57 protein-coding genes and 1 pseudogene (1 of these 58 running past the window's edge) are annotated in these 54977 nt (G+C 72.0%); 33 read left to right on the top strand and 25 right to left on the bottom strand.

Annotation, left to right across the window (positions count from 1 at the left end):
• A protein-coding gene (locus ACZ7DE_RS19990; protein ID WP_470762974.1) for a hypothetical protein crosses the window boundary here: on the top strand, positions 1-1219 show its 3' portion. The gene continues 68 nt to the left of window position 1, outside the view; only the last 1219 of its 1287 coding nucleotides appear in the window; its start codon lies beyond the left edge, outside the window; it ends in the stop codon at positions 1217-1219.
• Between the two features lie 46 nt (positions 1220-1265).
• On the opposite strand, the gene ACZ7DE_RS19985 is transcribed toward ACZ7DE_RS19990, so the two are convergent.
• Entirely contained in the window at positions 1266-1679 is a 414-nt protein-coding gene (locus ACZ7DE_RS19985; protein WP_470762972.1) for a VOC family protein, read from the bottom strand.
• A gap of 234 nt (positions 1680-1913) precedes the next feature.
• On the opposite strand from ACZ7DE_RS19985, the gene abc-f reads away from it, so the two are divergent.
• From abc-f to ACZ7DE_RS19970, 3 genes are all read left to right on the top strand, one after another.
• Positions 1914-3512 (top strand): ribosomal protection-like ABC-F family protein, encoded by a 1599-nt coding sequence (gene abc-f, locus ACZ7DE_RS19980; RefSeq protein ID WP_470762970.1) that lies wholly within the window; start codon positions 1914-1916, stop codon positions 3510-3512.
• A gap of 322 nt (positions 3513-3834) precedes the next feature.
• Positions 3835-4056, top strand: coding sequence for a helix-turn-helix domain-containing protein (locus ACZ7DE_RS19975; RefSeq protein WP_004002281.1), 222 nt, complete (start codon positions 3835-3837; stop codon positions 4054-4056).
• A gap of 119 nt (positions 4057-4175) precedes the next feature.
• Complete coding sequence (locus tag ACZ7DE_RS19970) at positions 4176-4979, top strand: enoyl-CoA hydratase/isomerase family protein (protein WP_470762967.1); 804 nt, start codon at positions 4176-4178, stop codon at positions 4977-4979.
• Positions 4980-5003: 24 nt separating this feature from the next.
• Here ACZ7DE_RS19970 and ACZ7DE_RS19965 read toward each other — a convergent pair whose 3' ends face one another.
• Complete coding sequence (locus ACZ7DE_RS19965; RefSeq protein WP_470762965.1) at positions 5004-5717, bottom strand: nucleopolyhedrovirus P10 family protein; 714 nt, start codon at positions 5715-5717, stop codon at positions 5004-5006.
• Positions 5718-5814: 97 nt separating this feature from the next.
• Here ACZ7DE_RS19965 and ACZ7DE_RS19960 point away from each other — a divergent pair, with 97 nt between their 5' ends.
• From ACZ7DE_RS19960 to amaP, 5 genes are read left to right on the top strand one after another with little or no spacing between them, the layout of a single operon-like run.
• On the top strand, positions 5815-6297 hold the full coding sequence (locus tag ACZ7DE_RS19960; RefSeq protein WP_470762963.1) for an Asp23/Gls24 family envelope stress response protein: 483 nt from the start codon (positions 5815-5817) through the stop codon (positions 6295-6297).
• Between the two features lie 41 nt (positions 6298-6338).
• A complete protein-coding gene (locus ACZ7DE_RS19955; protein ID WP_470762961.1) occupies positions 6339-6524 on the top strand; it encodes a hypothetical protein in 186 nt (61 codons plus the stop codon).
• A complete protein-coding gene (locus ACZ7DE_RS19950) occupies positions 6521-6940 on the top strand; it encodes an Asp23/Gls24 family envelope stress response protein (protein WP_470762960.1) in 420 nt (139 codons plus the stop codon). Before ACZ7DE_RS19955 ends, ACZ7DE_RS19950 begins: the two co-directional genes overlap by 4 nt.
• Positions 6937-7566 carry a DUF6286 domain-containing protein gene (locus tag ACZ7DE_RS19945; RefSeq protein WP_470762958.1) on the top strand — a complete coding sequence of 210 codons (630 nt, stop codon included), beginning with the start codon at positions 6937-6939 and terminating at the stop codon, positions 7564-7566. The genes ACZ7DE_RS19950 and ACZ7DE_RS19945 overlap by 4 nt, the downstream gene beginning before the upstream one ends.
• A gap of 5 nt (positions 7567-7571) precedes the next feature.
• Complete coding sequence (gene amaP / locus ACZ7DE_RS19940) at positions 7572-8150, top strand: alkaline shock response membrane anchor protein AmaP (protein WP_470762956.1); 579 nt, start codon at positions 7572-7574, stop codon at positions 8148-8150.
• 67 nt (positions 8151-8217) lie between these two features.
• Here amaP and ACZ7DE_RS19935 read toward each other — a convergent pair whose 3' ends face one another.
• From ACZ7DE_RS19935 to ACZ7DE_RS19915, 5 genes are all read right to left on the bottom strand, one after another.
• Positions 8218-8973, bottom strand: a complete 756-nt coding sequence (locus tag ACZ7DE_RS19935; protein WP_470762954.1) for an SDR family oxidoreductase — start codon at positions 8971-8973, stop codon at positions 8218-8220.
• Positions 8974-8978: 5 nt separating this feature from the next.
• A complete protein-coding gene (locus ACZ7DE_RS19930) occupies positions 8979-10766 on the bottom strand; it encodes a glycoside hydrolase family 15 protein (RefSeq protein ID WP_470762952.1) in 1788 nt (595 codons plus the stop codon).
• Between the two features lie 83 nt (positions 10767-10849).
• On the bottom strand, positions 10850-11638 hold the full coding sequence (locus tag ACZ7DE_RS19925; RefSeq protein WP_470762949.1) for an SURF1 family cytochrome oxidase biogenesis protein: 789 nt from the start codon (positions 11636-11638) through the stop codon (positions 10850-10852).
• Positions 11639-11753: 115 nt separating this feature from the next.
• Positions 11754-11987, bottom strand: a complete 234-nt coding sequence (locus tag ACZ7DE_RS19920; protein ID WP_470762947.1) for a hypothetical protein — start codon at positions 11985-11987, stop codon at positions 11754-11756.
• A gap of 139 nt (positions 11988-12126) precedes the next feature.
• Positions 12127-13131, bottom strand: a complete 1005-nt coding sequence (locus ACZ7DE_RS19915; RefSeq protein WP_470762945.1) for a DEDDh family exonuclease — start codon at positions 13129-13131, stop codon at positions 12127-12129.
• Positions 13132-13447: 316 nt separating this feature from the next.
• Between ACZ7DE_RS19915 and ACZ7DE_RS19910 the strand changes: the two genes are divergently transcribed.
• From ACZ7DE_RS19910 to ACZ7DE_RS19895, 4 genes are all read left to right on the top strand, one after another.
• Positions 13448-14158 carry a VIT1/CCC1 transporter family protein gene (locus ACZ7DE_RS19910; RefSeq protein ID WP_470762943.1) on the top strand — a complete coding sequence of 237 codons (711 nt, stop codon included), beginning with the start codon at positions 13448-13450 and terminating at the stop codon, positions 14156-14158.
• Positions 14159-14291: 133 nt separating this feature from the next.
• Entirely contained in the window at positions 14292-15176 is an 885-nt protein-coding gene (locus ACZ7DE_RS19905) for a sterol desaturase family protein (RefSeq protein WP_470762941.1), read from the top strand.
• On the top strand, positions 15173-15841 hold the full coding sequence (locus ACZ7DE_RS19900) for a lysoplasmalogenase (RefSeq protein ID WP_470762939.1): 669 nt from the start codon (positions 15173-15175) through the stop codon (positions 15839-15841). The genes ACZ7DE_RS19905 and ACZ7DE_RS19900 overlap by 4 nt, the downstream gene beginning before the upstream one ends.
• 44 nt (positions 15842-15885) lie before the next feature.
• Positions 15886-16929, top strand: coding sequence for a zinc-dependent alcohol dehydrogenase family protein (locus ACZ7DE_RS19895; RefSeq protein ID WP_470762937.1), 1044 nt, complete (start codon positions 15886-15888; stop codon positions 16927-16929).
• Between the two features lie 32 nt (positions 16930-16961).
• Here ACZ7DE_RS19895 and ACZ7DE_RS19890 read toward each other — a convergent pair whose 3' ends face one another.
• The 3 genes from ACZ7DE_RS19890 to ACZ7DE_RS19880 form a co-directional block, all read right to left on the bottom strand.
• Positions 16962-17912 (bottom strand): CopD family protein, encoded by a 951-nt coding sequence (locus ACZ7DE_RS19890; protein ID WP_470762935.1) that lies wholly within the window; start codon positions 17910-17912, stop codon positions 16962-16964.
• Positions 17913-18005: 93 nt separating this feature from the next.
• The gene (locus ACZ7DE_RS19885) at positions 18006-19520 is read right to left on the bottom strand and encodes a CoA transferase (RefSeq protein ID WP_470762933.1); all 1515 of its coding nucleotides are present in this window, start codon (positions 19518-19520) and stop codon (positions 18006-18008) included.
• A gap of 136 nt (positions 19521-19656) precedes the next feature.
• On the bottom strand, positions 19657-21186 hold the full coding sequence (locus tag ACZ7DE_RS19880; RefSeq protein ID WP_470762931.1) for a S8 family serine peptidase: 1530 nt from the start codon (positions 21184-21186) through the stop codon (positions 19657-19659).
• 313 nt (positions 21187-21499) lie between these two features.
• Between ACZ7DE_RS19880 and ACZ7DE_RS19875 the strand changes: the two genes are divergently transcribed.
• The 3 genes from ACZ7DE_RS19875 to moaA all read left to right on the top strand — a co-directional run bounded on the left by ACZ7DE_RS19875 (position 21500) and on the right by moaA (position 24630).
• Positions 21500-21856: a DUF485 domain-containing protein gene (locus tag ACZ7DE_RS19875; protein ID WP_470762930.1), complete on the top strand. Its 357-nt coding sequence runs from the start codon at positions 21500-21502 to the stop codon at positions 21854-21856.
• On the top strand, positions 21853-23481 hold the full coding sequence (locus ACZ7DE_RS19870; protein ID WP_470762928.1) for a solute symporter family protein: 1629 nt from the start codon (positions 21853-21855) through the stop codon (positions 23479-23481). Before ACZ7DE_RS19875 ends, ACZ7DE_RS19870 begins: the two co-directional genes overlap by 4 nt.
• A gap of 159 nt (positions 23482-23640) precedes the next feature.
• On the top strand, positions 23641-24630 hold the full coding sequence (gene moaA / locus ACZ7DE_RS19865) for a GTP 3',8-cyclase MoaA (protein ID WP_470762926.1): 990 nt from the start codon (positions 23641-23643) through the stop codon (positions 24628-24630).
• 35 nt (positions 24631-24665) lie between these two features.
• Here moaA and ACZ7DE_RS19860 read toward each other — a convergent pair whose 3' ends face one another.
• A complete protein-coding gene (locus tag ACZ7DE_RS19860) occupies positions 24666-24884 on the bottom strand; it encodes a hypothetical protein (RefSeq protein ID WP_470762924.1) in 219 nt (72 codons plus the stop codon).
• A gap of 209 nt (positions 24885-25093) precedes the next feature.
• Complete coding sequence (locus tag ACZ7DE_RS19855; RefSeq protein ID WP_470762922.1) at positions 25094-25501, bottom strand: DUF3099 domain-containing protein; 408 nt, start codon at positions 25499-25501, stop codon at positions 25094-25096.
• Positions 25502-25702: 201 nt separating this feature from the next.
• On the opposite strand from ACZ7DE_RS19855, the gene ACZ7DE_RS19850 reads away from it, so the two are divergent.
• A complete protein-coding gene (locus tag ACZ7DE_RS19850; RefSeq protein ID WP_470763602.1) occupies positions 25703-25981 on the top strand; it encodes a GlsB/YeaQ/YmgE family stress response membrane protein in 279 nt (92 codons plus the stop codon).
• Between the two features lie 76 nt (positions 25982-26057).
• On the opposite strand, the gene tyrS is transcribed toward ACZ7DE_RS19850, so the two are convergent.
• From tyrS to ACZ7DE_RS19835, 3 genes are all read right to left on the bottom strand, one after another.
• Positions 26058-27323 carry a tyrosine--tRNA ligase gene (gene tyrS / locus ACZ7DE_RS19845; protein WP_470762920.1) on the bottom strand — a complete coding sequence of 422 codons (1266 nt, stop codon included), beginning with the start codon at positions 27321-27323 and terminating at the stop codon, positions 26058-26060.
• Between the two features lie 69 nt (positions 27324-27392).
• The gene (locus ACZ7DE_RS19840) at positions 27393-28787 is read right to left on the bottom strand and encodes a metallopeptidase TldD-related protein (RefSeq protein ID WP_470762918.1); all 1395 of its coding nucleotides are present in this window, start codon (positions 28785-28787) and stop codon (positions 27393-27395) included.
• Complete coding sequence (locus ACZ7DE_RS19835) at positions 28784-30307, bottom strand: TldD/PmbA family protein (RefSeq protein ID WP_470762916.1); 1524 nt, start codon at positions 30305-30307, stop codon at positions 28784-28786. Before ACZ7DE_RS19835 ends, ACZ7DE_RS19840 begins: the two co-directional genes overlap by 4 nt.
• Positions 30308-30551: 244 nt before the next feature.
• Between ACZ7DE_RS19835 and fabG the strand changes: the two genes are divergently transcribed.
• The 3 genes from fabG (at position 30552) to ACZ7DE_RS19820 (ending at position 32550) form a co-directional block, all read left to right on the top strand.
• A complete protein-coding gene (fabG, locus tag ACZ7DE_RS19830; RefSeq protein ID WP_470762914.1) occupies positions 30552-31271 on the top strand; it encodes a 3-oxoacyl-[acyl-carrier-protein] reductase in 720 nt (239 codons plus the stop codon).
• 5 nt (positions 31272-31276) lie between these two features.
• Positions 31277-32044, top strand: a complete 768-nt coding sequence (fabI, locus tag ACZ7DE_RS19825) for an enoyl-ACP reductase FabI (RefSeq protein WP_470762912.1) — start codon at positions 31277-31279, stop codon at positions 32042-32044.
• Positions 32045-32214: 170 nt separating this feature from the next.
• Positions 32215-32550, top strand: coding sequence for a hypothetical protein (locus ACZ7DE_RS19820; RefSeq protein WP_470762910.1), 336 nt, complete (start codon positions 32215-32217; stop codon positions 32548-32550).
• On the opposite strand, the gene ACZ7DE_RS19815 is transcribed toward ACZ7DE_RS19820, so the two are convergent.
• Positions 32531-33220 (bottom strand): FadR/GntR family transcriptional regulator, encoded by a 690-nt coding sequence (locus ACZ7DE_RS19815; protein WP_470762908.1) that lies wholly within the window; start codon positions 33218-33220, stop codon positions 32531-32533. The two genes, ACZ7DE_RS19820 and ACZ7DE_RS19815, sit on opposite strands and share 20 nt — an antisense overlap.
• A gap of 70 nt (positions 33221-33290) precedes the next feature.
• Here ACZ7DE_RS19815 and ACZ7DE_RS19810 point away from each other — a divergent pair, with 70 nt between their 5' ends.
• The 4 genes from ACZ7DE_RS19810 to ACZ7DE_RS19795 all read left to right on the top strand — a co-directional run bounded on the left by ACZ7DE_RS19810 (position 33291) and on the right by ACZ7DE_RS19795 (position 35823).
• Positions 33291-34574, top strand: a complete 1284-nt coding sequence (locus ACZ7DE_RS19810) for a CynX/NimT family MFS transporter (RefSeq protein ID WP_470762906.1) — start codon at positions 33291-33293, stop codon at positions 34572-34574.
• Positions 34575-34617: 43 nt separating this feature from the next.
• The gene (locus ACZ7DE_RS19805; RefSeq protein WP_097262240.1) at positions 34618-34734 is read left to right on the top strand and encodes an SGM_5486 family transporter-associated protein; all 117 of its coding nucleotides are present in this window, start codon (positions 34618-34620) and stop codon (positions 34732-34734) included.
• A 213-nt stretch (positions 34735-34947) separates the two neighbouring features.
• Positions 34948-35154 carry a hypothetical protein gene (locus ACZ7DE_RS19800; protein WP_470762903.1) on the top strand — a complete coding sequence of 69 codons (207 nt, stop codon included), beginning with the start codon at positions 34948-34950 and terminating at the stop codon, positions 35152-35154.
• A gap of 150 nt (positions 35155-35304) precedes the next feature.
• The gene (locus ACZ7DE_RS19795) at positions 35305-35823 is read left to right on the top strand and encodes a SixA phosphatase family protein (protein WP_470762901.1); all 519 of its coding nucleotides are present in this window, start codon (positions 35305-35307) and stop codon (positions 35821-35823) included.
• A 202-nt stretch (positions 35824-36025) separates the two neighbouring features.
• Here the strand turns inward: ACZ7DE_RS19795 and serB are convergent, their stop codons facing one another.
• Positions 36026-37240, bottom strand: a complete 1215-nt coding sequence (serB, locus tag ACZ7DE_RS19790) for a phosphoserine phosphatase SerB (protein ID WP_470762899.1) — start codon at positions 37238-37240, stop codon at positions 36026-36028.
• Positions 37241-37379: 139 nt separating this feature from the next.
• Entirely contained in the window at positions 37380-39548 is a 2169-nt protein-coding gene (locus ACZ7DE_RS19785; protein WP_470762897.1) for a streptophobe family protein, read from the bottom strand.
• A gap of 246 nt (positions 39549-39794) precedes the next feature.
• Between ACZ7DE_RS19785 and ACZ7DE_RS19780 the strand changes: the two genes are divergently transcribed.
• Positions 39795-42308 (top strand): ABC transporter ATP-binding protein/permease, encoded by a 2514-nt coding sequence (locus tag ACZ7DE_RS19780; protein ID WP_470762895.1) that lies wholly within the window; start codon positions 39795-39797, stop codon positions 42306-42308.
• A gap of 72 nt (positions 42309-42380) precedes the next feature.
• Here ACZ7DE_RS19780 and ACZ7DE_RS19775 read toward each other — a convergent pair whose 3' ends face one another.
• From ACZ7DE_RS19775 to ACZ7DE_RS19765, 3 genes are all read right to left on the bottom strand, one after another.
• On the bottom strand, positions 42381-43109 hold the full coding sequence (locus ACZ7DE_RS19775; protein WP_470762893.1) for a transglycosylase SLT domain-containing protein: 729 nt from the start codon (positions 43107-43109) through the stop codon (positions 42381-42383).
• A 357-nt stretch (positions 43110-43466) separates the two neighbouring features.
• A complete protein-coding gene (locus ACZ7DE_RS19770) occupies positions 43467-44558 on the bottom strand; it encodes an S-adenosylmethionine:tRNA ribosyltransferase-isomerase (protein WP_470762891.1) in 1092 nt (363 codons plus the stop codon).
• Positions 44555-45253 carry an SDR family NAD(P)-dependent oxidoreductase gene (locus tag ACZ7DE_RS19765; RefSeq protein WP_470762889.1) on the bottom strand — a complete coding sequence of 233 codons (699 nt, stop codon included), beginning with the start codon at positions 45251-45253 and terminating at the stop codon, positions 44555-44557. The genes ACZ7DE_RS19770 and ACZ7DE_RS19765 overlap by 4 nt, the downstream gene beginning before the upstream one ends.
• Positions 45254-45493: 240 nt before the next feature.
• Between ACZ7DE_RS19765 and ACZ7DE_RS19760 the strand changes: the two genes are divergently transcribed.
• From ACZ7DE_RS19760 to ACZ7DE_RS19745, 4 genes are all read left to right on the top strand, one after another.
• Positions 45494-46639 carry a GAF domain-containing sensor histidine kinase gene (locus ACZ7DE_RS19760; protein ID WP_470762887.1) on the top strand — a complete coding sequence of 382 codons (1146 nt, stop codon included), beginning with the start codon at positions 45494-45496 and terminating at the stop codon, positions 46637-46639.
• Positions 46632-47273 carry a response regulator gene (locus ACZ7DE_RS19755; protein WP_470762885.1) on the top strand — a complete coding sequence of 214 codons (642 nt, stop codon included), beginning with the start codon at positions 46632-46634 and terminating at the stop codon, positions 47271-47273. The genes ACZ7DE_RS19760 and ACZ7DE_RS19755 overlap by 8 nt, the downstream gene beginning before the upstream one ends.
• Positions 47274-47448: 175 nt before the next feature.
• Entirely contained in the window at positions 47449-47694 is a 246-nt protein-coding gene (locus ACZ7DE_RS19750) for a chaplin (protein WP_057582301.1), read from the top strand.
• Between the two features lie 216 nt (positions 47695-47910).
• Positions 47911-48306: a chaplin gene (locus ACZ7DE_RS19745; protein WP_470762882.1), complete on the top strand. Its 396-nt coding sequence runs from the start codon at positions 47911-47913 to the stop codon at positions 48304-48306.
• A gap of 10 nt (positions 48307-48316) precedes the next feature.
• Here ACZ7DE_RS19745 and ACZ7DE_RS19740 read toward each other — a convergent pair whose 3' ends face one another.
• On the bottom strand, positions 48317-49105 hold the full coding sequence (locus tag ACZ7DE_RS19740) for a hypothetical protein (protein ID WP_470762880.1): 789 nt from the start codon (positions 49103-49105) through the stop codon (positions 48317-48319).
• A gap of 153 nt (positions 49106-49258) precedes the next feature.
• Between ACZ7DE_RS19740 and ACZ7DE_RS19735 the strand changes: the two are divergent.
• The 3 genes and pseudogenes from ACZ7DE_RS19735 to ACZ7DE_RS19725 form a co-directional block, all read left to right on the top strand.
• Positions 49259-49789, top strand: a pseudogene (locus tag ACZ7DE_RS19735) (ABC transporter ATP-binding protein); the annotation flags it as partial.
• Positions 49790-50116: 327 nt separating this feature from the next.
• Positions 50117-50548 (top strand): NfeD family protein, encoded by a 432-nt coding sequence (locus ACZ7DE_RS19730; RefSeq protein WP_470762878.1) that lies wholly within the window; start codon positions 50117-50119, stop codon positions 50546-50548.
• A gap of 143 nt (positions 50549-50691) precedes the next feature.
• The gene (locus ACZ7DE_RS19725; RefSeq protein ID WP_470762876.1) at positions 50692-51639 is read left to right on the top strand and encodes an SPFH domain-containing protein; all 948 of its coding nucleotides are present in this window, start codon (positions 50692-50694) and stop codon (positions 51637-51639) included.
• Between the two features lie 68 nt (positions 51640-51707).
• Here ACZ7DE_RS19725 and ACZ7DE_RS19720 read toward each other — a convergent pair whose 3' ends face one another.
• The 3 genes from ACZ7DE_RS19720 to ACZ7DE_RS19710 form a co-directional block, all read right to left on the bottom strand.
• The gene (locus ACZ7DE_RS19720) at positions 51708-52214 is read right to left on the bottom strand and encodes an HNH endonuclease (RefSeq protein ID WP_470762874.1); all 507 of its coding nucleotides are present in this window, start codon (positions 52212-52214) and stop codon (positions 51708-51710) included.
• A 197-nt stretch (positions 52215-52411) separates the two neighbouring features.
• Positions 52412-52951 (bottom strand): YbhB/YbcL family Raf kinase inhibitor-like protein, encoded by a 540-nt coding sequence (locus ACZ7DE_RS19715; RefSeq protein WP_470762872.1) that lies wholly within the window; start codon positions 52949-52951, stop codon positions 52412-52414.
• Between the two features lie 88 nt (positions 52952-53039).
• Complete coding sequence (locus tag ACZ7DE_RS19710; RefSeq protein WP_470762870.1) at positions 53040-53822, bottom strand: sporulation protein; 783 nt, start codon at positions 53820-53822, stop codon at positions 53040-53042.
• Between the two features lie 151 nt (positions 53823-53973).
• Between ACZ7DE_RS19710 and ACZ7DE_RS19705 the strand changes: the two genes are divergently transcribed.
• Positions 53974-54615, top strand: a complete 642-nt coding sequence (locus ACZ7DE_RS19705; protein ID WP_470762868.1) for a DNA-3-methyladenine glycosylase — start codon at positions 53974-53976, stop codon at positions 54613-54615.
• Positions 54616-54977: the final 362 nt, after the last annotated feature.

The raw sequence follows: 54977 nt of genomic DNA, 5'->3' as shown, positions 1-54977 counted from the left end.
CCGCGACGCCGCGACCACCGACGGCAAGGCCACACTCTCCGACGCGACCGCCGAACGGGCCGCTAGCGATCTGGGCCTGACCACGGACCGGGTCCGCGCCGACTGGGACACCGCCCGGCTCGCCGGTCTCGTCGAGGTGCACGGCGACAGCGCCCGCCCCGGCTGGCGGCTGCGCGCCTGGGACCGCGACGACAGCGCCGTCCTGCGCGGCTGGGTCGCCCTGTTCGACGCCTGGTCGCTCGCCTCGCCCGAACCCGAGGACCAGGAGCCCGCAGCGGTCGCCGAGGTCGTCTCGGCCATGCCCCAGGTGCTCTCCTTCCTCCAGCTGTCCGCCGGGCCCGTCCCCGTCGAGCAGCTGCTGGACCTGCTGCGCCAGCGCGTCACCGAGCTGCGCACCGAGCGCTGCGAGGTCCCCTACAGCGCAGGTTCCGAGCCCGCGACGCCCCTCGCCCCGGTCACCTCCGCCGACGCCGAGCCGGCGGAGCCCGCCCAGGACGCCGAACTCGTCCCCCTCCTCGACTGGGCCCTGCGCGCCCTCGCCTCCGTGGGCGCCCTCACCTACGGCGACGCACAGGCCACGCTCACCCCGCTGGGCAGCTGGGCGGTCTGGGTCAAGCTGGAGCAGATCTGCGTCGCGGCGCAGAGCCCCGCCGGGAACATCGAGCAGTCGGCCGAGGCCATGCTGCGCGGCTGCGCCCAGCTCCGCCCGAACGCGGCCCGCGCCGAGTACCGCGCCTGGCTCGCCGCCCGGACCGTCGGCAGCGCCGTCAGCGAACTGCTGCTGGCCGCCCGCGGGGACGACGCCCTGCTGCGCGGCCTCGCCTTCGAGGCGTTGCGCGTCGTCGGCGCTCCCGCCGAGCCCGACGTCCGCGCGGTCGTGGACGAGCCCGCACTGCGGCCGTACGCCCTGCTGTGGCTCGCCGAGCACGACGGCGTCGACCCCGAGGACGCCCACGAGGTGCTCACCCGGGAGGAGGCCACCTGGCTGTGGGTCGACACCGCCGCGGCCGTCGCCGACCACGGGGAGGCGCCGATGCTCGTACGCCATCTGGAGTCCGCGCTGCAGCCGACCGTGCCCGCCCTGCTGACCGAGGTGCGGGCCGTCGGGCATCCGCGGACCGTGCAGGTGCTGGTGGCGCTGGCCGCCGCGCACCCCGACCCGGCCCTGGCCAAGGCCGTGCGCAGGGCCGCCTTCCAGGTGCACACCGGGGGCAGCTGAACCGAGCGCCGGGCGGCCGCGCCGTGGGACGGGCCGTGCCGGGCGCTCAGCCCTGTATCTCGGGCGCGTACGTGCCGAAGCTCCAGAGGTTGCCCTCCAGATCCCGGGCCATGTAGTCCCGGGATCCGTAGTCCTGGTCCGTCGGGGGCATCAGGATGTCCACGCCGTGCTCCGCGGCCCGCCGGTGGTGTGCGTCCACGTCGTCCACCACGACGTACACGCCGGCCGGGCCCGCGTCCTTCATCGCCGTGTCGAAGACGCCGCCGCGGCCCTTGGAACCGAGCATCACCGCGCCGTTGCCCTGCACCAGTTCGGCGTGCATCACCGAGCCGTCCTCGCCCTCGTACACGGACAGCTCCGTGAACCCGAGGGCCTCGGTGAGCTGCCGGATCGCCGCCCTCGCGTCGGCGTACAACACCGTCGGGTAGATGCTGGGACGCCCGCCGTTCGTGCCTGCCATACCGACCACTCCCTTGTGATCACTGCCGGGTGATGTCGTCCGGCGTCCAGTCTGGCAGCGGCCACTGACAATGGCGTATCGCACACCCGCGCGCCCGGATCGAACGCCCGAACACAGAAAAAGTGCTTGCACGGTCCCGTTAGACTGGCCCCATGGCCATTCTCCTCGCGCATTAGACGGCGGGAACGTCCTCAGCCGCCCATCCCGCCAACGACCCCGCACTGGAGTCTGTCCGTGATCTCCGCCTCCGGCATCGAACTGCGCGCCGGTGCCCGCATCCTCATCGAGAACGCCTCCTTCCGTGTAGCCAAGGGGGACCGCATCGGCCTGGTCGGGCGCAACGGCGCCGGCAAGACCACCCTGACCAAGGTCCTGGCCGGCGAGGGCATCCCGGCCGGCGGCCAGGTCACCCGCTCCGGCGAGGTCGGCTACCTCCCGCAGGACCCCCGCACCGGCGACCTCGACGTCCTGGCCCGCGACCGCATCCTCTCCGCGCGCGGCCTGGACGCCCTGATCCGCAAGATGCGCGAGAACGAGCAGCGGATCGCGAACGGCAGCGGTGCCACCCGCGACAAGGCGATGCGCCAGTACGAGCGCCAGGAGACGGAGTTCCTCACCAAGGGCGGGTACGCCGCCGAGGCCGAGGCCTCCACCATCGCCGCCGCGCTCAACCTGCCCGACCGGGTGCTCGGCCAGCCCCTGCACACGCTCTCCGGCGGTCAGCGCCGCCGTGTGGAACTGGCCCGCATCCTGTTCTCCGACGCGGACACCCTGCTGCTCGACGAGCCGACCAACCACCTGGACGCCGACTCCATCGTCTGGCTGCGCGACTACCTCAAGACCTACCGCGGCGGCTTCATCGTCATCAGCCACGACGTCGACCTGGTCGAGACGGTGGTCAACAAGGTGTTCTACCTGGACGCCAACCGCTCCCAGATCGACGTCTACAACATGGGCTGGAAGCTGTACCAGCAGCAGCGCGAGGCCGACGAGAAGCGCCGCAAGCGCGAACGGCAGAACGCCGAGAAGAAGGCCGCCGCGCTGCATTCGCAGGCCGACAAGATGCGCGCCAAGGCCACCAAGACCGTCGCCGCGCAGAACATGGCCAAGCGGGCCGACCGGCTGCTCGCCGGCCTCGAGGCCGTCCGCGCCTCCGACAAGGTCGCCAAGCTGCGCTTCCCCGAGCCCGCGCCCTGCGGCAAGACGCCCCTGATGGCCGAGGGTCTGTCGAAGTCGTACGGCTCGCTGGAGATCTTCACCGACGTCGACCTGGCCATCGACAAGGGCTCCCGGGTCGTCATCCTCGGCCTGAACGGCGCCGGCAAGACGACCCTGCTGCGGCTGCTGGGCGGAGTGGAGACGCCCGACACCGGTGAGGTCGTCCCCGGGCACGGGCTCAAGCTCGGCTACTACGCCCAGGAGCACGAGACCCTCGACCCCGAGCGCACGGTGCTGGAGAACATGCGCTCCGCCGCCCCCGACCTGGACCTCGTCGAGGTCCGCAAGGTGCTGGGCTCGTTCCTGTTCTCCGGCGACGACGTCGACAAGCCGGCCGGTGTGCTCTCCGGCGGCGAGAAGACCCGACTGGCCCTCGCCACCCTCGTGGTCTCCTCGGCCAACGTGCTGCTCCTCGACGAGCCCACCAACAACCTCGACCCCGCCAGCCGCGAGGAGATCCTCGGCGCGCTGCGCACCTACAAGGGCGCGGTCGTCCTCGTCACCCACGACGAGGGGGCGGTGGAGGCGCTCCAGCCCGAGCGGATCATCCTGCTGCCCGACGGCGTCGAGGATCTGTGGGGTTCCGACTACGCGGATCTCGTCGCCCTGGCTTGATCATCGGCGATGGATCATTCGGCCCATCGGTGATCCATCATCTGTGTGAGATCTCCTCGTATCGAGGTGTGTCCTACATCGATTTCACGGCCGATCCCTTTGTCGACAAGGGATCGGCCGTCGCGCGTCTCTGACCTGGCACTTCGCGAAAGAACCCGTTCGGCGGTACGAACGCGTCGAGGTGGAATCTCGGATTCCGCTTGTGGGGACGCGCTCCTGTCGTCAAAACCATGTCGCACGGACCTTGCCGAATGGGTGGCCATCGCGTCCCGGAGGGGTGATCATGAGGAGACCAGAGCGCACTTCCCATGAGGAGGCACGGGTGGCCGAGACTCTGAAGAAGGGCAGCCGGGTGACCGGCGCCGCGCGCGACAAGCTCGCGGCAGACCTGAAGAAGAAGTACGACTCCGGTGCGAGCATCCGGGCACTGGCCGAGGAGACCGGCCGCTCGTATGGCTTCGTGCACCGGATGCTCAGCGAGTCGGGCGTCACGCTCCGTGGGCGTGGCGGGGCGACACGAGGCAAGAAGGCCGCCTCGTCCTGACTCTCGGGCGGCCCATCGGTTTCAGCGGTGGCCACCCGGTCGGTGATCCGATCGGCCGGGTGGTTACTGTGCAGTCACTTAGCTGACCGCTAGCTGACCGCACCCACCGGAGGCGCCCCATGGCCACGCCCGACCAGGAACTCGTTCCTCTGCTCGACAAGGACGGCGTACGGCTCACCGTCGACGACACGCTCGCCACGGTGACGCTCGCCAACCCGGCCAAGCGCAATGCACAGAGCCCCGCCATGTGGCGGACTCTCGCCGAGGCCGGGCGGCTGGTGCCGGGCTCCGTCCGTGTGGTCGTGCTGCGCGGCGAGGGCAAGTCCTTCTCCGCGGGGCTCGACCGGCAGATGTTCACGCCCGAGGGCATCGAGGGCGAACCGTCCTTCATCGATCTCGCACGCAGTGGCGACGCCGAACTCGACGCCGCCATCGCCGGGTTCCAGGAGGGCTTCACCTGGTGGCGGCGCAACGACGTCGTGTCCATCGCCGCCGTCCAGGGGCACGCCATCGGAGCGGGCTTCCAGCTGGCCCTCGCCTGTGACCTGCGCGTCGTCGCCGACGACGTGCAGTTCGCCATGCGCGAGACCAGCCTCGGCCTGGTGCCGGACCTGACCGGCACACACCCCCTCGTCTCCCTCGTCGGCTACGGCCGTGCCGCCGAGATCTGCCTGACCGGCCGGTTCGTGCACGCCGAGGAAGCGGTGAGCACCGGCCTCGCCAACCTCGCCGTGCCCGCGCAGGAGCTCGACAGCACGGTCCGTGACCTGGCCGCGGCGATCCTGGCCGCGCCCCGGGAGGCCGTCATCGAGACGAAGGCGCTGCTGCGCGGCGCCGCCGACCGCACCTACGACGAGCAGCGCGCCGCCGAGCGTGCCGCCCAGGCCCGCCGCCTGCGGGACATGGCGGGCGTGGGCGAGTGAGCGGAGTCCCCGCCGGCCTGGCGGTCACCTCACCGCCGTGACCAGAACGGTCACCGGCGGGTGATCCCTCAGCGCCTCCGACACCGCCCTGCGCACCGCCCGGGCCACCTCCAGGGCCTGGTGGGTCGCACTCACCGCGATCTCCACCTGCGCGTGGCGGCCCGGCAGGGCGGTCGCGTGCCGCCGTTCCTCGAGGCGTACCGCCCTGCCGGCGACGTCGGTCAGCCGGGCCACTCCCGGCACGGACAGGGCGGCGACGGCCGCGCGTGCCTCGTCGCCGTGCTGCGCCGCCGCGACGGTCGGCGCCTCGGTGACGGTCCGCTCCGGTTCCGGTCCGGGGTCCTCGTCCAGCAGCGCCGTCACGCGCAGGTCCACCTCCGACACCGCCAGGCCGAGGCGTTCCGCCGCGGCCGCCGCCAGCGCCGTGCGCAGGCGGGACGCCGTCGTCTGCAGCGGCTCGGACGAGGACGCGGCGACGTCCGCCGTGACCCGCAGCGGCCCGGGCGGCAGGGCGCCCGGCGGAGGCGGCACCGCGGGCTCGTGCACGTCCGACGAGTCGGCCAACGCGATCCGCAGCGTCCCCAGCCGCACGCCCCGCACCTCCCGCACCGCCCGCCGCAGCACCGCCTCGGCCGCCGCCTCCGTGATCCACGCACCGTCCCGCGGCCCGCCCAACGGGAGCAGCCTGCCCAGGCCCAGCTGCTGCCGTACCGCGCTCGTCCATCCGTCGACCGTCATTGCTCCAGCGTGCCGCATCCCCGGAGCGAGGTCGGGCAACCGCGCTTACCGTGGTCGAAGAAGACAACGGAAAAACCGGACGTAAGGACGTACGGCGATGACCGAGACAACGGAGCAGAACCGGACGCAGACCCCGGACGGCGGAACCGATCCGCTGCAGACCCGCAAGACGCCCCGACGCGGCGGCGGGGACCCGGCGACCCGGGGCCGGACCACCATCGCCGACGGGGTCGTCGAGAAGATCGCGGGCCTGGCGGCACGTGACGTCCTGGGCGTCCACGCGATGGGCAGCGGGCTCAGCCGCACCTTCGGCGCCGTGCGCGACCGGGTCCCCGGCGGCTCGAAGTCCGTGACCAGGGGCGTGAAGGCCGAGGTGGGCGAGGTGCAGACCGCGCTCGACCTGGAGATCGTCGTCGACTACGGCGTGGCCATCGCCGACGTCTCCCAGGCCGTACGGGAGAACGTCGTCGGGGCCGTGGAGCGGATGACCGGGCTGGAGGTCGTCGAGGTCAACATCGCGGTGAGCGACGTCAAACTGCCCGACGAAGAGGACGAGGAGCCGGAGCCCCGGATCCAGTGACGCAGACGGCCGGGTGACCGGACCGCCGAGGGGAGAGCACCTTGAGCATGGCCGTGGTCGGCATGATCGCCGGCATGGCGCTGGGCTTCGCCGGATACTTCGGCGGGTTCGGGGCCTTCCTGCTGGTGGCGGCACTGGGCGCCATCGGTTTCGTCGTCGGCCGCTTCCTGGAGGGGGACCTGGAGCTCGGCGATTTCTTCCGCACCCGTGACGGCCGCCGACGGTGACCGCCGTGGACGAGGGGAACGATGTCGTCGACAGACCCCGGCAGGTCGTTCCCCCGGGTGAACGCGGCGCGACGCGCATCGCCGACCGGGTCGTGGCGAAGATCGCCGCCCAGGCCGCACGCGAGGCGGTCGGCCCGCTCCCGGCGGACGCCGGGCCCCCGCACGCCACCGTCGTCGTCCGGCCCTACGCGAACCCTGCAACGAGCGGGAGCGCCCCCATGGGCACCGCGCACGTCCGGGTCCATCTGGAACTCGGCTACCCGACCGACATCGGGGCCCGCTGTCACGAGGTGCGTCGTCATGTCACCGAGCGGGTAGGCGCGTTGGTGGGAATGGAGGTTCCGGAGGTCACCGTCCAGGTGGAACGGCTGCACCTGACACCGGCCCCCGGCGCGGCAGAGGGGAGGGCACGATGAGCGAGTCAGGCCCGCGGGCCGGCGGTGCGGTGCCGGTGCTGGAGAAGCCGGCGCAGGACGAAGTCCCCGGTGGGGCCGGTCCGGCCGACCACCGCTTCTGGTCGGCGCGCCGCGTCCCGGCCGCCGTAGTCGCGGTGCTGCTGCTGGTCGTCGCGGCCGCCTTCCTCTACGACGTCACCGCGGTCCGCGTCCACCGGCCCGCCATGGCCTGGCGGCGCGAACTCGCCGGGCAGCTCGCCGAGCGCCCGCTGGACGACATCTGGGTGCTGGTCGGCGCCGGTGCGGCGGCGGCACTCGGCCTGTGGCTGATCGTCCTGGCGGTCACCCCGGGCCTGCGGGACGCCCTGGTGATGAGCCGCCCCCGCCCCGACGTCCGCGCCGGGCTGCACCGTGGCGCCGTCGCGCTGGTGCTGCGCGACCGGGCGATGGAGATCGCCGGCGTGCAGTCGGTACGGGTGCGCGTCCGCCGCCGCAGGGTCACAGTCCGCGCCGTCTCCCACTTCCGCGACCTGGACGACGTCCACGCGGACCTGGACACCGTCCTCACCGACGCGATCCGCGGCCTGGGCCTGGCCCGGACGCCCGCGCTGTCGGCCCATGTGCGCCGGCCCGGGAAGAAGGGGTGAGGACCGTGCTCAAGACCGTCAACCGGGTGCTCATCGGCGTCGTCGGCCTGGTGCTGCTCGCCGTCGGCGGCGCGGTGCTGGCCGTCGGCCTGGGCGCCGCCCCGCCTTCCTGGTGGCTCCACGCCGACCGTCACGACGCTCTGCTCACGGTCGCCGAGCGCACCCGCTGGCGCGGCGAGGCCTGGTGGTGGCCGACGGTCATCGCCGTCCTGGCCCTGCTCGTGCTGCTCGGCCTGTGGTGGCTGACCGCGGTCCTGCGCCGGCGCCGGCTCGGCGAGGTCCTCGTCGACACGGGGGACGGCGCGGGAGCGCTGCTGCGGGGCAGGGCTCTGGAGGGCGTCCTCGAGGGCGAGGCGGGCCGGCTGGACGGCGTCGCCGAAGCCCACGCCCGTCTGACCGGCCGCAGGGACGCTCCCGAGGCACGGGTCCGGCTGCTCCTGGAGCCCCATGTGGACCCGGCCGCCACGCTGAACCGTCTGACGACCGAGGCCCTCGCCCACGCCAGGGATTCGGCGGCGCTGGCCGCACTTCCCGCGAAGGTGCGCCTGAAGGGCGCCAAGCACAAGGCGGAAAGGGTGAGTTGAGCGGAAGGGGCGAGTCGGGCCCCGGCGAGCCGGGCCCCGACGGGCCCGCCCGCGTCCCGCGCCTTCCTCAGAAGCCGTGCCGCATCCCGCCGTCGACGGGCAGCATGATCCCCGTCAGGTAGGAGGCGGCCGGCGACAGCAGGAACGCCGCCGCCCGGCCGAACTCCTCCGGGGCGCCGTACCGCCGCAGCGGAATCCGGGACTCGTTCGCCGTCCGGGTCGCCTCGGGGTCCGCCGACATGGCGTCCAGCTCCCGCACCCGGTCGGTGTCGATGCGCGCCGGCAGCAGCCCGACGACGCGGATCCCCCGGGGGCCGAGCTCGTCGGCGAGCGACTTGGCGAACCCGGCGAGCCCCGGCCGCAGGCCGTTGGAGATCGTCAGCCCGGGAATCGGCTCGTGCACCGACCCCGACAGCACGAACCCGATGACGCCGCCCGCCTCCAACTCGGCGGCGGCGGCCCGCGCGAGCCGGACCGCCCCGAGGAACACCGACTCGAACGCGGCCTGCCACTGCTCGTCCGTGTTGTCCGCGACGAACCCGGGCGGCGGACCGCCCACGCTCACCAGCACCCCGTCGAACCCGCCGAAGGCGTCCCGCGCCGCGGCGATCAGCCGGGCCGCCGCGTCGGGGTCGGCGTTGTCCACGGCGACGCCGACGGCGTTCGGCCCCAGCTCGGCCGCCGCCTCGGCGACCCGCTTGTCGTCCCTTCCGGTGAGGACGACCTTTGCGCCGTCCGCGACGAGTTCACGCGCGGCGGCGTTGCCGAGTCCGCGCGTGGCCCCCGTGACGACGTACACCCGGTCCTTCAGTCCAAGATCCATGGCCCCTATCCTGCCTCGTCGGCGCCGAACAGGGTGAGGGCGGTGTTCACCAGGCCGATGTGGCTGAACGCCTGCGGGAAGTTGCCCAGGTGCCGGCCGGCCACCGGGTCGTACTCCTCCGCCAGCAGACCCACGTCGTTGGCCAGCCCCACCAGCCGCTCGAACAGCTCCCGCGCCTCCTTCGTGCGGCCGATCATGTGCAGCGCGTCCGCCAGCCAGAACGAGCAGGCCAGGAAGGCGCCCTCGTCGCCCGGCAGCCCGTCGACGGTGACGCCGTCGGTGCTGTAGCGGCGTACCAGGCCGCGGTACCCGAGTTCGTCGCGGATCGCGTCGACGGTCCCGACGACCCGCGGGTCGTCCGGCGGCAGGAAGCCGACCCGCGGGATGAGCAGCAGGGAGGCGTCCAGGTCGGCCGAGCCGTAGAACTGGGTGAAGGTGTTGCGCTCCGGGTCGTAGCCCTTCTCGCACACCTCCCGGTGCACCTCGTCGCGCAGCGCCCGCCAGCCCTCCGGGTCGCCGCTCAGCGTCGGGTACTCCTCCAGCGCGCGGACCGCCCGGTCGGCGGCCACCCACACCATCACCTTGGAGTGCACGAACTGGCGTCGGCCGCCGCGCACCTCCCACAGTCCCTCGTCCGGCTGCCGCCAGTTCTCGCTCAGCCAGTTCATCAGCGCGCACTGCAGCGACCACATGTGCGGCCTGGGCGACATGCCCGAGGTCCGGGCCAGCGACAGCGAGTCCATGACCTCGCCGTAGACGTCCAGTTGCAGCTGGTCCACGGCGCCGTTGCCGATGCGCACGGGCGAGGAGCCGGCGTAGCCGGACAGCCACGGCAGCTCACACTCGGGCAGCCGGCGCTCGCCGGCCAGGCCGTACATGATCTGCAGGTCCGCCGGATCGCCCGCGACGGCGCGCAGCAGCCAGTTGCGCCATACCTCGGCCTCGTCCTGGTAGCCGGCCGCGAGGAGCGCGCCGAGGGTGAGGGTGGAGTCGCGCAGCCAGCAGTAGCGGTAGTCCCAGTTGCGGACCCCGCCCAGCTCCTCGGGAAGGGACGTGGTGAGCGCGGCGGCGATGCCGCCGGTCGGGGTGTAGGTGAGGGCCTTGAGGGTGATCAGGGAGCGCACCACCTCGTCCCGGTGGGGTCCGTCGTAGCAGCAGCGGGCGGCCCACTCCTGCCAGTCCTCGACGCTGGCGCGCAGGGCTTCCCGCGGATCGACGAGCGGTGGGCGGGACTCGTGGGAGGGATGCCAGGTCAGGACGAAGGCGACCGACTCTCCCTCGGAGACGGTGAACTCCGAGTGGGTGGTGAAGTCCTCGCCCCAGGTGCGCACCTCCGGCTCGCTGCGGAACCAGACCGCGTCGGGTCCGGCGATCGCCACGCGATGCCCGTCGACCCGGCGCACCCACGGGACGACCCAGCCGTAGTCGAAGCGCAGCCGCAGGGCGCTGCGGACGGTGACCCGGCCGCTCAGCCCCTCGACGATGCGGACGACGTCCGGGGCCCGGTCGCGCTGGGGCATCAGGTCGGTGACCCGGATCGCGCCCGCGTCGGTCTCCCACTCGGTGTCCAGCACGAGGGTGTCCGGCCTGTAGGCGCGCCGGGTGCAGGGGCCTTGCACGCCCTTCGGAGCGATGCGCCAGTGGCCGTTCTCCTCGTCGCCGAGGAGCCGGGCGAAGCAGGCCCCGGAGTCGAAGCGGGGCAGGCAGAGCCAGTCGACCGAGCCGTCCCTGCCGACCAGAGCAGCGGTCTGTTCGTCGCCGATGAGGGCGTAGTCCTCGATGCGGGGGTGCACGGGGTTCCGGGTTCCCGGCGGACCGGGAGGGCAATCAGGGTGAGGCCGGGTGAGTGACGACCTTGCGCCGGTGCGCGGCCCGGCTACACCGTCGCCGGCTCGGCCTGCTCCGACTCCTGTGCGGCGGTGGCCCGGTCCCGGGCCTCGCGGCGGGCCATGATCAGCCAGCCGACGGGCACACCGACGGAGAACAGCCACCACTGGATGGCGTACGCGTAGTTCAGGGCCGCGTCCTCGCTGCCGGGCGGCCCGAGCAGCTCCGGGGTGTCGCCCTTCGGCTCCGGCGCCGTCTGCACGATGTAGCCGCCGAGCACCCGGGCGCCCAGCCGCCGCGCCTCCTGCTCGCTGTTGATCAGCATGACCTGCCGGTCCGGCAGTCCCTTGAGGTTCTTGATGCCGCTCGCGGCGGTCGTCTCGTCGGGCATCAGCCGCCCGGTGACGGTGACCCGGCCGCGGGGCGGCGCCGGGACCTCCGGGAAGGCGGTCTGGCTGGGGCCGTCCGCGGGGATCCAGCCCCGGTTGACCAGCAGCACCTTGCCGTCCGTCAGGACGAGTGGCGTGAGGACGTGGAAGCCGACCGTCTCGTCGGCGTTGACGCGACGCCGGACGACGACCTCGTGTCCGGTGTCGAAGACGCCGGTGGCGGTCACGCTCCGGTACCGCTCGTCGCGGGTGACGGTGTGTCCCGGGGTGGTCAGCTTCTCCACGGGCACGGCCCGGGCGCCCAGCGCGTCGGAGACCAGCTGGTTGCGCGCGGTGCGCTCGTCGTAGCGATGCATCTGCCAGAAGCCCAGCCTGATCATCGTGGGGATGAGGAGGAGGGAGACCAGCGTGAGGATCACCCACTGCCGGGACAACAGGAAGCGGTACACCCCACGACGGTACAACTCGGTCGTGGGGCGCACCGCGCCGGGTACCGGAAGGGGGCCCTCCGGAATCGGCGTCCGACGGATTCCCGACGGACCTCCCGACGGATTCCGGGACGGCTCACACCTTGTCGACGATGCCCACCCTGCCCTCCGCGCGGGCGCAGTGCGCGCCGCAGAACCAGTGACCCTCGACCTCCACGCCCTGACCGATGATCTGGACCCTGCAGTGCTCGCAGATGGGGGCCATGCGGTGGATCGCACAGGAGAAGCAGTCGAAGACGTGGATCGCGCCCTGCGCGTGCACCTCGAAGGTCATTCCGTAGTCATTGCCGCAAACTTCGCATCTCGCCATGCGCCACAGGGTGAGCCGTCGCCCGCGCGCGGGCGAGTGGGCGACGGGCGAGTCGCGCGGCAATCACCCGTACGCACGGGTCGCCGCCCGCACGGATGCCCATACGGTCGCCGTGAGTGCGGGGCACCGCTCGCGTGGGTCACTCGTCGGCGGGCTCCACGTCGCGCAGGAGCTGCCCGAATGCGGCCTCGTCCACGACGGGCGTCCCGAACTGCCGGGCCTTGACCGCCTTGGACGTGCCCGAGTCGGGATCGTTGGTGACCAGCAGGCTGGTCAGCCGGGACAGGCTCGTCGCCACATGCAGCCCCGCCTCGACGGCGCGGTCCTCCAGCAGTTCGCGTTCGACGGAGGTGTCGCCCGAGAAGGCGATGCGCATGCCCTGCTTCAGCCTTTTGCCGTCTTCGTAGCGACCAGGGTTGGGATGGGGGCATGCGGGCCTCTTGCGGGACGGCCGCCAAGTGCCGGGCCGGTAGGCGCCGTAGCCGCTGCCGCCCGGACCGCCGGCCTGCCGGCCGATCAGGGGGGCGGGCCGGTCGGCCCACTCCGTGAGCGGGCGGCACTCGAGCAGCGGCAGGCGGACGCCGCCCGCCGCCGCGGCCCGCAGGCTCGGCCGGAACGCCTCCGCGAGCACGCGCGCGTCGTCGAGCGCGTGGTGCGCCCGCTGCTGCACCACCCCGAAATGGGCGGCCAGCGACTCCAGCTTGTGGTTGGGCAGCGGCAGGGCCAGTTCCTTGGCGAGCGCGATGGTGCACAGTCGCTGCCGCACCGGCGCCTCGCGCTCCGCGCGCGCGTACTCCCTCGCGATCATCTGCCAGTCGAAGACCGCGTTGTGCGCGACGAGCACCCGCCCGTCGAGCCGCGCGGCGAACTCCTCGGCCACGTCACGGAAGAGGGGCGCGCCCTCGAGCACGTCGCTCGTCAGACCGTGTATCCACACCGGGCCCGGGTCGCGCTCCGGGTTGACCAGCGTGTACCAGTGGTCCTCGACCTCACCGCGCGCGTCCAGCCGGTAGACGGCGGCCGAGATGATCCGGTCGTCCCGGGCCAGGCCGGTGGTCTCCACGTCAACGACCGCGTACCCCTGGGGATACGCGGTCGGCCACTCCGTGGGGGACGACGCTGTCGTCGTGTGGTCTTCGAGCATGGTCACTGAGGATACGGGCCCCCACCGACAGCTCGCCGCACCTGCCCCGGGGGGACGGTGCAAGAAGCCCCACGGAACGTACGGGAGTTCGCGATGCGCACGCGCGCGTGTGCTCGGCCGTCGGCTGACGGCCGGCCAACTGCTCGGTGACCGGCCCCCGTTCGGGCGTCCGCGGCCGACTCTCCCGCGCACCGGCCCCTCTTCGCCCTCACTTGGGCCTTTTCATCACCTTCGACCCGTTTCCCTCCCCGTGCGTTCCCACGGCTGTGAGCGTCGGTGCGGTGCCCTCGCCCCCCGGGGTGCCATCCTCCGTCCTGTGACGGAACCAACCCACGCCGAGGCCCACGAGGGCTCGCTCGGATCGCGGCTGAACTGGCTGCGTGCCGCCGTCCTCGGCGCCAACGACGGCATCGTCTCCACCGCGGGCCTCGTGGTCGGCGTGGCCGGCGCCACGGACGACCGTTCCGCGCTGCTGACGGCCGGCCTCGCCGGTCTGCTGGCCGGCTCGATGTCCATGGCGGCGGGGGAGTACGTCTCGGTGTCCACCCAGCGGGACTCCGAGAAGGCCGCTCTCGCGATGGAGCGCCGGGAGCTGCGCGAGCAGCCGGAGGCCGAACTGGACGAACTGACCGAGTTGCTGGAGGAGCGGGGGCTGTCCCGGGAGGTGGCCCGGGAGGCGGCCGTCCAGCTCACGGAACGGGACGCGCTGAGGGCCCATGCGCGCGTGGAGCTCGGCATCGACCCGGACGACCTCACCAACCCCTGGCACGCGGCCTGGGCGAGCTTCCTCGCCTTCACGGCCGGCGCACTGCTGCCCCTGCTGGCCATCGTGCTTCCTCCGGCGGACGGGCGGCTCGCGGTCACCGTCGTGTCGGTCCTGGCGGCGCTGGCCGGCACGGGCTGGAGCAGTGCCCGCCTGGGCTCGGCGGCGCCGGGCCGGGCGGTGCTGCGGAACGTGGGCGGCGGGGCACTGGCGATGGGGGTGACGTACGCGGTCGGGGCGCTCCTGGGAGCCGCGGGGGTGTGAAGAAGGCGTGCGGTGCCCGGCGTGCCGTCGCGGCCTGTTGGCGGGGATCACCAACAAGCAAGCGCATACCCCCGGTAATACTTGTCGGTAACAACGTCTAGCCGCAGCCCACCAGCGGTTCTACGGTGCCCTCATGCCGAACCTGCCCGATGTCGTGCTGTGGTCGATACCCGCCTTCGTGCTGCTCACCGTGATCGAGGTGATCAGCGTCCGCATCCATCCCGACGACGATGCGGCCGGGTACGAGACGAAGGATGCCGTGACGAGCGTCGGCATGGGGCTCGGAAGCCTCGTCTTCGACTTCGTCTGGAAGATCCCGATCGTCGCGATCTACACGGCGATCTACGAACTCACGCCCCTGCGCGTCCCCGTCCTGTGGTGGACGCTCCCGCTGATGCTGCTGGCGCAGGACTTCTTCTACTACTGGTCCCACCGCGGCCACCACGTCATCCGCGTCCTGTGGGCCTGCCACGTCGTCCACCACTCCAGCGAGAAGTTCAACCTCACCACCGCCCTGCGCCAGCCCTGGACCTCGCTGACCGTCTGGCCGTTCTACGTCCCGCTCGTCGCCGCCGGCGTCCACCCGGCCGCGCTCGCCTTCTGCTCCTCGGCCAACCTCGTCTACCAGTTCTGGATCCACACCGAGCGGATCGACCGGATGCCCCGGTGGTTCGAGTTCGTGTTCAACACGCCGTCCCACCACCGCGTCCACCACGCCTCCCAGGGCGGCTACCTGGACCGCAACTTCGGCGGCATCCTCATCGTCTGGGACCGGCTCTTCGGCTCGTTCGTGCCTGAGGTCGACCGGCCCGTCTACGGGTTGACCAAGAACATCAACACGTTCAACCCGATCAAGGTCGCCACCCATGAATACGTCGCGATCGTCAAGGACGTGAGGGCGGCGGCCGGTTGGCGCGAGCGGGCGGGGCGGGTCTTCCGCGGCCCGGGCTGGCAGCCCGCGCCCTCACGCACCCCGGGCTCCACCGCCGCCCCGGTCGAGGAGACCACGGCCGCGTGACCCGCTCCCGCGTCCTCCTCTCCCTGTGCGGGCTCGCCGCGGCCGTCGACCTGCTCAGCCTCGCGGCCGGCTCCGACACGGGCCACCTGCTCGCCAAGCCGCTGCTCATGCCCCTCCTCGCCGCCTGGGCGGCCGTGAGGGGAGCCCCCCGGCTGCTCCTCGCGGCCCTCCTGTGCGGCTGGGGCGGCGACACCCTGCTGCTGTTCGACGCCGACCCCGCCTTCCTCGCGGGCATGGCGTCCTTCGCCGCCGGGCACGTCTGCTACCTGGCGCTGTTCCGGCGCCTGGGCCGTCCCACCGGGCGGGCCGCCGCCCTGCTCGCCCCCTGCTACGCCACCGCCCTGATCGCCACCGTCGCCCTGTTGTGGCCCGGACTTCCCCAGGAACTGCGGCTGCCCGTGGCCGTCTACAGCGCCCTGCTCACCGCCATGGCGTACACCGCCACCGTGCGGGTCGGCCCGGTCGCCGGCGCCGGCGGCGTGCTGTTCCTGCTCTCCGACACCCTGATCGCCACCGGCGTCGCCGACTGGCCGCAGCTCCCGCGCCCCGACCTGTGGATCATGCTCACCTACCTCGCCGCGCAGTTCCTGCTGGTCCGCGGTGTCCTCGGTGAACGACCGGAGCAGGCGGCGGCGTACCGTGAAGTGCGCTCGACCACCCCCTGAGCGCCCTCACGACACCGCACGACCGCACGAGAAGGACCCTCGACATGCGCGCCACCACCATCCACGCCCCTTTCGACATGCGGGTGGAGGACGTTCCCGACCCCGTGGTGCGCATGCCCGGCGACGCCGTGGTCCGGGTGCTGCGCGCCTGCATCTGCGGCAGCGACCTGTGGGCGTACCGCGGTGAGGCGGCCCGGGAACCGGGACAGCGGATCGGGCACGAGTTCCTCGGCGTGGTGGAGGAGACCGGCTCCGACGTGACGACGCTCAGGCGCGGCGACCTCGTCGTCGCGCCCTTCATGTGGTCCGACGGCGTCTGCGACTACTGCCGCGAGGGCCTGACGACGTCCTGCGAGCACGGCGGCTTCTGGGGCTCCGTCGGCCACGACGGCGGCCAGGGCGAGGCCGTGCGCGTGCCGTTCGCCGACGGCACCCTCGTCCGGCTGCCCAAGGAGGCGGCCTCCGACGACCACCTGCTGGCCGCGCTGCTCACCCTCTCCGACGTGCTGGGCACCGGCCACCACGCGGCCCTCGGCGCGGGCGTGAGGCCCGGCGCCACCGTCGCCGTCGTCGGGGACGGCGCCGTCGGTCTGTGCGCGGTGCTGGCCGCCAAGCGGCTCGGCGCCGACCGCGTCATCGCCCTCGGCCGCCACCGGGCCCGCACCGACATCGCGCGCCGCTTCGGCGCCACCGACGTCGTCGCCGAGCGCGGGGACGCGGCCGTGGAGGCGGTCCGCGAACTCACCCGCGGCCAGGGCGCGCACGCGGTCGTCGAGGCGGTCGGCACCGAACAGTCCATGCGCACGGCCCTCGACATCAGCCGGGACGGCGGCGCCATCGGCTTCGTCGGCGTCCCGCACGGCAGCGGAACCGGCCTCGACCTCGGCGTCATGTTCGACCGCAACATCGCGCTGCGCGGCGGCGTCGCCCCGGTCCGCGCCTACCTCCCCGAGCTGCTGCCCGACGTGCTGAGCGGCGCGATCGACCCGTCGCCGGTCTTCGACCTGACCGTCGGCATCGAGGACGTCCCGGACGGCTACAAGGCGATGGACCAGCGCACCGCCCTCAAGGTCATGGTGACCTTCTGACGTGCTCAACAGTTGAGCGTCAACCCCGACCGTCAACCCTTGACGGGCAACGGCAACGCCGTCAACAGCCCCGACACCGCCACCGCCGCTCCCAGCGCGACGACCTCCACGCGCGCGGGGGAGCAGGCGGCCAGCGGGTCGGGGGACCGACGCAGCCGCGTCCGCGCACACAGGGCGAGCAGGGCGACCACGCCGACCACGAGCATCTTCCCGAGCAGCACGCGCCCGTAGGCCGTCGTGGTCAGCTGATCGAGCAGGGATCCCGGCGGCAGCCGGCGCAGTGAGCTGCACAGCCCGGTCGTGCAGACCGCGGCGAACAGCAGGGCCGCCACGCGCGCGTAGAGGCCGAGCAGCGCGGCGCCCGCCCCGGACCCGTCCCACCGGCGCAGCGTGCGGAGCACGTTGAGCAGACCGCCCGCCCACACCGCCGAGCACATCAGGTGCACGACGGTCAGCCCGGAGCCGATCAGCGGCGTGTGTTCCGTCGGCGGGTGCGCGCGCAGCGCCTCCGCCACGACCACCACCGCCAGGGGCCACGCCTGGCGGTTCGGCCGGCGCGACAGCGCGCACAGCCCGGCCACCGCGAACGCGATCGCCTCCAGCAGCGCGAGCACGCCGGCCCGCGATCCGTGGCCGTGGGGCGCCAGCTCGCCCGCGGCCGCCGCGGCCGCGAACCCCACGACGGCCGCGTACGGCGCCCAGCCGGCGGGCCGGGCGAGCGGGGCGTCCGGCACCCGCCGGGCGAGTCCGGTCACGAACACCTCGCCCGCCTGCACGCACAGCGCCGCGAACAGCGCCGCCCGCAGCAGCGCGACCGTACCGGAGTCCGGGGCCGTGGTCTGCCCGGTGCCGTGCGCGGCGACGGACGGCCCGAGCAGCGGGACCAGGGCCGCGAGCCCCACCAGGACGAGCACGGCCACCGCCCGGCCGGGGCCGGTGCGGCGCGTGGAGTCGATTGCTTCGGTCGGTCGTATGAGGGCCATGCCAGGATCTTCACCACGCGCCACAAATGCGGGCAAGTTGGGCCAAAGTGGCCGGGGCGGTGTCGCGCCGTCCGGAGGCGAACCGCCGACGGGTCAGAGCCAGCGCGCCGGATCCGCCCCCCACGGCCCGGGCGGCCGCGCCCAGTCGCCCGGCCCGCCGTCGAACGACACCGGCGCGAGCGCGTACCGCAGCCGCCCGATCGGGCTGTCGGTCTCCCCGAGCCAGGTCTCCGGGCCGATCCGGCCGTCCCCGGCCGCCTCTTCGCCCGTCGCCCCGGCCGATCCTGCGCCCGTCACCCCGCCCCAGCCTGCGGCCGGCCCTGCGGCCGTCGCCCCGCCCGGCTCCCCGTCGGGCCCGCCTGTCGCCCGGGCGCCCTCCTTGGTCTTCCCTTTGCCCTCCTCTTCGTCCATCCGGGCGCTCTCGGTCAGCCATGCCGCGGTCCGCGCCAGCGCCAGCCGCACGAACCGGCTGCCGCCGTCGTACGACTGCTCGGTCAGCGCGCGCAGCACGGCCGCCGCCAGCAGGTACCCGGTGCCGTGGTCGAGGGCCTGCGCCGGCAGTGCGCCGGGCCGCTCCCTCGAACCCTCGGTCGACGCGATGCCCGTGGCCACCTGGACCAGGCTGTCGAAGCCGCGCCGCCCGCCCCACGGCCCGTACGCGCCCCACGCCGACACCTGCGCCACGACCAGCCCCGGCCGGCGCTCGGCCAGCGCCTCGGGGGAGAGCCCGAACCGGTCCAGGGCGCCCGGCCGGTAGCCGGTGACCACCACGTCCGCCGCCGCGAGCAGCTCCTCGAAGACGTGCCGGTCCGCCGTCAGGTCCAGCAGCGCCGAGCGCTTCCCGAAGCCGGTGTCGGCGTGCTGGTCGGGCAGCTCCGGCAGGGCGGGCGCGTCGACACGCAGGACGTCCGCGCCCAGCAGGGCGAGGGTGCGGGTGGCGACCGGTCCGGCGAGGACCCGGGTGAGATCCAGGACGCGCAGTCCGGCGGCGGGCAGCAGGGGGACGCCGTCGAGCGGCGCGAACGCACGCGCGCGTGCCCCGTCCAGCCGGCCTCGCTCGACCAGGGGGCGGGCGGCGACCGCGGCCGCCTGCTCGTGGGCCGCCCACTCCTGGGGCGTGCGCAGCGCGACGGCCAGTCCGCCGGCCGCCTGGACCGCGTCCTCCACGTCCAGGGCGGCACGCTCGGCGAGCGCGCCCTCCACGGCGGCCGGGCCGGCGTCCTGGGGGAGGCTCAGCGCGCGCAGCAACCGCTCGCGGTGGTGCGGATAGTTGGCGTGGGTGCGCACCCAGCCGTCGGCCGTCCGCCAGAACCGGGACAGCGGGGCGAACAGCAGGGGCGGACGCCCGTCGACCAGCAGGTGCCGCTCGCTGGTGAACGCCGCGGCGACCGCTCCGTCGTCCACCCGCACCAGCGGGGCCTTCGCGAGGCCGGCCCTGCGCGCCGCCAGCTCGGCGGCGGCGAGCGCGCACGTGCCGACGCAGGCCCGCGCCAGCTCCCGCACGGGGAGTCGGGCCGGCAGGACCCCCTCCCGTGCCACGGTCGCCACGCGCGCGAGAAGGGCGGGATCGCCGCCCAGTTCCGACCATGCGAACCTGATGTCAGTCATGACTGCATGATGCATTATTGATTCAATCAATATATGCAAAAAGGCCGGGGCGACCGGAGACCGGCAGGAGGAAGGGCCGGACGGATGATCCGCCCGGCCCTCATGACCCTCGTTCAACGACTGAACGACTGAACGACTACTTCACGGCGCGCAGCGCGTTCACGACGCCGAAGCCGAAGAAGCCGTTGAGGCGCTTGCCGCCCACGCACGTGGCGTCCACGACGCCGTTGCCGTCACCGTCGTACGGCTCGGTCGGGCACGCCGTGCTGTCCGCCTGCAGCTTCAGCAGCGCCTGCAGCTGGGCCGGGCTCGCGTGCGGGTGGGTCGACTTCAGCAGCGCGGCCACGCCGGCCACGTGCGGGGACGCCATCGAGGTGCCCTGCAGGAAGCCGTACGCGTTGTTCGGCATCGTGGACAGGATGCGGCCGTTGGCCGACGGAGTGTCCGGGATCTGGTACTTGTCGCCGCCCGGAGCCGCGACGTCGACGACGCCCAGGCCGTAGCTGGAGTAGTACGACTTGGTGCCCTTGACGCCCGTCGCGCTCACCGTGACGACGCCCGGCAGCTGGGTCGGGACGTCGAAGCACTCGTGCGGGTCGACCGTCCGCGTCACCGGCGTCGAGTCGTCCGGGCTGGACGCGTCCTCGAGGGCGTCGGAGTCCAGGTCGTGGTTGGAGTTGCCCGCCGAGGCCACATTGAGCGTGCCCTTCTTCTGGGCGTACAGCTGGGCCCTGTTGACCGCGTCGACGATGGCCCGCTGGTCCGGGTCGTCCATGCAGTTGTACAGCCACGGGTCGACGTAGTAGCTGTTGTTGGTGATCTCGACGCCGTGGTCGGCGGCGAACACGAACGCGCAGACGACGTTCTCCGGGTAGAAGAGGCCGTCCTTGGGGTCGCTCACCTTGATGCCGGCGACCTTCACGCCGGGCGCGACGCCCGCCACGCCGATGCCGTTGCGGGCCGCGGCGATCTCACCGGCGACATGGGTGCCGTGGTAGTCGTTCGCGGTGTACGGGCGCCAGGCGCCCTCGCTGGTGTCCGCGACGCCGCCGACGCAGTTCGCGGACTGGGACGCGGAGAAGTTCGGCGCCAGGTCCGGGTGGGTGTCGTCGACGCCGGTGTCGATGACGGCGACCGTCACCCTCTTGCTGCCGGGGTTGATCGTGGCGGCCTTGTCGGCGCCGATCGCCCGCAGGTCCCACTGGTCGGCCTCGAGCGGCTCGCTCTGGCCCGCCGCGTCGGACGCCTTCGCGACCTTCGCGGCCTCGGCCTGCGACAGGACCTGCGCCGCGCCCTCGTCGGTGGTCCCGGCGGCGCTCAGCGGCGCGGTACGGGTGGCGCCGGCCGACTGCACGCCGCGCACCGCGCGTATCTGCGCGCCGAAGTCGGGATTCGCCGAATGGACGACGAGCACGCCGATCCTGTCGTACGCCGCGACGACGGTGCCGCCGGCCGCGGCGATCGCCTTCTTCACCGACCCGATCGTGCGGTGGTCCGCCTTGGTGTTGACGACGTACGCCAGGGTTGCGGCGTCGGCCGTCGTGGTGGCGGAGGTCGTGACCGGGGCCGCGGAGGCCGCCGTCGGCAGGAAGCCGAGCGAGGCGGTCAGCGACAGCACGACGGGCACCGCGAGCGCGAGGCGGCGTCTGGAAGGCAGATGAGCCATGGGGTCTCCACATCATCCGGAAACGGGACCTGGCCCAGGCGCAGGTGCTGCCTGGGCAGGTACATGACGGGTGGTGCTCGCCCGAAGCTATCTCCCTGACTCACCGGCCAGCAATGACTTCCAGGCGGCGAGTTTGCCGACCCATGACCTGAACCGGACCCCGCTCGTTGGTCATGACCTGCCGAAGGCCACTTCGACAAACCCGCCCGACGCGTTGAACCCGTCCCCGTGCGGCGCCGTGACCTTGGGCAGGGAGCGAGAGGACACTCGCCTCCTTTCGCCGTCCGACCCGCATCCGCAACGAGGAGACTCCGTGGCAACCGAGACACCGCCCCCCTCGAAAACCCCAGCCCGACTCCCGTCCACCGAGGAGTTCGTCGCGGTGCAGGAGAGCCCGGAGTTCGGTGAACTGCGCGGCGCCTACCGCGGCTTCGCCTTCCCGCTGACCGTCGCCTTCATCGCCTGGTACCTGCTGTACGTCCTGCTCTCCAACTACGCGGGCGACTTCATGGGCACCAAGCTCTTCGGCAACATCAACGTCGCGCTCGCCCTGGGCCTCGCCCAGTTCCTCACCACGTTCCTCATCGCCTGGTGGTACGCGCGGACCGCGGCCGCCAGATTCGACCCCAAGGCCCAGGCCATCAAGTCCCGGATGGAGGACGGCGCATGAGCCCCGCACAGCACCCCGCCCTGCTCGCCGCCGGTGAGGCCAGCGAGCACCGCACCCTGATCGTCACCCTGTTCGCGGTGTTCGTCGTCGCGACGCTCGTCATCACCGTCTGGGCCGGCCGCCAGACCAAGGACGCCGCCGACTTCTACGCCGGCGGCCGTCAGTTCACCGGATTCCAGAACGGCCTCGCCGTCTCCGGCGACTACATGTCCGCCGCGTCCTTCCTCGGCATCGCGGGCGCCATCGCCCTCTTCGGCTACGACGGCTTCCTGTACTCCATCGGCTTCCTGGTCGCCTGGCTGGTCGCCCTGCTCCTGGTCGCCGAGCCGCTGCGCAACTCCGGCCGCTACACGATGGGCGACGTCCTCGCGTACCGCATGCGCCAGCGCCCCGTCCGCACGGCCGCCGGCACGTCCACCATCGTCGTGTCGATCTTCTACCTGCTCGCCCAGATGGCGGGCGCGGGCGTCCTGGTCTCGCTCCTGCTCGGCATCACCAGCGACGGCGGCAAGATCGGCATCGTCGCCCTGGTCGGCGTCCTGATGATCGTCTACGTGACGATCGGCGGCATGAAGGGCACCACCTGGGTCCAGATGGTCAAGGCGGTCCTGCTCATCGCCGGCGCCCTGCTGCTCACCTTCCTGGTCCTGCTGAAGTTCGACTTCAACGTCTCCGAGCTGCTGGGCTCGGCCGCCGACAACAGCGGCAAGGGCGCCGCCTTCCTGGAGCCCGGCCTGAAGTACGGCGCCACCGGCACCACCAAGCTGGACTTCATCTCCCTCGGCATCGCCCTCGTCCTGGGCACCGCCGGCCTGCCGCACATCCTGATCCGCTTCTACACCGTGCCGACCGCCAAGGCCGCCCGGAAGTCGGTCCTGTGGGCCATCGGCCTGATCGGCGCCTTCTACCTGATGACCCTCGCCCTCGGCTTCGGCGCCGCCGCGCTGATCAAGCCGGACGAGATCACCGCGTCCAACAAGGCCGGCAACACGGCGGCGCCCCTGCTCGCCCTCCATCTGGGCGGCGTCGACTCCAACTGGGGCGCGATCCTGCTGGCCACCATCTCGGCGGTCGCCTTCGCCACCATCCTCGCGGTCGTCGCCGGCCTCACCCTGGCGTCGTCCTCGTCCTTCGCCCACGACATCTACGCCAACGTCATCAGGAAGGGCGAGGCCACCGAGAAGCAGGAGATCAACGCGGCCCGCTACGCCACCGTCGGCATCGGCGCCGTCTCCATCCTGCTCGGCGCCCTCGCCCGCGACCTGAACGTCGCCGGTCTGGTCGCCCTGGCCTTCGCGGTCGCCGCCTCCGCCAACCTGCCGACGATCCTCTACAGCCTCTTCTGGAAGCGGTTCACCACCTCCGGAGCCCTGTGGTCGATCTACGGCGGACTGGTCACCGCGGTGGGCCTGGTGCTGTTCTCGCCGGTCGTCTCCGGCAAGCCGACCTCGATGTTCCCGGACGTCGACTTCCACTGGTTCCCGCTGGAGAACCCCGGCATCATCTCGATCCCGGTCGGCTTCCTGCTGGGCGTCGTCGGCACCCTGCTGTCGAAGGAGGAGCCCGACAAGGACAAGTTCGCCGAGCTGGAGGTCCGCTCCCTGACCGGCACCGGAGCCCATTGAGCACCCGCCGTCCACGCTCCCCCCGCGGCCGCGTCGTAGTTCCCTACGACGCGGCCGCGTCCCACCTCGTGGGATCGGGCTCTGTCGTTGTCAGTGGTGTCACGTAGGCTCGCAAGTGACGGAGCAGACAAGCGATCCACCACGAGGGAGGGGGCCCGCGTGCTCATCGACACTTACGGCCGAGTGGCCACCGACCTGAGGGTCTCGCTGACCGACCGCTGCAACCTGCGCTGTACGTACTGCATGCCCGAGGAGGGCCTGCAGTGGCTGGCCAAGCCCGACCTCCTCACGGACGACGAGATCGTCCGCCTGATCGACATCGCGGTCTCCACGCTCGGCATCGAGGAGGTCCGCTTCACCGGCGGCGAGCCCCTGCTGCGCCCGGGCCTGGTCGGCATCGTCGAGCGGGTCGCGGCGCTCACCCCCCGCCCCCAGACGTCGCTCACGACGAACGGCATCGGCCTTCGCCGCACCGCCCAGGCCCTGAAGGCGGCCGGCCTGGACCGGGTCAACGTCTCCCTCGACACCCTGCGCCCCGACGTCTTCAAGACCCTCACCCGCCGGGACCGTCACAAGGACGTGCTCGAAGGCCTCGAAGCCGCCCGCGAGGCAGGCCTGACCCCGGTGAAGGTGAACTCGGTCCTGATGCCGGGCCTCAACGAGGACGAGGCCCCGGACCTCCTCGCCTGGGCCGTCGCCCACGACTACGAGCTGCGCTTCATCGAGCAGATGCCGCTGGACGCGCAGCACGGCTGGAAGCGCGAGGGCATGGTCACGGCCGGGGACATCCTGGCCTCCCTGCGCACCCGCTTCGACCTCACCCCCGAAGGCCAGGACGAACGCGGCTCGGCCCCGGCCGAACGCTGGCTGGTCGACGGCGGGCCCCACCGCGTCGGCGTCATCGCCTCCGTCACGCGCCCCTTCTGCGCCGCCTGCGACCGCACCCGCCTCACCGCCGACGGCCAGGTCCGCACCTGTCTCTTCGCCCGGGAGGAGACCGACCTGAGAGCGGCCCTGCGCTCCGGCGCGCCCGACGAGGAGATAGCCCGCATCTGGCGCCTGGCCATGTGGGGCAAGAAGGCCGGCTCGGGCCTGGACGACCCGAGCTTCCTGCAGCCGGACCGTCCGATGTCGGCGATCGGCGGCTAGCCGCCGCGCGGCGGGGGCACCGCACGGGACCCGGCCTAGCGGGGCTGTGCGGACTCCCACTCGGTCAGCAGGACGACGTCCTTGAGGAAGCCGCGAACCCCGAGGAACTGCGACAGATGTTCTCGGTGCTCCTCGCACGCGAGCCACGTCTTGCGCCGCTCGGCCGTGTGGATCTTCGGGTTGTTCCACGCCAGCACCCACACCGCGTCGACACGGCAGCCCTTGGCGGAACAGATCGGGGTCTCGTCACTCACAGGTTCGTCTCATCCACACGCACACAAAGGCGACGCCGAGCAGCCACGGGGGGAGCTGCCCGGCGTCGGTCCGTCGCTCCGACGGGGGATGCGGAGCGCGTACGAAGTATGTCACGGCCGACCGCTCCCACGGCACTGGAACAACATGATTGATCTGAGCTTTTCCTGAGCTTGGCGCGCAGCCGGTTCACGGCTCGCCGACAGCCGGCTCATGGTCGCGGCTCCGTCGGATCGGCCGCCGGTTCCGCCCGGCGGGCCTGCGTGAAGCCTTCCTCTTGCGCTGCGGATTCGGCCTGCTCGCCCTCGGCCCGAGGCTGGGCGATCATCGGCCGGACCTGCGCGGTGATGAAGGTGGAGGGGAGCGAGGGCACGTTCTCGCGCCCGGCGTTGGCGATCACGACCGCGATGTAGGGGAGCACCAGCCCCAGGACCAACGCCACGACGGCCACATGGCGTTCCACGTTCCACAGTGTCGCCGCGAGAATCACCGAGACCGTACGGACCGACATCGAGATGACGTACCGCCGTTGCCGGCCCCGCACGTCGTCCTGGAGACCCTGCCGCGCTCCGGTGATCCGGAACACCTGGACGTTTCCGCCGCCGACATGCTTCCGCATCACATTCCACCGTCCGCCCGCATCGGCCCCTCACCGACTGTCCACGTTACGCCGCGTGTGCGCCGCATTCGAGGCCGGGTCACCCCTCCACGGCGAACGTTCTGCGCCGTCCCGCGTACGGCTGTACCCGACATGCGCCGTAGCGCGAGCGGATCGACACTGAGGGCAATGCTCACGTGGAGCACGTACGAGGAGGCAGCCATGGGCTGGTTGTGGGCGATCATCGTGGGTTTCGTGCTGGGCCTGATCGCGAAGGCGATCATCCCGGGCAAGCAACACAGCCCACTCTGGCTGACCACCATTTTCGGCATGCTGGGCGCGATCGCGGGCAACGCGATCGCCCGCGCGTTCGGGGTCGAGTCCACCTCCGGCATCGACTGGAGCCGTCATGTGTTCCAGCTCGTCGCCGCCATCGTCATCGTCGCCCTGGGCGACATGCTCTACATGGCGGCCTGGGGCAAGAGGAAGTACCACGCCTGAGCGGACACCCGACGAAGGGGCGGCCTCCCGCGGGAAGCCGCCCCTCGTGGTTCCGTCGACCGGACGGTCCCGCCGGTCAGGCGGTGACCTCCACGGCGGCCAGGTTCTTCTTCCCGCGCCGCAGCACCAGCCACCGCCCGTGCAGCAGCTCGTCCTTCGCCGGCACCGCGTCCTCGGCCGTGACCTTGACGTTGTTCACGTAGGCCCCGCCCTCCTTCACGGTCCGTCGCGCCGCGGACTTGCTGGCCACGAGACCGACCTCCGCGAACAGGTCCACCACCGGGCCGAGCTCGGCGACCTGGACGTGCGGCACCTCGGACAGCGCCGCGGCCAGCGTCCGCTCGTCGAGGTCCGCCAGCTCGCCCTGACCGAAGAGCGCACGGGACGCGGCGATCACCGCGGCCGTCTGGTCGGGGCCGTGCACCAGCGTCGTCAGCTCCTCGGCCAGCGCGCGCTGCGCGGCACGCGCCTGCGGACGCTCCTGTGTCTGCCTCTCCAGCTCCTCGAGCTCCGCACGGGACTGGAAGGACAGGATCCGCATGTAGGTCGAGATGTCCCGGTCGTCCACGTTCAGCCAGAACTGGTAGAACGCGTACGGCGTCGTCATCTCCGGGTCCAGCCAGACGGCGCCGCCCTCGGTCTTGCCGAACTTGGTGCCGTCCGCCTTGACCATCAGCGGCGTCGCCAGACAGTGCACCGCGGCCTCGGGCTCCAGCTTGTGGATCAGGTCCAGACCCGCCGTGAGGTTGCCCCACTGGTCGCTGCCGCCCTGCTGGAGGGTGCAGCCGTGGCGCCGGTACAGCTCCAGGAAGTCCATGCCCTGGAGCAGCTGGTAGCTGAACTCCGTGTAGCTGATGCCCTCCTGAGACTCCAGTCGCCGGGCGACCGAGTCCTTGGTCAGCATCTTGTTGACGCGGAAGTGCTTGCCGATGTCCCGCAGGAACTCGATGGCCGACAGACCGGCCGTCCAGTCCAGGTTGTTCACCATCACCGCGGCGTTCTCGCCCTCGAAGGACAGGAACGGCTCGATCTGCGCGCGCAGCCGGGTCACCCAGTTCGCGACCGTCTCCGGGTCGTTCAGCGTCCGCTCCGCCGTGGGGCGCGGGTCGCCGATCTGGCCGGTCGCCCCGCCCACCAGGGCCAGCGGACGCAGGCCCGCCTGCTGGAGGCGGCGCATGGTGAGGACCTGCACCAGGTGGCCGACGTGCAGGCTGGCCGCGGTGGGGTCGAAGCCGCAATAGAACGTGACGGGACCGTCCGCGAGCGCCTTGCGCAAAGCGTCCTCGTCAGTGGACAGGGCCCACAGGCCGCGCCACTTCAGCTCGTCGACGATGTCCGTCACGGTTCTCGCACTCTCCCTGATGATCTTCTTGAGGTTCTCCGGGCGGTCGGACGACCGCCGGCTACGAGGTTATACGCCCTGGCTGACAGAGCTCATATTGAAGTCCGGCACTCTCAGCGCGGGCATCGCGGCCCTTGTGAACCAGTCGCTCCACTCCCGGGGCAGCGTCTTCTCCGTGCGCCCCGCCTCGGTCGCCCGCCCCAGCAGGCCGACCGGCGACTCGTTGAACCGGAAGTTGTTCACCTCGCCGACGACCTCGCCGTCCTCGACGAGATAGACGCCGTCCCGCGTCAGGCCGGTCAGCAGCAGGGTCGCCGGGTCGACCTCGCGGATGTACCACAGGCAGGTCAGCAGCAGTCCGCGACGGGTGTCCGCGACCATCTCCTCCAGGGAACGGTCCGCGCCCCCGTCCAGGATCAGGTTGTCGGCCCCCGGAGCCACCGGCAGACCGGTCAGGGCCGCACTGTGCCGCGTGGTCGTCAGGTGCTTCAGCTCGCCCGCGCCGACCCACTCGGTGGACCGCAGCGGCAGTCCGTTGTCGAAGACGGACTGATCGCCGCCGGAGGAGTGCGCGATGACGAACGGCGCCGACTCCAGACCCGGCTCGTTCGGGTCGCTGCGCAGCGTCAGCGGCAGGTCGGTCAGCTTCTCGCCGAGCCGGGTGCCGCCGCCCGGCTTGGAGAACACCGTCCGGCCCTCGCTCGCGTCGCGGCCCGACGCCGACCACAGCTGGTAGATCAGCAGGTCGGCCACCGCGGTCGGCGGCAGCAGCGTCTCGTACCGCCCGGCGGGCAGCTCGATCCGCCGCTGCGCCCAGCCCAGCCGCACGGCCAGCTCGGCGTCGAGCGCCGCCGGGTCGACGTCCTTGAAGTCCCGCGTCGAGCGCCCCGCCCACGCCGAGCGCGTGCGGTCGGGGGACTTGGCGTTGAGCTCCAGCGTCCCGTTCGGCTGGTCGTGCCGCAGCCGCAGCCCGGTCGACGTGCCCAGGTAGGTCGAGACCAGCTCGTGGTTGGCGAACCCGTACAGCTCGCGGCCGCCCGCCCGCGCGCGTGCGAACGCCTCGCCCAGGGCCGGGGCGAAGTCGGCGAACACCGCGGACGAGGTCTCCGCGGGCGGGTCGGTGAACTCCGGGGACGGCGCCACGCCCGCGACCAGCGGCTGTGCGTCCTCTGCGGGCGCCGCACCGCGCGCGGCGGCCTCGGCGGCCCGCACCAGGGGCTCCAGCTCGTCCGAGGTCACGGCGGCCCGTGAGACGACGCCGGACGCGGTGCCCTCCTTGCCGTCGACCGTCGCGATCACGGTGAGCGTGCGCCCGCGCGTGACGCCGTTGGTCGTCAGCGCGTTGCCGGCCCAGCGCAGGTTCGCCGTCGACTGCTCGTCGGCGATGACGACGCAGCCGTCGGCCCGCGACAGCTCGAGGGCGCGCTCGACGACCTCGTGCGGCTTGTTGCTACGGGCGCTCATCGGCCGGCCTCCTGCGTGGTGTTCAAAATGTTGACGCCCTTGAACAGGGCCGACGGGCAGCCGTGCGACACCGCAGCGACCTGGCCCGGCTGGGCCTTGCCGCAGTTGAAGGCGCCGCCGAGGACGTAGGTCTGCGGACCGCCCACCGCCGCCATCGACCCCCAGAAGTCGGTCGTCGTCGCCTGGTAGGCCACGTCCCGCAGCTGCCCGGTGATCCGCCCGTTCTCGATCCGGAAGAACCGCTGCCCGGTGAACTGGAAGTTGTAGCGCTGCATGTCGATCGACCAGGACCGGTCGCCGACGACATAGATGCCCCGGTCGACGCTGCCGATGAGGCCCTCGGTCGACATCCCGGCCGGATCCGGCCGCAGCGACACGTTGGCCATGCGCTGCACCGGCACATGCCCGGGGGAGTCGGCGAACGCGCAGCCGTTGGACCGCTCGAAGCCGGTCAGCTTCGCGATCCGCCGGTCCAGCTGGTAGCCGACGAGCGTGCCGTCCTTCACCAGGTCCCAGGACTGGCCCTCGACGCCCTCGTCGTCGTAGCCGACGGTGGCCAGGCCGTGCTCGGCGGTGCGGTCGCCGGTGACGTTCATCAGGTCCGAGCCGTAGCGCAACTTGCCGAGCTGGTCGAAGGTGGCGAAGGAGGTGCCGGCGTAGGCGGCCTCGTAGCCGAGCGCGCGGTCGAGCTCGGTGGCGTGGCCGATGGACTCGTGGATGGTCAGCCACAGGTTGGAGGGGTCGACGACCAGGTCGTACAGCCCCGGCTCCACGCTCGGCGCCCGCATCTTCTCGGCGAGCAGCTCCGGGATCCGGTCCAGCTCGTCGTCCCAGTCCCAGCCGGTGCCGGTGAGGTACTCCCAGCCGCGTCCGACGGGCGGCGCGATGGTGCGCATCGAGTCGAACTCGCCGCTGGACTCGTCGACCGACACCGCGGTCAGCGACGGGTGCAGCCGCACCCGCTGCTGGGTGGTCACCGTCCCGGCCGTGTCGGCGTAGAACTTGTTCTCGTGGACGGTCAGCAGCGAGGCGTCGACGTGGTTGACCCCGTTCGCCGCCAGCAGCCGCGCGCTCCAGTCCGCGAGCAGCGCCGCCTTCTCCTCGTCCGGCACGGTGAAGGGGTCGATCTTGTACGACGACACCCACGTCTTCTCGGCGTGCACCGGCTCGTCGGCCAGCTCCACCCTCTCGTCCGACCCGGCGGCCTTGATCACCTGGGCGGAGAGCCTGGCCATCGCCACGGCCTGCGAGGCGACCCTGGCGGCCGCGTCCATCGTCAGATCCACGCCGGACGCGAACCCCCACGTCCCGCCGTGCACGACACGCACCGCGTAGCCGAGGTCGGTCGTGTCGGACGATCCGGAGGGCTTGGCGTCCCGCAGCCGCCAGGACGCGCTGCGCACCCGCTCGAACCGGAAGTCCGCGTGCTCGGCCCCCAGCGCACGCGCGCGTGCCAGAGCGGCGTCGGCGAGGGCGCGTAGGGGTAGTGCCGTGAAACTTTCATCGATGCTATGAGGCACCTACGTCTCTCCCTGGTGTCGTCGCGTGTGAAGACCTCGATCATGTCGCGCCCGGCGGCCGCCGGACCACACCTTTCCGCCCGGCTTCCGCAAACTTTCTGTAGGGACCCCACAGTCAGCTCCTTGAGCCACTGTCGGTGCCCGAATGTCCGCGAGCCGAAGCGGACCGATAGGTTTCGAGGGAAGCCGCCTGCCGGTCAGAGTGCGGTCAGGTGTGTCAGACCCCTATCGAAAGGGTGATCCGTTGAGCCGCTCGGTTCTCGTCACCGGAGGAAACCGGGGCATCGGCCTCGCCATCGCCCGCGCGTTCGCCGATGCCGGCGACAAGGTCGCGATCACGTACCGCTCGGGCGAGCCGCCGGCCGCCCTGACGGAACTGGGCTGCCTCGCCGTCAAGTGCGACATCACCGACCCCGAGCAGGTGGAGCAGGCCTACAAGGAGATCGAGGCCGAGCACGGCCCCGTCGAGGTCCTGATCGCCAACGCCGGCGTCACCAAGGACCAGCTGCTGATGCGCATGACCGAGGAGGACTTCACCTCGGTCATCGACACCAACCTCACCGGCACCTTCCGTGTGGTCAAGCGCGCCAACCGCGCCATGCTGCGCGCCAAGAAGGGCCGCGTCGTGCTGATCTCCTCGGTGGTCGGGCTCCTCGGCTCGGCCGGTCAGGCCAACTACGCCGCCTCCAAGGCCGCCCTGGTCGGCTTCGCGCGCTCCCTCGCCCGTGAGCTGGGATCCCGCAACATCACTTTCAACGTCGTCGCGCCCGGCTTCGTCGACACCGACATGACCAAGGTGCTCACCGACGAGCAGCGCGCGGGCATCGTCTCGCAGGTCCCGCTCGGCCGGTACGCGCAGCCGGAGGAGATCGCCGCGACGGTGCGGTTCCTCGCCTCGGACGACGCCTCGTACATCACTGGAGCCGTCATCCCCGTTGACGGCGGACTGGGAATGGGTCACTGATCACCATGAGCGGAATTCTCGAGGGCAAGCGCGTCCTGATCACCGGTGTGCTGATGGAGTCCTCCATCGCCTTCCACACCGCCAAGCTGGCCCAGGAGCAGGGCGCCGAGATCATCCTGACCGCGTTCCCGCGGCCCACGCTGACCGAGCGGATCGCCCGGAAGCTGCCCAAGCCCACCAAGGTCATCGAGCTGGACGTCACCAACGACGAGCACCTGGGCCGGCTGGCGGACGTCGTGGGCGAGGAGCTCGGCGGCCTCGACGGCGTGGTGCACTCCATCGGCTTCGCGCCGCAGGACGCGCTCGGCGGCAACTTCCTCAACACGCCGTTCGAGTCCGTGGCCACGGCCATGCATGTCTCGGCGTTCTCCCTGAAGTCGCTCACCATGGCCTGCCTGCCGCTGATGCAGAACGGCGGCTCGGTCGTCGGCCTCACCTTCGACGCCTCGTTCGCCTGGCCGCAGTACGACTGGATGGGCCCCGCGAAGGCGGCCCTGGAGGCCACCAGCCGCTACATGGCGCGTGACCTGGGCAAGCAGAACATCCGCTGCAACCTCGTCTCGGCCGGCCCGATCGGCTCCATGGCCGCCAAGTCCATTCCGGGCTTCGACGAACTGGCCGCCGTCTGGGACAACCGCGCCCCGCTGGAGTGGGACCTCAAGGACCCCGAGCCGGCCGGCCGCGGCGTCGTCGCCCTGCTGAGCGACTGGTTCCCGAAGACCACGGGCGAGATCGTCCACGTGGACGGCGGTCTGCACGCCATCGGCGCGTGACCTGCCGCTGAGACACCACCGACGGGTGGGGCCCGCGTCCTCGGGACGCGGGCCCCACCCGTCACTCGTTCGGCCCATCCGACCGGGCGGTCGGGGCTGCCGACCAGGCATTCTTAAGTACGCGTTCACCCACGCGCTTCCCTCCCCAGCTCTGCCGAGGAGGTTCCCTTGTGCGCCTGTTCCTCAGCCTCGCCCCAGTGACCGCCGCCGTCGCCCTCGTGCTCTGTCCGCCGTGCGACGCCCTCGGACACGCGCGCGTGGAGCATCGTCCCGAGCCGTTCGGCGCGGAGTGCCGGATCGGCGTCAGCGGCTCCCGCGTCGTCGCCTCCTGTCACAACCCCTACGCCGACACCGACCGGGTCCGCCTGCACATCGAGTGCGCGCGCTGGTGGGACCTGGACACCGACGGCACGCCCACCGACGCGGGCCCGGCCCAGACCGTGCGGCTCACCGGCCGGTGCTGGAAGGAGGTCGGCTCGGCCTGGGTCAGCCACCAGAGGCGGTGAACCGTCCGGGCCGGCACAGCAGCGGGTAGGCGGCCGCCTCGACGGCGGCCGTCTCCGCGTCGCCCGCGCGGATCGCGTCCACCAGCCGCGAGTGGTCCATGTACGTCTCCGGCGTCAGCTCCTCGCCGACGTCCTCGCGCAGCCAGTCCCGCAGGACCTCGCCGAGGTCGGCGTACATCGCCGTCAGGACGTCGTTGTGGGAGGCCGCCACCACCGCCAGGTGGAAGGTCGTGTCCGCCGTCACGAACGCCTCCGCGTCGCCCGACTCCCACGCCTGCTCGCGCCGCAGCAGGAGCGCCTCCAACTGCTTGAGGTCCTTCTCCGTGCGCCGGCCGGCCGCCAGCTTCGCCGCGCTCGACTCCAGTGCGGCGCGCAGCTCGGCGATGTGCCCGGGGTCGGCGTCGGCGAAGCGGCGGTGCATCACGCCCGCCAGCTCGCTGGTCGCCACGACGTAGGTGCCCGATCCCTGCCGGATGTCCAGCAGCCCGTTGTGCGCGAGTGCCCGGACCGCCTCGCGGACGGTGTTGCGGGCTACGCCCAGCTGCTCGACCAGCTCGGGCTCGGTGGGGATGCGCGAGCCGACTGGCCACTCGCCCGAGGTGATCTGGGTGCGCAGCGCGGCGATGACCTGCTCGGAGAGCGCCGAGCGGCGGGGATGGCTCAGGGGCATGGCACACCTTCGCACGGCCGGGACGACCGGGGGACGCCCGGGCATGGACAACCAATCATCCTATGATTCTATGATGGGCGGCATGGTAAGCGAGCAGACACGCACGACGTCCCCGCCCCTGCGCACCTCGGCGGAGGGCAGGGCCCTGCGAGCCGCCACGCGCGCGTGGCCGACGCGGCTGCTCGTGGCCGGGATCGTGCTGGCCGCCCTCAACCTCAGGCCCGCCATCACCAGCCTCGGCGCGCTCCTCGAAGAGGTCCGCGACGGGCTCGGCATGAGCGGCAGCGTGGCCGGGCTTCTCACGTCCGTGCCCCCGCTCTGCTTCGCCGTCTTCGGCGTCATGGCTCCCCGCCTGGCCCGCCGTTTCGGACCGGGCGCGGTGGTGTGCGCGGGGATGGTCGCCATCACGGCCGGCCTGATTCTCCGCCCCTATGTCGCGGGCACCGCGGGATTCCTCGCCGCCAGCGCCCTCGCCCTCATGGGCATCGCCGTCAGCAACGTCCTGATGCCGGTCATCGTCAAGCGCCACTTCCCCGACCGGGTCGGTTCCATGACCGGCCTGTACTCGATGGCCCTCGCCCTGGGCACCTCGACCGCCGCCGCGGTCACCGTGCCCATGACCGAGGCGCTGGGCGGCAGTTGGCGCACCGGGCTCGCGGTGTGGGCGGGCCTGGCGGCCGCGGCCGTCCTGCCGTGGCTGCCGCTCGTCCGCGCCCGGAGCACGGAACCGGGCGCCGCGCCGGCCCCCGCGCGAGTCCCCGACGCCCCGCTGCGTGTCACCCGCAGCCGGACCGCCTGGGCCCTCGCCGTCTTCTTCGGCCTCCAGGCCACCGCCGCGTACATCACCATGGGCTGGATGCCGCAGATCTTCCGGGACGCGGGCGTGCCCGCGAGCACGGCCGGACTGCTCCTCGCCGTGACGATGGCGATGGGCGTGCCCCTGGCCTTCGTCATCCCGCGCGTCGCCACCCGGCTGCCCCACCAGGGTCCGATCGTGCTCGCGCTGGGCGTCTGCGGCCTGGTCGGATACGCCGGCCTCTACCTCGCGCCCGCCGCCGGCGCGTGGGCCTGGGCCCTGCTGCTCGGCATCGCCAACTGCGCCTTCCCGCTGGCCCTCACGATGGTCGGGATGCGGGCCAGGACCGGGGCCGGCGTCGCCCAGCTGTCGGCGTTCGCGCAGAGCACCGGGTATCTGATATCCATCCCGGGCCCGCTCCTGGTGGGCGTGCTCTACCAGCACAGCGGCGGCTGGGACCTGCCCCTCGTGCTCATGGCGGCCCTGATGGTCCCGCAGACCGTCGTGGGCGTCCTGGCCGGCCGCGACCGCACGGTGGAGGACGAGGCCGCCCGCTGACCCCGGGGGAGTCGATGCCGCCGCGAGGTGCGAGACTGGCGGCATGCCCGTGCTCGACCCGAATCCGCAGAACGGCCAGAAGAAGATGCTGCTCGTCTTCGGCTCGTTCTTGGCCATCTTCGTGATCATCGCCGTCATCGCGACCATCGCCTCGCCCTGACCTCCGGCCGCCCCGCCGTCACCGCCCGGCCCGGGATCCCGGCGGGCCGGGGGTGGGGTTAACCCCCCGGTCCCCTAGGGGGTGAGGGTCAGGGTCAAGTGGGTGGATCACCGGATGGGTCGAAGGCCGCCGCTTCCGTACTTTCGAAGGGTGACCGCGGGAAGCGGATCACCTCCACGGTCCACGGACCATTCGAAGTCAGCGGAGGCACCCATGTCGGCCCCTACGCACACCCGGCCCCGCCCGGCCACCCCGGGCGGCCTCGACACCCGGCTGCCCTGGTGGGCCCTCGCCCTGCCGACGCTCGCCTTCGTCACCCTGCTCCTGCTGATACTGAACCCCGCCGACGCCCACGCAGCCGGCGGCGACCCGGTGATCACCCACCTCGTCGAGCGCGTGCAGCAGCTGCTCGCCCGCTAGAACGCGCCCCCGCCGGCCGAGAGGGCCGCCGCCGCACCGCACGGGCGGCTCCGGGCAGCTCGGCGCAGTTCCGGGCACCTTCGCACCCCTGGTGAAGCCCCCTGTCAACTCCCTGCGCCTGCTGGCCTGTTTCATGCGAAGCTGGGACTCATGAGCGTCGCAGAACCCCGCAGGATCATCCTCTTCCGCCATGCGAAAGCCGACTGGCCACAGGTGACCGACCACGAGCGTCCGCTCGCTGAGCGGGGCCGCATGGATGCGGCCGTCGCCGGACGCAAGCTGACCGACTCCGGTATCCCCGTCGACCTGGCCCTGTGCTCCACCTCGACCCGCACCCGGGAGACGTGGAAGCTCGCGGTCCACGAGTTCCCGCACCGGCCGAAAACCGTCTACGAGGAGCGGATCTACGAGGCCTCTCCGGGCGAGCTGATCGCCCTGCTCAACGAGACCCCCGACGACGTGCGCACCCTCGTCCTGATCGGCCACAACCCGGGGATCCAGGGCCTCGCCGAGATCCTGTCCGGCAGTTCCGACGGCGACGCGGGGGAGCGGATGAGTCGCCGCGGCTTCCCGGCCGCCGCCTTCGCCGTCGTCTCCTTCGAGGGCCCCTGGAAGGCCCTGGAGCCGGGCGTGGCCACGCTGCTCGACTACTGGGCCCCCGCCGAGTGACCCTGCCGGCACACCCGAGGGCCCGGCGCCGTAATGGCGCCGGGCCCTCGTCGTTCGTCCGCGTCTCCGCGTCTCCGCGTCTCCGCGTCTCCGCGTCTCCGCGTCCTCGAGCCCGAGCCGCACGCATGTTCGAGGTGCCCGAGTGTCTGGATGTCAGGGTGTCCGAGTGTTCGGGCGTCCGGCAGGCTCGGGCGGGCGGGGACTACTGCTCGTCGTGCGTCTCCGCGGCCTCGACCTCTTCGCGGGTGATGCCCAGCAGATACAGGACGGTGTCCAGGAAGGGCACGTTCACCGCCGTGTGCGCCGCCTCGCGCACCACCGGCTTGGCGTTGAAGGCGACCCCGAGACCCGCCGCGTTGAGCATGTCCAGGTCGTTCGCGCCGTCACCGATCGCCACGGTCTGTGAGAGCGGGACACCCGCCTCGGCGGCGAACCGGCGCAGCAGCCGCGCCTTGCCCGCGCGGTCCACGATCTCGCCGGTGACCCGGCCGGTCAGCTTCCCGTCGACGATCTCCAGCGTGTTGGCCTGGGCGAAGTCCAGTCCGAGCCGCTCCTGCAGATCGTCCGTGACCTGGGTGAAACCGCCGGAGACGACGCCCACCTGGTAGCCGAGCCGCTTCAGCGTCCGGATCAGGGTGCGCGCACCCGGCGTCAGCCGCACCTCGGCGCGCACCTTGTCCACGACCGAGACGTCCAGCCCCTCCAGCAGCGCCACGCGCGCGTGCAGCGACTGCTCGAAGTCCAGCTCCCCGCGCATCGCGGCCGCCGTCACCTCGGCGACCCGGTCCTCGCACCCGGCGTGCGCGGCGAAGAGCTCGATCACCTCGTCCTGGATCAGGGTGGAGTCGACGTCCATGACGACGAGCCGCTGGGCCCGGCGGTACAGCCCGGCGTCCACCACGGCGACGTCCACGCCGAGCACCGCCGCGTCCGTGACCAGGGCCGTGCGCAACGGCTCGGTCTCCACACCGGAGACGGCGAACTCGACGGCGGTGACGGGGTACTTGGCCAGCCGGAAGATACGGTCGATGTTGCCGCCGGCCTTCGTGATCTTCGAGGCGATCGCCGCCGTGGCCTCCGCGGTGAGCGGGTGACCGAGCACGGTGACCAGCGACCGCCCGAGGCCGCGCGGCCGGTTGTCGCCGAGGCCGGAGATGATCTCCGCCTGCATCTTCATCGACTCGGCCCAGCTGTGGACCGTCGACCGCAGGTCCCCCTCCAGGCCGGCCGGCGGCTCGGTCACGAGCGCGCACAGCACCATCCGGCCTCGGGTGACGACCTGCTCGATGTCGACCACGTCGACGGAGTAGGCGGCGAGGGTGTCGAAGAGGCCGGCCGTGATGCCCGGCCTGTCCTTGCCGAAGATCTTGACAAGGAGCGTGGGGACGTCGGAGGACGAAGTCTGCAAAGCGCTCATGGTGTATCCACCGTATCCGGCACCCAGTGCCGTGCGCCGCCCAGGTCCGCCTGCCGGACAGGGAACAGTGGGTGTCGTCGAGGTTGCCTGCGTCTCGACGGACGGTCGACGGCGTCCCCGTCCGGGCTCCCGGCCTGCGTCACCGTGGTCCGCGGGGTGGCCTCGGCCCCCTGGGCGGGGGTGGGGGAGGAGGCGGCGGCGGTCCCTCGTCCGTTCCGGACGGCGGCCGCTCACGGGGCCCACGAGGAGGCGGCCCGATCGGCCGGACCACGGTCGGGGCGCCGTAGACGTCGTCCGATCCCGGCGGTGGGGGCTCGCTCCGCCGGGAGCCCCCGTAGGGCCTCGGCCGCCCGCCCTTCTCCCCCTCCGCCGCCCCCGGCCCCTGATGCGCGTCGCGCGCCGCAGGCCCCGCCCCTGTCCCCGCTCCGCGCGCTGTCCGCGGTCCGTCCCCTGTGCCTGTCCCCGACGCCGCTTCCGGACGGGCGTCCCGCGCCTCGCGCAGGCCGTCCGGGAGACGCAGGTAGGGATTGGTGTCCGGGTTCGGCGGCCGGTACGACGGCGCGTCCGGCGCGTACGGCCCCGTCAGGTCGTCCGTGTACCCCGAAGGCCCACGGCCCTCGCCGGGGCCCCGCGCCCCGGCCCACGCGTCACCGCGTGCCAACGGCGCGGCCCGTCGTCCCGCGGCCCCGGTGGCACGGGCCAGCAACGCACCGGCGGCCCCTGCCCCCGCGCCCCACACAGCACCCAGAAGCAGCGCCATGCCCAGGTGCCCGTGCAGCTCGATCCCGGCGCCGAAGGCGTCGAAGCCCAGGACGGACAGCGACGCGTTCACGGACACGTCCGTCAACCAGGCGATCAACGGCAGCGCCAGCGCGGTCGCACCCCCCAGCCGCACGGCACACCGCCCCGCGAACCTGCCGAGACCACTTTCCTGAGCACCGGCCCCCGGCCCCGCCACGGCACCCGGCGAGGCCGCCGCGCCCGTGCCCCGGGCTTCCGTCCCAGGCCCCCGCGAGGCCGCCACGCTCCCGCCCCGGGCCTGCGAACCCGGCCTCCGGGAGGCCGCCGCACCCGGGTCACCGGCTCCCGCCCCGCTCCCCGCGGTCCCCGCCCGCGCTTCTCGTCGGTCGCCTTCACCGGTGGCGCCCGGCCCCTGAGCCCGCCCGGCCCCCGGCTCACTTCCCGCCCCCGCGGGCGTCCGCGCGGCCGTCAGCACTCCCGCCAGCAGCATCATCAGTGCCGCCGCCACTGCCAGCAGCCACGCCCGTCCGTCCAGCTCGGCCAGGCGGCCCAGCGTCACCGACTGTTCCGCGCCGACGCCCAGCAGATCGTCCAGCGGGTCCGGGAGCAGGTTCGTCAGGGCGCCCGTCGCCCGCCCGTCCCACGGCACGAACAGGCCGATCGGGATGCCCAGCCAGACCCCGTTCGGCGCGCCGAGCAGTGCCGCTCCCGCGATCCGCTTCGGGTGGTCGTCGCCGATCGCCGCGTACGCCGCCGCGGCGAACCCCGCGGCGACGGCCGTCAGCAGCACCGTGACGACGGCGGACACCGCCGGCCGCACCACGCGGTGCACCGCCTCCCAGCCGGGCGGCAGCGGCGTGCGGCGCGAGGCCAGCAGGGCGATCAGCAGGATGCCGAGCGACCAGCCGAGACCGCCGAGCAGCGTGGGCACGGTGTCGACGGTGAAGCCGACCGCCGCCTTCGCGCCGACCAGGTCGCCGAGCCGGTCGGGCAGCAGCCCCCCGATGTCCCCGACGTCCCCGAGCCCGGGGATCTCCAGGCCGCCGCCCCCACCGTCTCCGCCGGGCAGGTCGTCCAGCCCCAGTGAGCCCCCGTCGAGCGTGATCACGTCGTGCCCCGCCCAGGCGAGGCCGCCGAGCATCGCCACGAACAGCGCCACCATCGCGCCGACGCGTGCGAGGAGTTCGGCCGGGGCTATCACAACTCCGGCCGCGCGCAGGGACCGTAGGAAGAACCACGACAGCAGCAGCGCGCCCACGAGACCGACACCCAATGGCGTGATCTCGATGGCCGTGTCCGCCTCCGCGCCCGTGAGCCCGAACGCGGACACATCACCGGACGGAGTCACCGAGCCGCCGGCCCCCAGGGCCACCACCGCGGCCGTCATCGGGCCCAACGAGCCCGCCGCGTCCGCCCCGAGCAGATGCAACCCGAGTGCCGCGGTACCCGCCATGCCGATCAACGCCCAGCTCACCGCGGCGATCGCGGCGAGCAGCACGTCCGTCCACGGCACGCCCTTGCCGCGCGCCACGCTCCCGCCGCCCCCGACACCCGTGCCGGCACTCATGCAGACCCCCCGATCCGCGGTGCGGAACGGCGAAGATCGCCGCTTCCATCCCCCTCGCGTGCTTTTACCACTCTCCGGGCCGTTTTCAACCCCGTCAACGGGATCGGCCGGTACGCGCGCGCGGACTCCTCACAAGGCCCGACTTTCGGTCAGGGGGCCGCTACTGAAATAGTTCCCCCCGATGTTCGACATCCCTAGACTCCCCGTCGATGGGGCTAACTCGGGGGACAACTCAGTGGGGCTGGAGTGCCGGAACTCGTACTGGAATTGAACGGACGCACCTGGACGCTCGATCCGTCCAGGTCATACACCCTGGGACGTGATCCCCAGGGGGACATCGTCCTTGAGGACGCCAGGGTCTCCTGGCGTCACGCCACGGTCAGCTTCGACGGCCGCAGTTGGGTCGTCGAGGACCATGGCAGCACCAACGGCACGTTCGCGCAGGGGCAGCGGATCCATCGACTGGAGATCGGTCCCGGCTCGGCGTTGCACCTGGGCAACGCGACCGACGGACCGCGCGTGAACCTCTCGGGAGCGCAGGCGCCCGCCGCGCAGCCCCAGCAGCAGCCGTACGCGGCACAGGGGGCGAATCCGGGCTGGGCCCAGCAGGCGCCGCCGCAGGCCGGGTGGCAGCCGCCGCAGCAGGCCGCGCCGCACGTGCCGCAGCAACAGGGCGCGAGCGAGCCGTACGTGCAGCAGGTGCCCGGTGGTGGCGCGGGGGCGCCGCCGGTCTACGGCGACCGCAGCCCCACCACGTTCCACCAGTTCTCCCTCGGCCGTGTGATGCGCATCGGCCGTTCGCTGGAGAACGAGCTGGTCGTCTCCGACCTCCAGGTCTCCCGTCACCACGCCGAGTTCCACTCGACGCCCGACGGCCGTATGGAGATCCGCGACCTCGGCTCGCACAACGGCACCTACGTCAACGGTCAGCCGATCCCCAAGGGCGGATCGGTGCCGCTCGGCCCGACCGACATCGTCGGCGTCGGCCACTCGACGTTCCGGATCGTCGGCGACCGGCTCGAGGAGTTCGTCGACACCGGTGAGGTCTCCTTCTCGGCCCGCCATCTGACCGTGACGGTCGACGGCGGCAAGCAGATCCTCAAGGACGTCTCGTTCGGCGTCCCGGAGAAGTCGCTGATCGCGGTCATCGGACCGTCCGGTTCCGGCAAGTCGACCCTGCTCAAGGCGCTGACCGGCTACCGCCCCGCCAACCAGGGCGACGTCCTCTACGACAACCGGAACCTCTACAAGCAGTTCGCCGAGCTGCGCCAGCGCATCGGTCTGGTCCCGCAGGACGACATCCTGCACAAGGAACTGACCGTCAAGAAGGCCCTCAAGTACGCGGCCAAGCTCCGCTTCCCCGCGGACACCACGCCCGCCGAGCGCGAGTCCCGCATCGACGAGGTGCTGCGCGAGCTGAAGCTGGACATCCACAAGGAGAAGAAGGTCACCTCCCTCTCCGGCGGCCAGCGCAAGCGCGTGTCGGTGGCCCTGGAGCTGCTCACCAAGCCGTCGCTGATCTTCCTGGACGAGCCGACCTCCGGCCTCGACCCGGGCATGGACCGCGACGTCATGCAGCTGCTGCGCGGCCTCGCCGACGACGGCCGCACGGTCCTGGTGGTCACGCACTCGGTGGCCGAACTCGCCATCTGCGACAAGCTGCTCGTGATGGCGCCCGGCGGCGCCGTGGCCTACTTCGGCCCGCCCGAGGAAGCCCTCAACTTCTTCGGCTACGACACCTGGGCCGACGTCTTCTCCGCCTTCGAGAACTACCGCGACTACGACTGGGCGGGCCGCTGGAAGGGCTCGCAGCACTACCAGATGTACGCCGCGGACATCGACGCCATCGCGCCGCAGTCCGTACAGATGCCGCCGATGCAGGCGATGAAGCCGCCGAAGCCGCAGGGCTGGATGTCCCAGTTCGTCACGCTGGTGCGCCGCTACGTCTCGGTGATCGCCTCCGACAAGGGCTTCCTGGCCCTGACGGTGATCCTGCCGGCCGTCCTCGGCGCGGTGAGCCTGCTCATCGACTCGGGCAACAGCCTGCTGCCCAACCCGGTCAACCCGAAGAGCGGCCGCATCATCCCCAACGGCACGGCCACCACCGTCCTGCTGATCCTCGCGGTCGGCGCCTGCTTCGCGGGCGCGGCCAACTCGGTCCGCGAGCTCATCAAGGAACGGGTCATCTACGAGCGGGAACGCGCGACCGGTCTGTCCCGCTCCGCGTACCTGATGTCCAAGGTGTTCGTGCTCGGCGTGGTCACCGTGCTCCAGGGCCTCATGGTGGGCGTGATCGGCTTCGCGAGCCGGGAGATCCCGACGGAGGGCCTGGTCCTCGGCAGCGCCACCATGTTCGAACTCTCCATCCCGATCATGGCGCTGGGCTTCACCTCGATGATGTTCGGCCTGGTCATCTCGTCGCTGGTGAAGACGGCCGAGAAGACCATGCCGCTGCTGGTGATGTTCGCGATCATCCAGGTCGTGTTCACCGGCTGCCTGTTCGCCCTGAACGGCGCGGTCGGCGTCAACGAGTTCTCGTACCTGATGCCCTCGCGGTGGGCCGTCGCGGCCGCCGGCGCCACGCTGGACTTCAACAAGATCAGCCCGCCCAAGGACGGCGGCGAGACGGACCCGCTGTGGGAGCACACCGTCGGCGCCTGGGGTCTGGACATGGCCGCGCTGATCGTCCTCGGCGTGATCTGCGGCTTCTTCGTGGCCCGCTTCCTGCGCCGCCACGAGCCCGAGGTCATGCGCAAGTAGTGCGCTCCGCACGACGCCGAAGGGCGGCGCCCCCGGTTTCGGGGGCGCCGCCCTTCGGCGTGCGGGGGTGCCTCAGTACGCGCTGTCGACGTTGTCGATCGTGCCGTACTTGTCGGCTGCGTAGTTCGCCGCGGCGGTGATGTTGGCGACCGGGTCGTAGATGTTCCAGGACGTGCCGGCGACGTGGTAGGCCTTGAACGTCGGCGGGATCACCTGCAGCAGGCCCTTGGACGGGATGCCGTTGATGGCGTTGATGTCCCAGTTGTTGATCGCGTTCGGGTTGCCCGAGGACTCCCGGATGATGTTGCGGTGCAGCCCGTCGTAGGAGCCCGGGATGCCCTTGGACTTCATGATGTCCAGCGAGTGCTTGATCCAGCCGTCGAGGTTGTTGGCGTAGTGCTTGACGGCGGCCTTCTTGATCGCGGCGCGCTTGGCGGACCGGCTCGCGGCCTCGCGGGCCTCGTGCGCGGCGGCGGCCTTCCTCTTGGCGGCGGCCGCGGCGGCCGCCTTCTTCTTCGCGGCCGCTGCCTTCGCGGCGGCGGCCTTCTTCTTCGCGGCGGCGGCCGCGGCGGCCTTCTTCTTCGCCTCGATGGCGTCGACCTTCACGCTCTTGGCGGCCAGCTGGTCGGTCACGTCGGCCTTGACGTCCTGCACGGGCTTGGAGCTGTAGGCGACCTGGGACGAGGACACGGCGTCCGTCGTGGTCGTCTGCGCGTCGGCCGGCACCACGGAGAAGGCGAGGGCGGCCGCGCCGAGCGTGGCGGCACCGGCGATCGCGATCTTGTGAGTGTTCTTGGGCATGCGGAAGGACCTCTTCGAATAGCGCGGAGGTCGCTCTCTTCGTCCGACGGCGGACAGCGGGTGCTCTCGGCACGAACTCCGCGGGGCGAACCCACGGCGCTGAGCGACGAGAGCAATTCTTAGCGGCCGCAAAATGGCCAGGCAAAGGTGTGACGTACGATCCCCGATAGTGGATCAGGGAAGGGCAAATCGGGACAGATCGAGCCATCTGCCCCGTTCACCCCAGACCCATTTATCTCCTATTGGTCCTAGTACGTGATGTGGGCCCTATGTGCGGGCTCACATGGATCTTGGCCCGTCCTCACGTCGAGTTGCCCGAGCAATGCTCTGTGTCAGGGCCTTTTTCGCGGAACGACGTCAGAGCCCCTGCGGGAGGACGAGGTGCACGTCCCCGAACTCGTGCCACAGGTAGAGCGCGCGCAGCGCCTCGTCGTAGCCGCGGGCGATCGCCTCCCGCCCCGCCACCGCCTCCAGCATCAGCAGATGCGAGGCCTCCGGTTCGTGCAGCCCGGTCAGCAGCCCCTCCACCGCCCGCACCCCGCGCGCGGGCGTGACGACCAGATCCGTCCACCCCGCACGCGCGCGTACGACCCCGTCGGCGCCGACCGCGGACTCCACGGCCCGCACGGCGGTGGTCCCGACCGCGATCACCCGCCCGCCCCCGGCCCGCGCGGCGTTGATCAACCGCGCCGACTCCTCCGGCACCGCGAACCGCTCCGGGTACGGCGGCTCGTGCACCTCCGCCGAGGCGACCCCGGTGTGCAGCGTGACCGGCGCGAACTGCACACCCCGGCTCACCAGCTCCGCCACCGTGCCCGCGGTGAAGGGCCGCGCCGCACTCGGCATCTCCGCACTGCCCGACCCGTCGGCCGACGGCAGCGCGAAGACCGTCTGGTAGGCGGACAGCGGCTGGTCCCGCTCGGTGTAGGAGTAACGGATGGGCCGCCCGTACTCGCGCATCAGCCCCCGAACCGCCCCTTCGGGGGAAACCCGCGCCCACCACAGCCGTCCGCTGCCCGGGCTCAGCGGGGCGGCCAGCGTCAGCCGCGCGCCCCCGGGCAGCCGCACCCGCAGCCCCACCGGGCCGCCCGCACGCGCACGCGTCGTGCCCTCGCCGTCCGGATCGCGCAGTTCGACCGCCCACCGCCCGTCGTCCCCGCGGGTGGAGAAGTGCACCACCACGCGCGTGTGCCCGATCCGCCCGTCCACGGCCGCCGCCAGCGTCGCCGAGGTGTTCACCACCAGCAGGTCCCCGGCCCGCAGCAGGCGCGGCAGGTCCCGGAACGCGTGATGCGTCACCTCCGTCCCCCGCGACACCAGCAGCCGCACGTCGTCCCGGCCCCGCCCCGGCCCGCGCTGCTCGGCGGGCACCCGCGCCGACAGCTCCTCGGGCACCTTCCGCCACCCTCCGGCGGGCTCGTGCGAGGGGATCCCCGTCGTCAGCGTCACCGCCGTCCCTCCAGAAGCGCCGGAGCCCCGTACCGCCCGCTCGGCGGACGCTCCTCCAGCAGCCGCAGGAAGGCGGGCGCCACCCCGGCCGGGTCAGGCCGGGGATCGTCGTCGCCCGGGACGGCCGCCGCGTACAGGTCCGTGGCCATGTCCCCGGGGTCCACCGCCCACACCCGCAGCCCCGGCTCCTCCACGCCGAGCACCGCGGCGAGCTGGTCCAGGGCCGCCTTGGACGCCCCGTAGCCGCCCCACGTCCCGTACGCCTCGGCGGCCGCGTCGGAGCTGACTGTGATCACCGCGCCGGCCCGCGCCCCAAGCAGCAGCGGCAGCGCCTCCTGGACCAGGCCCAGGGCCGCCACCACGTTCACCTCCAGCGCCCGCCGCAGCCCGTCCAGGGGCAGCGCCTCCAGCCGCACCAGCGGCTCGGCGCCCAGCGCGCTCGCGTTGTTCACCAGCAGGTCGCAGCCGCCGAGCTGCCAGGCGGCCGCCACCAGCCCGGACCGGTGCCCGGGATCGGTGACGTCCCCCGTGAGGGCCTCGACCCGGGTCCCGTACGCGGACACGGACGCCGCCGCCTCCTTCAGCGCCTCCGCCGTCCTGGCGTCCAGCACCAGATCCCAGCCCCGCGCGGCCAGCGCCTCGGCCAGCGCCCGTCCCAGCCCCTTCGAGGCCCCCGTGATGATCGCTACCGGCATGACAACCGTCCCCTCGTCCGACCGCCTCCGCTCGGCGGTGACCCCAACCTAGGAACGGGTCCGACGCCCCCGCCTCGGACGCGGGACGCAAGTGGAAGGGGCCCTTCGACGTAGGCCCGGACGCCCGGGACTCCGGGCCCGGTCCGGGAGACCGAGGACCTCGGACCTAGGTCTCCCGTCCCGCGCACCGCCGCCACAGGTCCGATCCGCTCCGTCGGACCCCGCCGGTACCGTGAGGGCATGAGTCAAGGCCCCCGGTCCGGCCTCGCCGCGGTGAGTTCCGCGCTGCTGGCCATGAGCAGGCACCTGGAGGTGCGCGACGTCCTCAAGACGATCGTCGCCTCCGCCCGTGAACTGCTGGACGCGCAGTACGCCGCCCTGGGCGTCCCCGACGACCACGGCGGCTTCGCCCAGTTCGTCGTGGACGGCGTCAGCGACAGCCAGTGGAAGGCCATCGGCCCCCTGCCCCGCCAGCACGGCATCCTGGCGGCGATGCTGCACGAGGCCGGGCCCCAGCGCCTCGCCGACGTCCGCAAGGACCCGCGCTTCGAGGGCTGGCCCTCCGCCCACCCCGACATGTCCGACTTCCTCGGCCTGCCCATCCGCGACGGCGACGAGGTCATCGGCGCCCTGTTCCTGGCCAACAAGAACTGCGTCAAGCCCGAAGGCGGCTGCGGCTTCACCGAGGACGACGAGGAACTGCTCTCGATCCTCGCCCAGCACGCGGCGATAGCCCTCACCAACGCCCGCCTGTACGAGCGCAGCCGCGAACTGACGATCGCCGAGGAACGCTCGCGGCTGGCCCACGAGTTGCACGACGCGGTCAGCCAGAAGCTGTTCTCCCTGCGGCTGACGGCCCAGGCCGCCGCCGCCCTCGTCGACCGCGACCCCGCGCGCGCGAAGGGCGAGTTGCAGCAGGTCGCCGCCCTCGCCGCGGAGGCCACCGAAGAACTGCGCGCCGCGGTAGTGGAGTTGAGGCCGGCCGCGCTGGACGAGGACGGCCTGGTCGCCACCCTGCGCACCCAGATCCAGGTCCTCGACCGCGCCCACACCGCCCGCGTGACGTTCGCCGGCAACGGCGTCCGGGCCCTGCCCGCCGCCCAGGAGGAGGCCCTGCTGAGGGTCGCCCAGGAGGCCCTGCACAACGCGCTGCGCCACTCCGGCGCGGACCATGTGGACGTCACCCTCCACAAGCGCGGCCCTGACACGGTCCTGCGCGTCACGGACGACGGCAGCGGCTTCGATCCGACGACGGTCCGCCGGGCCGGCCGTCACCTCGGCCTGGTGTCGATGCGCGACCGGGCGAGCGGCGTCGGCGGCACGCTCACGGTGCGGTCGGCGCCCGGCAAGGGCACCACGATCGAGATGGAGGCTCCTGGTGGCTGACGCAATCAAGGTGCTGCTCGTCGACGACCACCAGGTCGTCCGCCGGGGCCTGCGCACCTTCCTGGAGGTGCAGGACGACATCGAGGTCGTCGGCGAGGCCGCCGACGGCGCCGAAGGGGTCGCCCTCGCCGAGGAGTTGAAGCCCGACGTCGTGCTGATGGACGTCAAGATGCCCGGCATGGGCGGCGTCGACGCCCTGCGCCGGCTCCGCGAACTCGCCAACCCCGCGCGCGTGCTGATCGTCACCAGCTTCACCGAACAGCGCACGGTCGTCCCGGCCCTGCGCGCGGGCGCCGCCGGGTACGTCTACAAGGACGTCGACCCGGACGCCCTCGCCGGAGCCATCCGCTCGGTCCACGCCGGCCACGTCCTGCTCCAGCCGGAGGTCGCCGACGCGCTCCTGTCCCAGGACGAGGCCAACTCCGGCCAGGGCAGAGGAGGTTCGCTCACCGAGCGGGAGCGCGAAGTGCTCGGCCTGATAGCGGACGGCCGCTCCAACCGCGAGATCGCCCGCGCCCTGGTCCTCTCCGAGAAGACCGTCAAGACGCACGTCTCGAACATTTTGATGAAGCTCGACCTCGCGGACCGCACCCAGGCCGCGCTGTGGGCCGTGCGCCACGGTGTCGCCGGCTGACACGGGCGGACCGCCGGCTGACACGGGCGGACCGCCGACCTGGAAGCTCACCTTTCGATCCGAGATTCATACCGTCGTGGGAATGTCCCCCGGACGGCGCAACCTTCGTCGGTCCGAGCCGTTCTCCAGTGCGTGCCGCGGCGACTGCCGCGGCGATCGCTAGGAGGGCTCAGAAGTGAAGAACCTGAAGAAGGCAGCGGCTGTGACGATGGTGGCCGGCGGCCTGATGGCCGCGGGCGCCGGCATGGCCTCCGCCGCCGACGGCGCCACCGCCCTGGGCGAGGCCAAGGGCTCGCCCGGCGTCGTCTCGGGCAACCTCGTCCAGGCCCCTGTGCAGGTCCCGGTCAACGTCGTCGGCAACAGCGTGAACGTGATCGGCGTGCTGAACCCGGCCTTCGGCAACCTGGGTCTCAACCACTGAACCACTGAGGTCCTCACGGACCCGTCGTGACTCAGGCCTCCTCCGGCCGCCACCGGGGGAGGCCGTTCTGTTCGTCGTCCCGTCGTCCCGAGGTTCCCGTGATCCGAAGGGGCTGCTCCCGCCTCGCCGACCGCACCGTTCGCGATCACCGCCGTGCCGGGCGGCGCACGACCCGCGGCCGGGTCGGACACGCAACCGCGCGAGGAACGCAATTCCATGAACCTCGCCAAGAAGGCCGCCGTGGCCCTCACGGTCTCCGGAATCGCCGCAGACGGCCCGGACGCCCCGACCGACGCGGATGCCGAAGGCGCGGCCGTGACGTCGCCGGGCGTCGGCTCGGGCAGCACCATGCAGCTTTCGGTCGACGTCCCCGTCAGCCCGGTCGGCGACAGCGTGAACGTGATCGGTCCGCTGAACCCGGCCTTCGGCGACACGGCGGTCAACGGCCGAAGCCCGGCACCGACGTCACGCAGGGGCCCGCTGCCGACGCCGGGCCGTCGGCGCCAGCGGCCCGTCCGGCGTTCGGCGACGAGGCCCCTTCAGCGCCGCTGCGGCCCCGTGGCCCCGGGGGTGCAGCGTCCGGAGACGGGCACGCCAACCGGCGGCACATGAGCGCCGACGCTCACCGAACCCCCCGCTCCCGCTCCTCCACAACGGAGTTGTACGCGGCGACCAGCGCCCGCCGAGCCGTCCGCTCCACAGGCCGCAACGCCTCGGAGCGCGCCGCCATCTCGGCGGAGGCGACCGCACCCCCGTGCCCCTTCTCCCGGGCGAGGGACACCAGCAGTCCCACCCGCTGCGCCAGCTCCAGCACCCGCACCGCCCGCGGCGGATACCCCGGCGCCAAAACCTCCCGCCCACGCTCGGCCCGCGCCCGGTACGCGTCGATCGCCGCCTCCGCCACCGGCCCCGACCCCGCGACGTCCAGCCGCGTCAGCACCGCCGTGGCATCCCGCAGGGCCTCCGCCAGCTCCCGCTCGGCCTCGCCCAGCGACGGCACATCGGCCGGCGGAGCCTCCCGCACCGGCAGACAGTGCCAGACCACCTCGACATGTACATCACCGTCCGGCCCGGCCTCGTACACCTCCGGCACCAGCCCGTAGCCGGCGCCGTGACAGACCACCGCCTCCTCGGCGTCCAGCGCCCGCGCGTTGAACTCCGGCGGTCCGCTCAGCCCCAGCGGATGCCCCGGCACCGGCAGCGCCACTCGCAGCCCGGTCACCCCCAGCGTTCGCAGCCGTCCCAGCGCGAGCGTGAGCCCGACGGGTGCGGACTCGCCCGGCAGGCCCTCCACCCGGTGCACGGCGTCCTCGCCGACGATGGCCAGTACGGCGTCGTCAGGCGAGACAAATCCGGCCAACAGGGCATTTCCCCAAGCGGCGAGGCGACCAGAGCGCGGTTCCGAGAGCATGCCCCCAGCCTAAGGACCGGACCGATGGAACGGGCCGCCCGACCGGTGGCGTAGATTTTCCCGAAGGGGCCGCGCCCACCCACGCGCGGCGGTCCGAGCCACAGGCGCCCGCGACAACCGACCGGCCACACTGCAAGGGGAGACAACGCGCTCATGAGCGATGTTCTGGAGCTTCAGGACGTAACCGTGGTCCGTGAGGGCCGGGCTCTCGTGGACCAGGTCTCCTGGTCGGTCAAGGAGGGCGAGCGCTGGGTCATCCTCGGTCCGAACGGGGCCGGCAAGACGACCCTCCTGAACATCGCGTCCACGTACCTCTTCCCGAGCTCCGGCGACGTCTCCGTCCTCGGCGAGCCCCTCGGCAAGCCCGGCACCGACGTGTTCGAGCTGCGCCCGCGCGTCGGCATGGCCGGCATCGCCCTCGCCGACAAGCTCCCCAAGCGCCAGACCGTCCTGCAGACCGTGCTGACCGCCGCGTACGGCATGACGGCCGGCTGGCAGGAGGAGTACGAGGACGTCGACGAGCAGCGCGCCCGCGCCTTCCTCGACCGCCTCGGCATGAGCGACTACCTCGACCGGAAGTTCGGCACCCTCTCCGAGGGCGAGCGCAAGCGCACCCTCATCGCCCGCGCCCTGATGACCGACCCCGAGCTGCTGCTCCTCGACGAGCCGGCCGCAGGCCTCGACCTCGGCGGCCGCGAGGACCTCGTGCGCCGCCTCGGCCGCCTCGCCCGCGACCCCATCGCACCCTCGATGATCATGGTCACGCACCACGTCGAGGAGATCGCCCCCGGCTTCACCCACGTCCTCATGATCCGCCAGGGCAAGGTCCTCGCCGCGGGCCCCGTCGAGCTCGAACTCACCTCCCGCAACCTCTCCCTCTGCTTCGGCCTCCCGCTCGTCGTGGAACAGGTCGGAGACCGGTGGACGGCTCAGGGCCTGCCCCTGTCCTGACCCCGTGCCGACCCCTTCGCGCCCTGTCCGCGACGGGACGCCCGGCCCTACCATGACCCTGTGAACGACATCGACGCGTGGGTGTGGTGGCTCGTCGGCGCGGCAGCGCTCGGTATCCCGCTCGTGGTGACCGCGATGCCCGAGTTCGGCATGCTCGCGGTCGGCGCCGTCGCCGCGGCGATCGCCGCGAGCCTCGGCCTGGGGGCCGTCGCCCAGCTGCTCGTCTTCATCGTCGTCTCCGTCGCCCTCATCGCCGTCGTGCGCCCCATCGCGACCCGGCACAGCAGGCAGCGCCCCCAACTCGCGACCGGAGTCGACGCGTTGAAGGGCAAGCAGGCCGTCGTGCTGGAACGGGTCGACGGCTCCGGCGGCCGCATCAAGCTCGCCGGAGAGATCTGGTCGGCGCGCTCGCTCGACACCACTCGCGCCTATGACTCGGGGCAGGAGGTCGACGTCGTGGACATCGAGGGGGCCACGGCGATCGTCATCTGACCATGCTCAACTCCCGCACTGCGTAAGTCGACCGAACACCTCGCGAGCCGCACGACGGTCTGTCAGACTCGACCAGCAAGATCTTCAACAGACATAAGATCTTCCGAAAGCACCGAGGCGGAGAAGGGTACGGGGAGCCGACGATGGAACCGGTCATCATCGTCTTGATCATTCTGGTGGTGTTGGTCTTCATCGCCCTGATCAAGACGATCCAAGTCATCCCGCAGGCCAGCGCCGCCATCGTGGAGCGCTTCGGCCGCTACACGCGCACGCTGAACGCGGGCCTCAACATCGTCGTGCCGTTCATCGACACCATCCGCAACCGCATCGACCTGCGCGAACAGGTCGTGCCGTTCCCGCCCCAGCCGGTGATCACCCAGGACAACCTGGTCGTCAACATCGACACGGTCATCTACTACCAGGTGACCGACGCCCGGGCCGCCACCTACGAAGTCGCCAGCTACATCCAGGCGATCGAGCAGCTCACCGTCACCACGCTGCGCAACATCATCGGCGGCATGGACCTGGAGCGCACCCTCACCTCCCGCGAGGAGATCAACGCGGCCCTGCGCGGCGTCCTCGACGAGGCCACCGGCAAGTGGGGCATCCGCGTCAACCGCGTCGAGCTCAAGGCGATCGAACCGCCCACCTCCATCCAGGACTCGATGGAGAAGCAGATGCGCGCCGACCGTGACAAGCGCGCCGCGATCCTCACCGCCGAAGGCACGCGCCAGGCCGCCATCCTCACCGCCGAGGGCGAGAAGCAGTCCCAGATCCTGCGCGCCGAGGGCGAGGCCAAGGCCGCCGCCCTGCGCGCCGAGGGCGAGGCCCAGGCCGTGCGCACGGTCTTCGAGGCCATCCACGCGGGCGACCCGGACCAGAAGCTCCTGTCGTACCAGTACCTGCAGATGCTTCCGAAGATCGCCGAAGGCGACGCCAACAAGCTGTGGATCGTCCCCAGCGAGATCGGCGACGCCCTGAAGGGACTCTCCGGCGCCATGGGCAACTTCGGCCCCTTCGGCGGGGGTTCGGGCGGCAACAACTCCGGCAACGGCGGCAACGAGCGCCGCGAGAAGCCGTCCATCGACTGACCGCCCACGGACACGGCCGGGGCCCGCCTTCCGAGCGAAGGCGGGCCCCGGTCACGTACGGACGCCGACTAAGCGGCGTCCAGCGTCAGCCACTCCGGCAGCGCGGCCAGGTCGTCCTGACCGAGAGCCAGCAGCATCGCGTCCGCCGGCGTCGGCTCGAACGGCTGGCGCAGCAACGGCATCTCCGCCTGCTCCGGAGTCCGGTCCGCCTTGCGGTGGTTGTCCTCCGCGCACGAGGCGACGGTGTTCAGCCACGAGTCCTGACCACCCTGGGCCCGCGGCACCACGTGGTCCACGGTCGTCGCCCGACGGCCGCAGTACGCGCACCGGTGCCGGTCCCTGACCAGGACACCCCGCCTCGACCACGGCGCTTGTCTTCGGAACGGCACCCGCACGTACCTGCACAGCCGGATCACCCGGGGCGCCGGGATGTCGACCTCCGCGCCACGCATCCGCAGTTCGGGGTGGGCCTGCTCGACGACGGCCTTGTCCTGGAGCACCAGAACGACGGCTCGGTTCAACGTCACCGTCGACAGCGGCTCGAAGCTCGCGTTCAGCACCAGCGTGTCCCGCATACCAGCCCACCTCCTGTGTGCACCGGCCCACCCCCTGGCGGGCTGGGACCAACTCTGGCCGGGCACGCCGAGATGGACAACGCAATATCTGCTGCTCCACGGGAGGTGACCCCCGCGACCCCCGGCAACAAAAATGCCCGCCCCTGATCACTTCCAAGACCAGAGGCGGGCAAACGTTCAATGAACGATGAGCTGACTCATCCCTCCTTGGGATGTTCGTACTCACCGATCAGCTGGGCGCGGCCGATCGCGTGGAACCGCAGGTTGAAACCGACCACGGCAGGGGAGGCGTCGGCGTCCGGACCGAGCTTCTCCTGGTCCACCGCGTACACCGTGAAGACGTACCGGTGCGGCCCGTCCCCGGGCGGCGGCGCGGCCCCGCCGAAGTCCTTGCTGCCGTAGTCGTTGCGCGCGTGGACGGCGCCCTCCGGCAGCCCTTCGAACCGGCCGCCGCCCGCACCCGCCGGCAGCTCGGTCACCGAGGCCGGGATGTCGAACAGGACCCAGTGCCAGAACCCGCTGCCCGTCGGAGCGTCGGGGTCGTAGCAGGTCACGGCGAAGCTCTTGGTCTCGGGCGGGAAACCCTCCCACCGCAGGTGCGGCGAGGTGTTCCCCTCGGCGTGGACCTGGGCGTCCTTGAGCACCGCCCCTTCCTTCACATCCTCGCTCGTGACCGTGAACGACGGCACCGGCGGATGGAAGTCGTGGGGCAGCGGCCGCCTCTTCAGCTCGGTCACCTCGACACCTCCTGATCGATCGGAAAGGCACTCCCTCCGGAGCCTACGACCTTCACCACGTCACAGACCGCGGGCCCTCGCCCGTGGCTCAGAACCAGTTGCGCTTGCTGCCGACCTCGGACAGCCACTGGTTGAGGTACGCCGGCCAGTCGGTTCCCTGGTAGTCGTTCAGACCCACCTGGAACGAGCGGAAGGTGTCGCTGCCCTCGCTGAACAGGCCGGGCTTCTTGTCCATCTCCAGCACGACGTCCATCGTGTGCTCGTCGGCCACGAAGCTCAGCTCGACCTGGTTCAGCCCCCGGTACTGCGACGGCGGGAAGAACTCGATCTCCTGGTAGAACGGCAGCTTCTGCCGCGTACCCCGGATGTGCCCCCGCTCCAGGTCGGCGTTCTTGAAGCGGAAGCCCAGCTGGATGAACGCGTCCAGGATCGCCGTCTGCGCGGGCAGCGGGTGGACGTTGACGGGGTCCAGGTCACCGGAGTCCACGGCACGCGCGATCTCCAGCTCGGTGGTCACCCCGATGTTCATCCCGCGCAGCGCCTGTCCGTCGATCATCGTGACCGGCGTCTCCCAGGGGATCTCGAGTCCGAACGGCACCGCGTGCACGGCGCCCGCCTGCAGCTCGAAGGCGCCCCCGAGCCGCTGCTTGGTGAACTCGATGTCCTGCTTGTACTCCTGGTCGCCGCTCTCGACCTCCACCTTGGCCTGCAGCCCGACCGACAGCCCCTCGATCTGCTGGTTGACGGACCCGCCCTGGATCCGCACCTCGCCCTGGACGACACCGCCCGGAACGACGTTGACCTCGGTCAGCACGGTCTCGACCGAAGCCCCGCCGGCCCCCAGACTCGCGAGCAGCTTCTTGAACGCCATGACTCTCCCTCTACGACCTTCTTCGGACGGGATCTCTCGATCCCTACAAACGCGATCCGGACGTGGCCGGTTCCGCCTCCCACACCCTGGCAAGCCGAGTGCCCGCTGACCACCCCGACGCACCCCCCTGTCTGCACTACGCTCGGAGGGCATGATCGCGACCCCCGACCGTACGCCCCTGCCCAGGACCTTCTTCGACCGCCCTGTCCTGGAGGTGGCCCCGGATCTGCTCGGCCGGCTGCTGGTCCGCACGACCCCCGAGGGCCCGATCACCCTGCGCCTCACGGAGGTGGAGGCCTACGACGGCGCGAACGACCCCGGCTCCCACGCCTTTCGCGGTCCCACGGCCCGCAACAGCGTGATGTTCGGTCCCCCCGGCCACGTGTACGTCTACTTCACCTACGGCATGTGGCACTGCATGAACCTCGTCTGCGGCCCGGAGGGTGCGGCGAGCGCGGTGCTGCTGCGCGCCGGCGAGATCGTCGAGGGAGCGGAGCACGCGCGTAAACGTCGACCCTCGGCCCGGGACGACAAGGAACTCGCCAAAGGCCCTGCCCGACTGGCCACTGCCCTGGACGTGGACCGGGCCCTCGACGGCACGGACGCCTGTGCCGACGGGGACACCCCCCTGCGGATCCTGACGGGCACCCCGGTCCCCTCCGACCAGGTACGCAACGGCCCCCGCACCGGAGTATCCGGCGACGGGGCGGTCCACCCCTGGCGGTACTGGACCGCCAACGACCCGACGGTGAGCCCCTATCGTGCCCACGTCCCCAGGCGCCGCCGAAGTTGACTCGCTCATGGACGGGGCGTAACGTAGCCCGAGCCGCTTGAACCGGGTACGGCAATCGCCTGCAGCCGGAAGCGGCCAACCCACTACCTACAACGCCCCTCAACGGGAGCGAATTCGGCGTGCCCGCATGCCCGAATTCCAACTCGGCGGGACTCGATTATGAGTTGCGGAGGGGATCGGCTAACGTAGTGAATGTCGAAAGGCCGACGGGCGAAAGCCCAAAGCCTCCCGGCAAATCCCGCCGACAGGGAATCGGATCGAGAAAATGATCTGATAGAGTCGGAAACGCAAGACCGAAGGGAAGCGCCCGGAGGAAAGCCCGAAGAAGTTCGGGTGAGTACAAAGGAAGCGTCCGTTCCTTG

The organism is Streptomyces sp. NPDC037083 (genome assembly GCF_055606485.1).
This window is presented reverse-complemented; position numbering and strand designations above follow the sequence as displayed.

What these genes read in the sequence shown, in the direction of transcription:
- ACZ7DE_RS19985 (WP_470762972.1), bottom strand. Translation starts at nt 1,679, where the DNA reads ATGGCAGGCACGAACGGCGGGCGTCCCAGCATCTACCCGACGGTGTTG.
- ACZ7DE_RS19970 (WP_470762967.1), top strand. Translation starts at nt 4,176, where the DNA reads ATGGCCACGCCCGACCAGGAACTCGTTCCTCTGCTCGACAAGGACGGC.
- ACZ7DE_RS19965 (WP_470762965.1), bottom strand. Translation starts at nt 5,717, where the DNA reads ATGACGGTCGACGGATGGACGAGCGCGGTACGGCAGCAGCTGGGCCTG.
- ACZ7DE_RS19960 (WP_470762963.1), top strand. Translation starts at nt 5,815, where the DNA reads ATGACCGAGACAACGGAGCAGAACCGGACGCAGACCCCGGACGGCGGA.
- ACZ7DE_RS19945 (WP_470762958.1), top strand. Translation starts at nt 6,937, where the DNA reads ATGAGCGAGTCAGGCCCGCGGGCCGGCGGTGCGGTGCCGGTGCTGGAG.
- ACZ7DE_RS19935 (WP_470762954.1), bottom strand. Translation starts at nt 8,973, where the DNA reads ATGGATCTTGGACTGAAGGACCGGGTGTACGTCGTCACGGGGGCCACG.
- ACZ7DE_RS19920 (WP_470762947.1), bottom strand. Translation starts at nt 11,987, where the DNA reads ATGGCGAGATGCGAAGTTTGCGGCAATGACTACGGAATGACCTTCGAG.
- ACZ7DE_RS19915 (WP_470762945.1), bottom strand. Translation starts at nt 13,131, where the DNA reads ATGCTCGAAGACCACACGACGACAGCGTCGTCCCCCACGGAGTGGCCG.
- ACZ7DE_RS19905 (WP_470762941.1), top strand. Translation starts at nt 14,292, where the DNA reads ATGCCGAACCTGCCCGATGTCGTGCTGTGGTCGATACCCGCCTTCGTG.
- ACZ7DE_RS19895 (WP_470762937.1), top strand. Translation starts at nt 15,886, where the DNA reads ATGCGCGCCACCACCATCCACGCCCCTTTCGACATGCGGGTGGAGGAC.
- ACZ7DE_RS19890 (WP_470762935.1), bottom strand. Translation starts at nt 17,912, where the DNA reads ATGGCCCTCATACGACCGACCGAAGCAATCGACTCCACGCGCCGCACC.
- ACZ7DE_RS19885 (WP_470762933.1), bottom strand. Translation starts at nt 19,520, where the DNA reads ATGACTGACATCAGGTTCGCATGGTCGGAACTGGGCGGCGATCCCGCC.
- ACZ7DE_RS19880 (WP_470762931.1), bottom strand. Translation starts at nt 21,186, where the DNA reads ATGGCTCATCTGCCTTCCAGACGCCGCCTCGCGCTCGCGGTGCCCGTC.
- ACZ7DE_RS19870 (WP_470762928.1), top strand. Translation starts at nt 21,853, where the DNA reads ATGAGCCCCGCACAGCACCCCGCCCTGCTCGCCGCCGGTGAGGCCAGC.
- ACZ7DE_RS19855 (WP_470762922.1), bottom strand. Translation starts at nt 25,501, where the DNA reads ATGCGGAAGCATGTCGGCGGCGGAAACGTCCAGGTGTTCCGGATCACC.
- ACZ7DE_RS19850 (WP_470763602.1), top strand. Translation starts at nt 25,703, where the DNA reads ATGGGCTGGTTGTGGGCGATCATCGTGGGTTTCGTGCTGGGCCTGATC.
- ACZ7DE_RS19840 (WP_470762918.1), bottom strand. Translation starts at nt 28,787, where the DNA reads ATGAGCGCCCGTAGCAACAAGCCGCACGAGGTCGTCGAGCGCGCCCTC.
- fabI (WP_470762912.1), top strand. Translation starts at nt 31,277, where the DNA reads ATGAGCGGAATTCTCGAGGGCAAGCGCGTCCTGATCACCGGTGTGCTG.
- ACZ7DE_RS19815 (WP_470762908.1), bottom strand. Translation starts at nt 33,220, where the DNA reads ATGCCCCTGAGCCATCCCCGCCGCTCGGCGCTCTCCGAGCAGGTCATC.
- ACZ7DE_RS19810 (WP_470762906.1), top strand. Translation starts at nt 33,291, where the DNA reads ATGATGGGCGGCATGGTAAGCGAGCAGACACGCACGACGTCCCCGCCC.
- ACZ7DE_RS19805 (WP_097262240.1), top strand. Translation starts at nt 34,618, where the DNA reads ATGCCCGTGCTCGACCCGAATCCGCAGAACGGCCAGAAGAAGATGCTG.
- ACZ7DE_RS19800 (WP_470762903.1), top strand. Translation starts at nt 34,948, where the DNA reads ATGTCGGCCCCTACGCACACCCGGCCCCGCCCGGCCACCCCGGGCGGC.
- ACZ7DE_RS19795 (WP_470762901.1), top strand. Translation starts at nt 35,305, where the DNA reads ATGAGCGTCGCAGAACCCCGCAGGATCATCCTCTTCCGCCATGCGAAA.
- serB (WP_470762899.1), bottom strand. Translation starts at nt 37,240, where the DNA reads ATGAGCGCTTTGCAGACTTCGTCCTCCGACGTCCCCACGCTCCTTGTC.
- ACZ7DE_RS19785 (WP_470762897.1), bottom strand. Translation starts at nt 39,548, where the DNA reads ATGAGTGCCGGCACGGGTGTCGGGGGCGGCGGGAGCGTGGCGCGCGGC.
- ACZ7DE_RS19775 (WP_470762893.1), bottom strand. Translation starts at nt 43,109, where the DNA reads ATGCCCAAGAACACTCACAAGATCGCGATCGCCGGTGCCGCCACGCTC.
- ACZ7DE_RS19765 (WP_470762889.1), bottom strand. Translation starts at nt 45,253, where the DNA reads ATGCCGGTAGCGATCATCACGGGGGCCTCGAAGGGGCTGGGACGGGCG.
- ACZ7DE_RS19760 (WP_470762887.1), top strand. Translation starts at nt 45,494, where the DNA reads ATGAGTCAAGGCCCCCGGTCCGGCCTCGCCGCGGTGAGTTCCGCGCTG.
- ACZ7DE_RS19745 (WP_470762882.1), top strand. Translation starts at nt 47,911, where the DNA reads ATGAACCTCGCCAAGAAGGCCGCCGTGGCCCTCACGGTCTCCGGAATC.
- ACZ7DE_RS19740 (WP_470762880.1), bottom strand. Translation starts at nt 49,105, where the DNA reads ATGCTCTCGGAACCGCGCTCTGGTCGCCTCGCCGCTTGGGGAAATGCC.
- ACZ7DE_RS19725 (WP_470762876.1), top strand. Translation starts at nt 50,692, where the DNA reads ATGGAACCGGTCATCATCGTCTTGATCATTCTGGTGGTGTTGGTCTTC.
- ACZ7DE_RS19720 (WP_470762874.1), bottom strand. Translation starts at nt 52,214, where the DNA reads ATGCGGGACACGCTGGTGCTGAACGCGAGCTTCGAGCCGCTGTCGACG.
- ACZ7DE_RS19710 (WP_470762870.1), bottom strand. Translation starts at nt 53,822, where the DNA reads ATGGCGTTCAAGAAGCTGCTCGCGAGTCTGGGGGCCGGCGGGGCTTCG.
- ACZ7DE_RS19705 (WP_470762868.1), top strand. Translation starts at nt 53,974, where the DNA reads ATGATCGCGACCCCCGACCGTACGCCCCTGCCCAGGACCTTCTTCGAC.